Raw genomic sequence first — 57671 nt, 5'->3', positions numbered from 1 at the left:
CGATATGTGACAGGTCCGAGCCGGCCTCTTCGAGCAGTTGCTTGACGTTCTTCATCGCCTGCTCGGCCTGGGCACGTGGGTCACCGAGGCCAACCAGATTGCCTTCGAAATCGGTGCCGATCTGGCCGCGAACGTAAATCGTGTTGCCCGCGCGAACGGCCTGGCATAGATCGTTATCCAGCGACTGGTTCGGGTAGGTCTCTTTGGTGTTGAACATGCGGATGCGGGTGTGGGTCGGTTGTGTCATGCGAGGTCTCTCCAAACAACAAAATGGGCGCGGGGTATCAGACACCGACGGGGCGATCCAGAATCGGCGCAATCATCGAAGCGGACTGCTCGGCCTCGCGCTGTGCCGCATCGCGATACTCCAGGTAGGTCCGTTGGGTCGCGATGTGGTCGGCCACGTATTTGGCGTCATGCCAGACACCCCAGATGAATGACGACCCCCGGCGCGATTGCCACGGCAATCCCAGGAAATAGATGCCCGATTCGCTGCACACGCCGCGCTGGTGAACAGGCTTGCCCTTGGCGTCGAATGCGTCGACTTTCATCCAGCTGTAATCGGTGGCATAGCCGGTGGCCCAGATGATCGTGGTAATGCCCGCCTTGAACAAATCCAGCTCAAGAATCGGGTTGCGCACGCATTCAGGGTCAGGGAACACACGACGGGCTTCGGGTTCGGGCGGCAGTTGAAGGCCGTTGCGCTCGATGTACGCATCGGCCGCATCGAGCACCGCCAAATAGTTTTCGTCGCCACGCGCGAGGTTGTCGGCCAGGTCGGGCTGAAACGTCACGACGCCGTTGTCGAACGAACGGGTGACACCGACGAGTTTCATGCCACGCTCGGCCAGCTCGCGAAAGTCCACGGTGCGCCCTCCATGGGCGCCGCTGACGGCGATCGTGACATGCTCACGGCCCGGCTTCATCGTCGCCTGGTCCCATTCGCCCAACACGCCCAACCACCAACAGAAATCCCGATTGCGGTAAGCACGTGGAGGACGGTCGTGCTGGCCCACCGAGAGGTAGACCTCGCGACCGGCGCGCTGCAGTTCATCCGCGATCTGGGTACCGGAGGACCCGGCGCCCACCACCAGAATGGCGCCGTCAGGAAGCTGCTGGGGATTGCGGTATTGGGCAGAGTGAATCTGCGTCAGCCGAGCGTCTTTCGGGGCAATGGCCGGGATCACGGGACGCTGGAAAGGCCCTGTCGCAACGACCACGCGATTGGCCTGGATCACCCCCTCGGAGGTCTGGACCGTGAAGCCCGGGCGACCGACATTGCGCTCGACCTTGCGTACCTCGACGCCGGTGCGAATCGGCGCCTTGAATTTGCGCGCATAGGCTTCGAAGTAATCGGCGACCCGCTCTTTCGGGGCGAAACTGTCCGGGCTCAGGTCGTCGAACTCAAGCCCTGGAAAACGATCGTGCCAGGCCGGCCCGTTGGCCACCAATGAGTCCCAGCGGCCTGTGCGCCACGCCTCGGCAATCCGGCTGCGCTCGAGGACCAGGTGAGCAATGCCCAGTTTGCTCAGATGCTCGCTCATGGCGATGCCAGCCTGACCTGCGCCAACCACGAGCGTATCGATTTCGTTGTTTCCAGCTGTCATACCTGTGTCCTTCACGAAGGCGGGTGTGGACGCATTCTGTGCAGGAACAGGCGATAGCGAAATTATGATTTTTGTCGTCGCAGAGCAGGAAAAAACTAGGGGTTGCCCGAGTTGTCGTCAGGCAGGCTTTGCCTCAGTCAGCATCCCATGGCACATCAACCCCAGCACGCTGCGCATGTGCGCTGCATGGGCCTCGCGATCGGGCACCGCTGCGGTTGCCAGCTGGATGAACGCCAGGTTGGCGTACTGGTTGAACAACGTGGCCGCCACGTCGACGTCGACCGACTCACGCACCTTGCCCAGCTTCTGGAAATGCACGAGCAACGCCTTGGCCTCCTCGACCACGGCAGCATTCCATGGCTCGAAGGCCTGGGCCAACTCCCCCGTGAACAGAAACGGTGCCAGTTCACGCCACAGCGACGTCGGCATGGCGCGCAACTGATAGCGCGTCATCAAGCCTTCGAGTTCGCAGAGAGCATCGAGTGGGTCGGCGTTTTCGTTCAGATTCGCCCTCGCCTCCCCCATGGCCTGTTCATCGGGCGCCTTCAACAGGGCCAGCAGGATCTCTTGCTTGCCGCCGAAATAATTGACCACCGTAGGCGAGGACACTCCTGCCTGATTGGCAATCTGCTCCAACGTGGTGGCGCCGAAGCCGTTGGCTTTGAATAACGCCAGCGCGGCCTCGACGATGTTCTGCCGGCGCTGCTCTTTTTGTCGCTCTCTGAGTCCTGTCATGGTGCCCCAGGCGTGGTTTTTTCGATGACTTGCAGGTTACGGATAATAATTTCGATCAACAAATATTTTCTTTACAAAAATATTTTTAAGTGCCAAAACTTGATGCGCGCCCTGCCCTCATCCACGCCCATTCCCTTGAATGCAAATTGCGGCGCCATCATCCTGGAGAAGTGCAATGTCCATCGAACTCGATCCCGTCCGTACTACCCGTGATTACCAGGCGTCCGACGCAGCCCATCACATTCATGCCTTCGTCGATCAGAAAGCGTTGAATGAAGAAGGACCGCGAGTGATGGTCAGGGGGGATCGGCTGTCGTTGTGGGACAACGACGGCAAGCGCTACCTGGACGGCATGTCAGGGCTGTGGTGCACCAACCTGGGCTATGGGCGCAAGGATCTGGTCGCCGCTGCCAGCGCTCAGCTCGCTCAACTGCCCTACTACAACATGTTCTTCCACACGACCCACCCAGCGGTGATCGAACTGTCCGAGCTGCTGTTCAGCCTGCTGCCCTCGCACTACAGCCATGCGATCTATACCAACTCCGGCTCCGAGGCCAACGAGGTATTGATCCGCACCGTGCGCAAGTTCTGGCAAGTGATGGGCAAGCCCGAGAAGAAAGTCATGATCGGTCGCTGGAACGGTTACCACGGCTCGACGCTGGCGGCGACGGCGCTGGGTGGCATGAAGTTCATGCACGAAATGGGCGGTACGATTCCCGATGTCGCACACATCGACGAACCCTACTGGTTCGCCCATGAAGGCAATCTGAGCCCCGAAGAGTTTGGCCTGCGCGCGGCGCGTCAATTGGAAGACAAGATTCTCGAACTGGGCGCGGACAAGGTGGCCGCTTTTGTCGCCGAACCTTTCCAGGGCGCGGGTGGGATGATCATTCCGCCGCAGACCTACTGGGCGGAAATCCAGCGCATCTGCCGCCAATACGATGTACTGCTGTGCGCCGACGAAGTGATCGGCGGGTTCGGCCGCACCGGCGAATGGTTCGCTCACCAGGCGTTGGGCTTCGAGCCGGACACACTGTCCATCGCCAAGGGCCTGACCTCGGGTTACATCCCCATGGGCGGGCTGATCCTGTCGCGACGCATGGCCGAAGCGCTGGTGGAAAAAGGTGGCGTCTTCGCCCATGGACTGACGTACTCCGGGCACCCGGTAGCCGCCGCAGTGGCGATCGCCAACCTCAAGGCCTTGCGCGACGAGGGCGTGGTCACCCAAGTGAAAACCGACACCGGACCTTACTTGCAGAAATGCCTGCGCGAGGTGTTCGGCGATCACCCGTTGGTGGGGGAAGTCCAGGGCGTGGGACTGGTGGCGGCATTGCAGTTCGCCGAAGACAAGGCCACCCGCAAACGCTTCGCCAACGAGAACGACATCGCCTGGCGCTGCCGCACCCTCGGGTTCGAGGAAGGCCTCATCATTCGTTCGACATTAGGCCGCATGATCATGGCCCCGGCATTGGTCGCCACCCGCGCGGAACTGGACGAACTGGTCGACAAGACCCGCATCGCGGTGGATCGCACGGCGCGAGAATACGGACGACTGTAAGGAAACGCCGTAACTTCAAACTCCGATTGAGAAGTTTTTACGTAGGCAGGCTCTACAAAAAACCTCGTTTCGCCAACTGCAGCGCGTCGACACAATGCGCTCATGCACCGTCCTCGCCCGGATAGCGTCGCACACGCGATCCGGGCGGCGGATGGAAGGTCTGGACGAAACAGGACGAACACACCATGACGTTTTCCATCGTCGGTCGTTGCGCCGAAACAGGGCAGTTGGGTATCGCGATCAGCTCTTCCAGCATTGCCGTGGGCGCCCGTTGTCCGTGGCTGCGCCCCGGTGTGGGCGCGGTTGCCACGCAAAACATCACCCTCCCCGCCCTCGGCCCTCAGGTGCTCGACCAGTTGGAACGCGGACTGTCTGTGGCCCAGGCGCTGGACAAGGCGCTGACCAGCAACGGCTACAGCCAGTTTCGCCAGCTGACCGCCATCGATCACCTCGGCCAGACCGCCCACTTCAGCGGCAGCGAAACCCTCGGCACGCACCATGCACTCACCGGTGAGCAATGCGTCGGTGCGGGCAACATGCTAGCGGATCGCGCGGTTATCGAGACGTTGGTACACACTTTTGAAAACAGCGGCGGTCAGTTGGCAGATCGACTGATTGCCGCGATGCAGGCAGCCGTGGCGGCCGGAGGTGAAGCCGGCCCGGTGCACTCGGCGGCGCTGGTGGTGGTGGGCGAACTGACCTGGCCGATCGTCGATCTGCGTGTGGACTGGGCTGACGAAGACCCGATCGGCAAGCTGGCGCAGCTATGGGCCGACTACAGCCCGCAGATGCAGGATTACATCACTCGTGCGCTCGACCCGACCAAGGCCCCCAGCTACGGCGTGCCTGGTGATGAATAAAGCACCATTGAGCGAACACATGAGCAGCAGCCGGGATCTATTGGCCGCCCTGGTGGGCTTCGATACCACCAGCCGCGAATCCAATCTGCAGTTGATCGAGTTCGTTCGTGATTATCTGGCGCAGTTCGACGTGCCCTGTGAGCTGATCTACAACGAGCAGCGCAACAAGGCCAATCTGTTCGCGACGATAGGCCCGCCTGATCGGCCGGGCATCGTGCTGTCCGGTCATACCGACGTGGTGCCGGTGGACGGCCAACCCTGGACCGTGGCGCCGTTCGAGCTGAGCGAAAAGGACGGCAAGTTGTTCGGGCGCGGCACGGCGGACATGAAAGCCTACATCGCCTGTGTCCTGGCGGCGGTGCCCGGATTGCTGGCCGAGCCGTTGCGGATGCCGGTGCACATCGCCCTGTCCTATGACGAAGAATTCGGCTGCCTCGGTGTCCGCTCGTTATTGGCCGAGCTTGAGCAGCGCCCGGTCAAACCGCTGCTGTGCATCATCGGCGAGCCCACCGAGCTCAAGCCGGTGCTCGGGCACAAGGGCAAGCTGGCGATGCGCTGCGACGTGGAGGGCGCGGCCTGCCATTCGGCCTATTCGCCCCAAGGCGTCAACGCCATCGAGTACGCCGCCGAATTGATTACGGAGCTGGGACGCATCGGCTCAACCCTGCGCGCCCCGCAGTTGCATGACACTCGCTTCGATCCGCCGTTCAGCACCGTGCAAACCGGCATGATCAGCGGGGGCAAGGCACTGAACATTGTACCGGCGGATTGTCGGTTCGATTTCGAAGTGCGTGCGCTGCCGGCCCAGGACCCGCTCGAAGTCGCACAGCAGTTGCAACAGTACGCCAGGGAGCAAGTGCTGCCGCGCATGCGTGAAGTCAATCCGGGCAGCGACATTCGTTTCCGCGAGCTGTCGGCGTATCCAGGCCTCGCCACCGATGCCAAAAGCCAGGCAGCACAGCTGATTGCACAGTTCTGTGGTTCACAGGCGTTTACCACCGTCGCGTTCGGCACCGAGGGTGGCCTGTTCGACGCCATCGGCATTCCTACCGTGGTGTGCGGCCCAGGCAGCATGGATCAGGGGCATAAGCCGGATGAGTTCGTGAGCCTCGAACAACTCGAGGGATGCGATGAGATGTTGCGTCGGATGACTCAGGTCCTGGGCGCCAACTCTTCCCGGCAATGATCCACGAACAGTTGCGCCGGTTTGGTCAATGCCGAACGGCGAAGCCAGGCGGCTGACAGTCCCGAGCCGGTGACCTGCTCGGCCAGCGGCACGCACACCACTTTCTGTCCATCGTAGGTGTATTCGGATTTGGGTCGGGTCACCAGGATCGAGAAGCCAAAACCGCGCCCCACCATGCCCCGGACCATCTCGATTGACGGCGAGCTGAACTGAATGTGCGGGGACAGACCGCGTTCTTCGAAGATGCTGACGAAGTAGGTCCGGCTCGGCTGTACGTCCAGCAGCACCATGGGTTCGAGCACCAGATCGTTGAGCGACACCTTCGCCTGATTGGCGAAGCGATGCCCCTCAGGTAACAATGCATAGGGCTGCTGCGGCGCCATCAGCGGTGCAGTTTCGATCGTGCTGTCCAGGTCATGCTCATACAGAATCGCCAGGTCGATGCTGCCCGACGTCAGCGCCTGCACCAGTTCCTGTTGCTCACCATCGCGCATGCGAATTTCCACCCCCGGCCAGCGATCGCGAAAACCGGAAAGCAGCCGCGGCAGATACAGCGGTGCGACGGTTTCGAAACAGCCAATGTCAATCTGACCGGCAACGATATCGTTGTCGGCCAGGGCGTTCTGCTCGAACTCATGGGCCACCCGCAGCAGTTCCTGCGCCTTGCGATAGAACCGCGCGCCGCCAGGGGTCAGCGTCACGCCCTGGGCATGGTGCCTGATGAACAACTGCACCGCGAAGCTCTCTTCCAGATGCTTGATCGCGGTCGAAACCGAAGGCTGCGCGATGTAGAGCTTGCGCGATGCCTCGGCGACGCTGCCGCACTCCACCGTGGTGACGAAGTACTTGAGTTGTCGCAGGTTGTAAGCGGCCATAGCTACCTCGAATGGGGTGAACCGGAGTGCTGGATCCTGCGCGTTATTCTGCGTGGTTCACAGCCGCGAAGAAACAAGCAAATTGCTCTCCAATGAAGCTAAAAAAGCGATGTTCATACAGTCTTAGTCGCCTCTCAAGGAAACATTTCGGGCGAGCTTTTTTATCGGTAGCAACGACATTTTTAATAATTTCCCGTCGCCTGGCATTCCCCCACTATCGGCCCCACTGATTGTGACCATGGCCCTGGAGGCCATTGAGGAGTGTGCAGTGACGGACTTGAAAAGCTGGCAGCGCCTGGCTGACAGCCAACGCTTCATCAACACGGCAATGATCGCGGGCAAGCCTCACCAGGTGCGCAACGGCGCGACCTTCGCCGTGGTCAACCCGGCCACGAATGACTTGCTGGCCAATGTGGCCGCTTGTTCGGATGCCGAAGTCAACGAGGCAGTCCAGAGCGCTCGCCGTTGCTTTGAAACCGGGCCATGGGCGCGCATGCACCCCAGGGAGCGCAAGGCTGTGCTGCTGCGCCTGTCCGAATCGATCCTGGCCCATCGCGAAGAGCTTGCACTGCTCGACTCCCTGAGCATGGGCAAGCCGGTGATGGACGCCTACAGCATTGATGTCCCGGGCGCCGCCCACGTATTCGCCTGGTACGCCGAAAGCCTCGACAAGCTGTACGACCAGGTCGCACCGACCGGCCCTGGCACGCTGGCAACGATCACTCGGGTACCGCTGGGGGTCATCGCTGCCGTGGTGCCGTGGAACTTCCCGCTGGACATGGCGGCCTGGAAACTCGCCCCGGCGCTTGCCGCCGGCAACAGCGTGATTCTCAAACCCGCGGAACAATCCCCCTTCTCGGCCTTGCGCCTTGCCGAACTGGCGCTGGAAGCTGGCGTACCGGAAGGTGTCTTCAACGTCATCACCGGCCTCGGCGAACAGGCAGGACGCGCACTGGGCCTGCATCCGGATGTCGACGCACTGGTCTTCACCGGTTCCACCCAGGTGGGCAAATACTTCATGCAATACGCGGCGCAGTCGAACCTCAAGCAGGTGTGGCTGGAGTGCGGTGGCAAGAGCCCGAACCTGGTGTTCGCCGACTGCCAGGATCAGGACCTGGCCGCCGAAAAAGCCGCGTTCGGGATTTTCTTCAACCAGGGAGAAGTCTGCTCGGCCAACTCGCGGCTGCTGGTGCAGCGCTCGATTCATGATGAGTTCGTCGAGCGCCTGATCGAGAAAGCGCAGCACTGGCAGCCCGGCGATCCACTGAACCCGGCCAGCAAAATGGGCGCCATCGTCGACGCCACCCAGGCCGCACGCATCATGGATTACATAGGCGAAGCGAGTGCCAGCGGTGCACGACGGGTGGCGGGCGGTGAACGGGTCGTCATCAACGGCTCGGACAACTTCATCCAGCCGACGCTGTTCACCGACGTCACACCGGGCATGCGCCTATCTCGTGAAGAAGTATTCGGCCCAGTGCTGGCAATCACGTCATTCGATGATGAAGACCAGGCCGTGCAGATGGCCAACAAGCACATCTATGGGCTGGCTGCATCGGTGTGGAGCGACGACCTCAATCGCGCACACCGGGTCGCCAGCCGACTGAATGCCGGGACGGTTTCGGTCAACACCGTCGACGCGCTGGACGTCAGCGTACCGTTCGGCGGTGGCAAGCAGTCCGGCTTCGGTCGCGACCTGTCGCTGCATTCCTTCGATAAATACACACAACTGAAGACCACCTGGTTTCAGCTGCGCTGAGCCATGCCTGCCACTTGGGGCGCTTTCAAGAGGGAACGCATGAAAACCGAATACGACTACATCATTGTCGGCGCCGGTTCGTCCGGATGCGTGCTGGCGAACCGCCTGAGTGCCGATCCCGACGTCAGCGTCTGCCTGATCGAGGCGGGAAGCCACGACAACAGCCTGCGTATCCAGACGCCAGCCGGGACCATCACGTTGTACAAGAGCAAAAAGTACAGCTGGAATTTCCTCTCGGCGCCGCAAAAGCACCTCAACGGCCGAACCCTGCACACACCACGCGGCAAGGCGCTGGGCGGCTCCAGTTCGATGAACAGCATGATCTATATTCGCGGTCACGCCAGTGATTACGACCGCTGGGCGCAGGCCGGTTGTGCCGGATGGGACTGGGACAGCGTGCTGCCCTACTTCAGGAAATCGGAAAACAACCGACTCGGCCAGGACCCGCGCCTGCATGGTACGGCTGGCGAGCTGCACGTCGAAGCGGCACGCGATCCCAATCCGGTGTCGCGACTGTTCGTCAACGCCGCGCAGCGCATGGGCATCCCTCTCAACGACGACTTCAATGGCGAAACGCTTGAAGGCTGTGGCCTCTACAATCTGACGCAGAAAAACGCACGGCGCCTGTCGAGCTATCGCGCGTTTGTCGCCCCCGTGCTTGATCGCCCCAACCTCACCGTGATCACTGATTGCTCGGTGCAGGCCTTGATGCTCCAGCAGCGAGTGGCCAAGGGGGTGAAGGTGGTCTCGGACGGCAGGACCCTGGTCCTGAGTTCGAACCGGGAGGTCATTCTGTCGGCAGGCTCGCTGGGCAGCCCGAGCCTGTTGCTCGCGTCCGGCATCGGACCTGCGAGCGAGCTGGAAAAGGCCGGGATCAAGGTTGAACACGACCTGCCCGGTGTCGGCAAGAACCTGCAGGATCACCTCGACGGGCTCATCACGGTGCGTTCGAAAAGCCCGCTGACACTGGGTTTCTCACTGGGCGCCCTGCCAAGCATCGTCCTGTCGCCGCTGCGTTATGTATGGCGCAAAAAAGGTTGGTTGACGACCAATTATGTCGAGGCTGGGGGATTTGCCCGTACACCGCTGGCCAACGCCCTGCCGGACGTGCAATTTCACTTCGTGCCAGGCTATCGCAGTCATCGCGGACGGCTGTTCGAGTGGGGACACGGATATGCCGTGCACACCTGCGTGCTGCGCCCCAGGAGCATCGGCGAGATACGCCTGGACAGCGCGGCCAAACCGGTCATCGACTTCAATTTCCTCTCCGATCCCGAGGACGCCAGGGTCTTGATCGAAGGCCTTAAACTGGCGCGCAAGATCCTCGCCGATCAACCGTTCGATGGCATTCGTGGCAAGGAGATGCTGCCCGGCGCCCACGTACAGACGGACGAACAGCTGATGACCTATGTGCGCGAATATGCCGCGACGGTGTTCCACCCGGTGGGCACCTGCAAGATGGGAGTCGACGCCATGAGTGTGGTCGGGCCGGACCTCAAAGTGCATGGCATTCAAGGCCTGCGCGTGGTCGATGCCTCGATCATGCCGACGCTGATCAGCGGCAATACCAACGCGCCTTGCATCATGATCGGCGAGAAAGCGGCGGATCTGATCCGGTGCCGTACCACCGTCTCTTGAAGTCACGCAGCAGCCTCGAAGAACGCCGTTTTCCGCACCAGGAAGCGGCGTTTTCTTATTGCGCGCCCCAGGTTGGAACGCTATTCACGCCCCCTTCCCCACCCCAGTTTTTTCCTCATCACCGACCACATATTTACTAATTTTCCTATCCCCCGACATCGGCCACCATCAATCCTGCCCACAGAGGCAAAAAGGTCCGCAAGAGGCCATAAGCGATGTGTTTTTGGCGTCTAGCCCACTGCCCCGAGAAATAACGAATTACAACCACGATTCCGGGAGTGTTACATGATCAAGTCTTTCGTATCGCGTTGCGTGCGTCCGCTGGCCCTGTCTGCAATCGCTGCCGGCCTTGCCGGTGGTGCTCAAGCCGGAACCCTGTCCATCGGACATACCACCTGGGTCGGCTACGGCACCCTCTACCTGGCCAAGGACCTGGGCTACTTCAAGGAACAGGGCCTCACCGTCGAGTTGCCGACCATCGAAGAAGCCTCCATGTACATGGCTGCCCAGGCCTCGGGCAAGTTGTCCGGTTCGGCCTCGACCCTCGATGAAATCCTCAAATACCGTCCGCAGTTCTGCTTCAAGGCCGTGGCCGCGCTGGATGACAGCCACGGCGGCGACGGCGTGCTGGTGGGCAAGGACGTCAACAGCCTGCAGGACCTCAAAGGCAAGGCCGTTGCCGTCAACGAAGGTTCGGTGTCGCAGTTCTGGCTCAACTATCTGCTGAAAAACGCCGGCATGAAGATGAGCGACCTGACGATCCAGAACATGACCGCAGACGACGCGGCCACCGCCTTCATCGCCGGCCGCGTGCCGGCCGCGGTGACCTGGGAACCGCACCTGACCACCGTGCGCAAGAAACAACAAGGCAAGGTACTGGTAGACAGCAGCACGACGCCTGGCGTGATCGTCGATGTCGTGGCACTGAGCTGTGATGTGATCGACAAACAGCAGGCTGACGTCAAGGCGCTGGTCAGCGGCCTCTACAAGGCCGTGCAATACACCAAGGACCACCCGAAAGAGGCCTACGCGATCATGGCCAAAGGTGTCGGTGGCTACCTCGCCGACCCGGCTGAACTGGAAGCTGCCGCCCAGGGCGTGCGCTTCTACGATCAGGCCATGAGCGAAAAACTGCTGGGCAGCAACGGCACCCAGGGCGATGCCGCCACGGTGATCAAACTGGCCAACGAAACCGCCAGCGAGTTGCAGGGCAAGCCGTACAACGTGAGTTACAGCGACCTGATCGACAACCGCTTCATCAGCCCGAAATAAACCAGGAGCACGTCATGTCCAAGCGCAATTCGTGGCTCAACCGCTGCCTGACGCCCAAGACCAGCCTGCCTGTACAGGTGATCTGGAGTGCCAGCAGCCTGGCCTGGGTCCTGATGATCGGTCTGTGGGCCTTTCTTTCCTACGGCGCCGTGGTACCAGCGATGTTCCTGCCAACACCGGGCGCAGTCTTCGAGGCAGCCATGCGCCTGGCCCGTGACGGCACCCTCGGTCCGCATGTGTGGGCCAGCGTGGAAGTGGTGATGGTCGGTTTCATCGTCTCGTCGGTGGTCGCGGTGCCGATCGGCCTGATGATGGGCAGCTTCCGGGTCGTGCAAGCGTTCCTCGAACCGCTGGTCAACTTCATCCGCTACCTGCCGGTCACCTCATTCGTGCCGCTGTTCATCCTGTGGATCGGCATCGGCCTGGAACAGCGGGTGTCGATCATCATTTTCGGCGTGTTTTTCCAGCAACTGGTGATGATCGCCGACGTGTCCAAGGGCATCTCCAAGGATTTGATCAACGCCTCCTACACCCTGGGCTCCAGTCGCACGGATGCGGTGCTGCACGTGATCGCCCCGGCTTCGCTTCCCGGTGTGCTGGACACCTTGCGCGTCACCATGGGGTGGGCCTGGACCTACCTGGTGGTGGCCGAACTGGTCGCGGCTTCCAGCGGCCTGGGGTACCTGAGCCTCAAGGCCATGCGTGGTTTTCAGGTCGATGTGATTTTCCTGGCGATCGCCGTCATCGGCCTGCTGGGCCTGATCACCGATCAACTGTTCAGACTTCTTCGCTTGAAGGTGGCCGCATGGGCTCAGTAACCGCAACCTCACCGATTCAGCTACGACCAACCCCCGTGAGCGCCCCTGCCACACCGCGCCTGCGGGTCGACAACGTCACCCTGCAATACAAGACGCCGTCGGGCGATACCTTCACGGCGCTGGACAAGGTCACGTTCGACGTTCCCGATCAACAATTCGCGGTGCTGGTGGGCCCATCAGGTTGTGGCAAATCCAGCCTGCTGTACCTGACCGCCGGCCTGGCTGAGCCAACCGCTGGCGACATCTATGTCGGCGGTCAACAAGTCGACGGCCCCGGTGCCGATCGCGGCATGGTGTTTCAGGGCTACACCTTGTTCCCGTGGCTGACCGTGCGCAAGAACATCGAGTTCGGCCTCAAGCGGCGCGGCATGCCCGCCGCAGAGCGCAAGGACATCGTCGAGTTCTACCTGAACGAAGTCGGTCTGCGGCGCTTTGCCGACAACTATTCAAAACAGCTTTCAGGCGGAATGATGCAGCGCGTGGCGATCGCTCGTGCGCTGGCCAATGACCCGCAAATCCTACTGATGGACGAACCCTTCGGCGCGCTCGACAGCCAGACCCGCCTGCAAATGCAGCAACTGCTGCTCAAGGTCTGGGAGCACAGCAAGAAAACCGTGCTGTTCGTCACCCACGACATCGACGAGGCAATCCTGCTCGGCGACCGCATATTCGTGATGGGCGCGCGCCCTGGCCGGATCAAGGAAGTGCTCGACGTACCCATCGGCCGCCCGCGCAATCTCGACATGGTCATGGACCCGGAATTCATTTGCATGAAGCGCAACATTTTTCATCAACTTCATGATGGGCCGGAGGATCATGGCGATTGATCCGACATCAGCCTCATCGGCGCTGCCAGGCCCGCTGCATTAACTCAATGACACCCTCATCGCTGGTCTGGGGGAAACTCGAGTACCAGTAACCGACGGACATCATCCGCTCAGGCATCAGCGGGCAAATCACTTCATTGACGATGCAGCGCAGGGTTTCCACCGTATCTGGCGGCGCCACCGGCACCGCCACGACGATACGCGCCGGGGCCTGCAGCTGCACCGCGTGGATGGCGGCGATCATCGAGGCCCCCGTGGCCAGGCCGTCATCGATCAGGATGACCACCTGGTCTTTGAGTGGCACCGGCGGCCGCGTCCCCCGGTACACCTGCTCGCGGCGTAATAGCTCGCGGGTTTCCCGTGCGACCACGGCGTCATAACTGTCTTGATCTATCGAATGCGCCCGCAGCATCTCTTCATTGCGAATGCGTATCCCGCCACTGGCGATGGCGCCCATGGCGAATTCCGGCTGGGAGGGAACACCGAGCTTGCGCACCACCAGGAGGTCCAGCCGCACCTGCAGAGCGGTCGCCACCTCATAGGCCACCGGAACGCCGCCACGGGGCAAGGCCAGGACGATGACGTCGGGGCGCCGTGCATATTTAAGCAACGGCTCCACCAGGCTTTGACCGGCCGCAGACCGATCCTGCCAGAGGGTTTGCAGAGAAGGACTATGGGTCATAGCTCACCTCATCAGGCGCTGACGCCTGCGGTTTGATTACATCGGACTGGCCGTCAGGGCGCGGTTGTGTTCTGGTCCAGCCGGTCGCGATGGTCCTGGAGATTGGGACGGCAGAATGCAAACTGGTTTATCCCAACGCCTGGCGCCAATCCGAGCATAGGAGCCGCTGTTGGGCGGGTCCTGATCCAGATCAGAAAAATCAGAAACAAGAAATAGCGGAGCATCCATCTCGCGAATCGCCTGAGGCAAGCCCTGGAAGGCGCGTTCCTATGCCATACCGCGAGCGCGGTTCAAACGTTGGTGGCGGTAGAAGAGCCGCTTCGCTCCTTCAGCCACCGCCATGTACACCCCGCTGATTGCCAGCACTGTCAGCAGGATCGGCAAGGGCAAGGGTACCAGGCCAAACCACGGCGCCATCGGGCTGTAAGGCAGCCCGACGGCCAACGCACCGATGGCCGCGGCACTCGACAGCAACAGCTTCGCCGGCCGGCTGTGGTAGAACGGGCGGTAGGTGCGCACGATGAAAATCGTCAATAGTTGGGTCAGCAGCGACTCGACGAACCAGCCACTGCGGAAGACTTCGGGACCCTTTTCCGCCAACAGGTACAGCGCCGCGAAGGTGAATACATCGAACAGTGAGCTGACCAGTCCGAACACCACCATGAAGTTGCGGATTTCACTGATGTTCCAGCGATGAGGGGTATTTTCCCATTCGCGATCGACGTTGTCGCTGGCGATACCCATGGAGGGGATGTCAGAGAGGAAGTTGTTGAGCAAAATCTGCTTGGCCAGCATCGGCAGGAAGGGCAAGACCAGGGACGCGAGAGCCATGCTGATCATGTTGCCGAAATTGGCACTGGAGACGATGGAAATGTACTTCAGGGTATTGGCAAAGGTATGCCGGCCCTCCTCGATACCTTCGCGCAACACGTCGAGGTTGTGCTCCAGCAGCACGAAGTCGGCGGCCTGTTTGGCCACATCGGCGGCGTTATCCACGGAAATACCGATATCGGCCACCTGCAGCGCCGGAGCATCATTGATGCCGTCCCCCATATAACCGACGACGTGCCCGGTCTTTTGCAGGGCGCGGATGATGCGCTCTTTCTGGTTGGGGTCGACTTCGGTGAAGAGCGTCGTCAGCGGCGCCAAGTGCATCAATGCCTCGTCTTTCATGGCACCTAGTTCGGCACCGGTGATGATCCGCTCCACCGGCAGGCCCACGGCCTGGCCGACATGCCGGGCGACCAGATGGCTGTCGCCGCTGATGATCTTCACCTGCACGCCGAGGCGGCCAAGGCTGGCAATGGTGTCTTTGACACCCGGCTCCGGCGGATCGAAGAACAGGAGAAAACCGCGAAAGGTCATGTCCTTTTCTTCGTCCCGGCCATAGTGCGAAAGGTCCGGCAAGACACGCGTGGCCAAGCCCAGAACCCTGAACCCCTGCTCACTCCAGTCGGCGAAACGCTGCGTGATCGCGGCCCGCTCGTTCGCGGTCAGCGCCAGCAATTGTTCGCCGCGGCGCACATGGGTGCAGACCTCAAGCACGTTATCCAGCGCCCCTTTGGTCACCATCAGCCTGGCGGCCTCCGGTGCATTCGCGACCACCACGCTCAAGCGCTTGCGGACGAAGTCATACGGTACTTCATCGAGTTTGCTCGCCCCGGGACAGGGCGCCAGGGTTTTACCAGCCAGGGTGATCGCATCGTCCATTGCGTTGCGCATGCCGGTCTGCAGGCTGGCATTGAATACCGCCAACTGCAGGACAGTGGCGTCGACATTGCCCTCTGCGTCCATGGCGCCGTCCAGCACGACGACACCTCGGGTCAGCGTACCGGTCTTGTCGGTACACAGGATGTCCATCGCCCCCAGGTTTTCGATGGCATTGAGGTGACGCACGATGACGCCCTTGCCCGCCATGCGTTGTGCGCCTTTGGCCAGGGTGATGCTCAGGATCGCCGGCAGCAGCTCCGGCGACAGCCCGATGGACAGCGCGATGGCAAACAACAAGGTATCGAGGGCGGGACGATGCAACAGGATATTGATGCCGAACACCACGATCGTGATCACCAGCATCACCCGCAGCAGCAACCCGCCAAAGCGTCGCAGGCCGCGCTCGAACTCGGTCTCGGGCGGGCGCAGCGTCAGGGTCTTGGCAATGCGCCCGATTTCACTGTCCGAGGCGTAGCGGGTGACCAGCACCTCGGCGGTCCCGCTGCGCACCGAGGTGCCCATGAATACACAGTTGTGCCGTTGGCCGAGGGTGGCCTCAGGTGTGCAATCGCCCGGTAATTTCTCTACCGGGAAGGTTTCGCCAGTAAGCAGACCCTCGCCGATGAAGCAATCGAGGGCCTGCAGAATCCGGCCATCGGCTGCGATCAGGCTGCCGGCGCTGAGCAACAGGATATCCCCCGGCACCACCTCGCTTGCGGCAATATCCAGGGGCTTGCCGTCGCGACGTACCGTGGCGCGCAGTGCGATCTTGCTGCGCAATTGCTCCACCGCCGTGCTCGCGCGATTTTCATACCAGGCGCTGAGTACCGCGCTGATGAGCACAATGCAGCCGACAATCGCCGCATCCAGCCAGTCCCCCACCGACACGGCCACCAGCGTGCCCACAATCAGGATCAGCACCAGAGGTGTGCGCATTTGCTCCAGCACCAGCCTGCCCAGACCGCGCGGGCGGTCCTTGGGCCGGGCCGGCGCGCTACGCATGCGCGCACGGGCCTCGGCCTGGCTCAACCCTTGCGGGCTGCTGTGGACGTTGCTGAATACCTGGTTCAGCGCCGGGCTCCAGTAATCGGTGGTAGCCAGGCGCTCCGGTTGCCTGGCGGTGGAGCGCCATTCGCGATGGGCCAGCCAAAGGCCGGGCAGCATCGGTAACCAGAAGGTCAACCCGCGAAACAACAAGGTGGCGGAAAGCGCCACTGCAACGTTCACTCCGACCCAATGCAACGTCACCACCGCCGCCGCTTCGAAGGCGCCGAGCCCACCGGGCACTATGCCGATACTGCGCAGCACACTGGCCAGCATAAAGCCGGCAAACAACCCCAACGGAGGTGCCGAGACACCCAGCGCCCGGACCAGAACCCACAATGTCGCGCTATCCAGCACAATGATCATCAGCTCCAAGAGGGTAATGCGCCAGAGCAGACCCGGGCTGCGAGCCAGGTCTTTGTCCGCGCCCGTGAGCAATGACACGACTCTGGCGACAATCGAAAAGTGCTGTCCCGGCAGATGCGCTACCCATCGCGGGTTGCCCGTCAGTCGAGGCATGACGACTGCCAGCAGCAGGCTTACGCTGACGAACAGCAGGCACGCCGTCATGACCGTCGGTGTGGCATGGCCCTGGAGGATCACCACCGGCAATGCCACGCCGACTGACACTGCATACGCCAGAAAATACCCGGACAAGTCCAGCACCAGGCTTGCCAGTACCAGCGGTTTTGCGAACCCGAGGCGGACAAAGGAGGCCACGACCGCGAAGGCTCCGCTGATGCCCGAGGACGGTAGCGCTTGATCGACAAACAGCTTCATCACACTGAGTCTGCCCGCGTCCCAGAGTGAAAGCGGTTGTGCCCCGGCCTTGAGCACGACTCGAAAGACCTGGCCTTGAGCGATATACGTGAGCCCCTGCAGAACCAGTGCGGCGACCAGCCATAACGGCTCTGCCCGGGCCAGCAAGCGTGTGAACGATTCGACGTCGGTGAATCGCAGAGCCACACCGACCACGGCCGCAAACATCGCGGCGCCCAGCAGCCAGCTTAGCCACAGCGCGGAGCGGCTATAGGGTGGGTCTTCTTCACACACAGGCGAATCAATGACACCTGGAGTGGGCGATTTGACAGGCATGCCGTGCCCCTGAACGAATCAGCAGAGTGCCTGATTCTGGCGCGGTACGGATGGCTGCGTTTGACCCAGGTCAACCCGCGAACGGCAGCGGTACGGATGTGCGGGTGGAGCATATGTCGCTGAATGCCACGGCCTTTGCGGGTCCGCATCGCGCTTTCTGACTTTGATCAATACGCCGGCGCCCCCGAACCCTCAATGTGATCCCGGTCGTTGTTCGACCTCACTGTGCGCTGGAGTCCACCATGCTAGCTAATCAACACACTGCTGCTCTCATTGCCGAGATGGATAAAGCACCGCCCGCAGAACACTGGCTGGAGAAGCTGAGCGACGGAACCCATGTGCTCATTCGTCCGCTGTCGACCGACGATCATGCGCGCCTGCTGCTTTTTTTCCAGCGTTTGTCTCCACTGTCGTTGCGTTTGCGCTTTCTGGGGGCGGTGAACCATGTCGATGGGCACGCCATCGATACACTGCTGAGCGAGTCCGAGACGTTCAGCCAAGGTTACCTGGCACTGATCCACCATGAGGGCGAGTTGCAGGTCATCGGCGTCAGCCACTACAGGCGTGCCGCGGATAATCCCGAGCACTGCGGTTGCGCTGTCGCCGTTGCCGAACCCTGGCTACGCAAGGGCCTGGGCCGTTTATTGCTGGGGCATCTGATAGATGCAGCCAGGCGCAAGGGGTATCGCAAAATGTGCTCGACGAACCTGTCGACCGATTACCCGGTTCATGGGTTGTACAAGCAATTTGGCTTTACCTCGGCCTACCTGGATCGGGACTTCGATCGCATTGTTCACCAACTGGAGCTCTAATCGGGTAAGTTGCCCGACCTTTCATCGGTGTTCCAGATGGTAGCGCGCTTGCACCAGGCGCGCGATCCGAGCCAAGGCATCCTGGGACGCCACCGAGGCGTCGGTTTCCAGCAGATGGGTTTCGTTGGCCAGCACGTCATCGCGGATCACCTCGCGAAACCAGTTGGAAAAGTCTCCGGCCTGGCGGTGTTGGCAGAAGGCGCCATCGTCCAGGCGCGCCAGCGAAGATAAAAACTCGGCCAGGTTCGAAGCGCGTTGGTCGAGGCTTGGAAAGTAGAACGCATGCCAGTCCCCCACATCCCCCGCCGCATATTTGCCACTGTGGCGATGATGTTTCTGCTGGGGCTGCTGCGGGGTCATCTGCACCACTTCGTTACCTTTGCGCAGCTCCCAGAGACAGCAGTATTCAGGCGCTGAGGTGCGCGGTGCAAAATCCGGGCTGCTGCGCTGCGTGTGCTGGGCAAAACGTTGGACCAGCTCCCGGGCGGTGCTGCCCAGCGTCACCAGTACGTCAACCACCTCCAGCACGGACGGACAGACCTGCTCGAAATCCAGCGCCACGATGACTGCCCCCATATTGGCCAGGAACCCCGCAGGCCAGGCAGCACAGTGGGGCAACATGTAGTGAGCCTCGTCCACCACCAGCCAGTAGGGTCGACCCGAGGTGCTGCGTAGCTGCTGGATAAAAGGCAGCAATTCGCCGAACAGTTGCACCCGGGCCGGCGGGTCCAGGGCCAAGGTGCTTACCACGACGTTGAGCCGTGCCAGCAACAGGTGATGCAATGACTCTTCGGTGGTCGGCGGAACGGTCAGTCCTCCCACCGTTACCGCACCGTCCAGGGACAGGTAATCGCCTTCGGGATCAATGATGCAGAATCCCTGACGCGCCTCGACCATGCGCTCGGTCAGCCAGGTCACATAGCTCGACTTGCCGGAGCCGGAATTGCCGATGACCAGCATCACCGACTCCGGCGCCAGCCAGACCTTGCGCGCATCGGCGGTCTGCCCCAGTTCCATGCCGATACGCTCGACCGGAACCAGCGCCGCGTCCTTTTCCAGGAGCATGTCGATCAATTCGCAGACTCCTTGCCCGTGATCATTGCGCAGGCAAATATCTGCCTGGGCCTTGATCGATTCAATGGCGTTGTTCACCGCCGCCGCACAGCCGCAGATCGCCAGAAACGCGTGGTCATTTTCGGCATCGCCCACACCGACCACGTTCAATTCACAGATCCCCAGTCTCAGCAACGCCGCGCTCAGGCCCGAGGCCTTGTTCACTCCCGACGGCAAGACCATGACCGCATCTTTGTTGAAGGTCATCTGCAACTCGAGGCCCAGTTCGCGTATCGAGGTGATCACCGCGCCCTCGAACGGATGCCAGGTGGCGATGACCGACCTGCCAACGGATAAAGGCGAAACGCCTTTTTCCCGCAGGCGCCGCACCAGTTCAGTCGAGGCAGAATCGGCGATGAGCTCCTCTGTGTCGGTGCGCGGGTCGTACAAGAGCGCTCCGTTTTCCGCGACCACCAGGTCGAACAGATCCAAACGGTCAAAATGATGCTTGAGCGCTTGCAGCTCCCTGCCGGTAATCAACAACAGCTTGCGACCGCTGTCCTTGAGGGTGGCCAGCGCTGTACAGACTTGCGCCGGAACATTGCCGCTCTCGGCAATCGTGCCGTCATAGTCCACCGCCAAGGCTAGGAAATGCATGATTGCTCCATGACGGGTTCGGTGGTGCAGGCCCCGTCAACCGATACTCGATGAGGTTGAGATCTTGCCGTTCATTCCGTGCAGCGGCTCGGTGGGCAAAGGCATCTTGTGCGAATGCGCTTTGAACCAGCCCCCGCACGTTGCTCTTTTTCCGCGGGCAGCGATTGATAAAAATCAACTACCCGTGCCATCGAAAACCCCGCGCGTCCATCGCTATCGGCGGTTTCAGTCAAGCCAGGGCAAGGGCTTGACGATCATCAAACTGCATGAAGTACGGTTCAGCACACTCTCGGCAGTGCTGCCCATCATCCGGTCGGGCCCGTCGCGATAGGCCGTGCCCAGCACGACCACGTCGAACGCATTCTGCCGGGCGAACAGGCTGATCACTTTGTGAGGAATGCCAGTCAATACATGCTGGTGCGCCCAGTCGATGCCGTAGCGTTCGGCGAGGGCGTCGAACGCTTCTGCCTGGGCGTCATTGACCGCGTCGCTCAAAGTGTTCTCCAGGCTCAGGGTCGGCACACTCATTGGGGGATCGCCCATCACCGACCAGTTGCTGACATTCAACAGATGCAATTGTGCATCGCAGGCTCGTGCCAATGTCGACGCGAATTCGAGCACGCGTTCGTTGAGCCCGTAGGTCAGTTCCTCCAGATGTGACAGGTCCACGGCGGCGAGTACTTTCAGCGGTTTTGGATGGCGGGCGTTGGTGACCAGGTGCAGGCAGGCCGTACAGTCGCGTAACAACAGCCAATCCAGGGGTTGATGGAAGGTCCGGTCAAGGGCCGAGACATGCTGAGCGTCCTTGACCACCAGGTCAGCGCGAAAATCGTTCACATACGCCAGCACATGCGCCGGGTTGGGTTTTGCCCACACCACTTCATAGTGGATCTCCAGCCCCGCGCGCCGATGAAAGCGAACTTGCTGCTCCAGCCAATGGCGATGGATCTGCAGATAGCCTTCCCTGGCCTGGGCCATCGCGTCATGGTCGAACAGCCCGGCCAATGCCAGCGGCTTCACATAGTCAAACGCCACGATATGGAACAACGCGCCAGTGGCACAGGCCAGCGCGTGGGCCCGGTCAAAGGCCGGAGTGCGAGTCATCTCCGAAGGTGCAATCAATAGAATACGTTTGAATGTCGACATTAGAGACCTCGGCCTACGGGCATGATTGCAGCACGACTTCCTGCCGAGCAGCGCGTGACTGAAAACCATCGTTCAAGTATCCGGTGTTGCCCGACGTGCACTCTGATCTTTGTCAACTAATGTCAGGCCCTTGCCCAATGGCCAAGTCACTCGTGCCTTGTTGATATACCTCAATGACTTTCCGTGGTTTGGGTGTAGAAACCAGTCACTGGCCAATCTTCGCCCGTCATAACACCCAGCGGCTGCATTCGCCGTACGCACCTACTTGTGAGTCGAGGTCATGAAAAAGAACCACCAATGGAATCTGTCCTACTTTCTGGCCGCGTTTGTCGTGTTCGCAGCTGCACAGTTTCTGTGGGCAGAACATCGGGTGGTGCAAAACATCCCCTACAGTCAGTTCCTGCAACTGCTGAACGAGCAGAAAGTCAGCGACTTGCAGGTCGAGAAAGACCAGATCCGCGGCAAGCTGCAAGTGCCGATCGACGGTCACACGTTGTTCTCGACCGTGCGGGTCGACCCCGCGCTGGCCGAGAACCTGGCGCAATCGGGGGCCAGCTTCACGGGGGTCAATGACAATGGCTTCTTGAGCGGCCTGCTGGGCTGGCTGTTGCCCTTTATCCTAATCATGGTGGTCTGGCATTTCCTGTTCCGCGGCGTCGCGGAAAAACAGGGCCTGGGCGGGCTGATGAACATCGGCAAATCCCGGGCCAAAGTGTTTGTTCAACGGGACACCGGCGTCACCTTCGCTGATGTCGCCGGCATCGATGAAGCCAAGGCCGAGTTGGTGGAGATCGTTTCGTTCCTCAAGGACAAGGCCAAGTACGCACGGCTGGGAGCGCATATTCCCAAAGGCACGCTGCTGGTCGGCCCGCCGGGCACCGGCAAGACCCTGGTGGCCAAAGCCATCGCAGGCGAAGCCGGGGTGCCGTTCTTCTCGATCTCGGGCTCGGAGTTCGTCGAAATGTTCGTCGGCGTCGGAGCTGCTCGGGTCCATGATCTGTTCGAACAAGCGCGCGAGGCCGCGCCTTGCATCATTTTTATCGATGAACTGGATGCCCTGGGCAAGATGCGCGGCGTCGGCGTATTGGGCGGCAATGACGAAAAAGAACAGACCCTCAACCAGCTTCTGGCGGAGCTGGACGGCTTCGACCCCCGCGAGGGCGTGGTGCTGCTGGCCGCCACCAACCGCCCGGAAATTCTCGACCCGGCACTGCTGCGCGCCGGTCGGATCGACCGTCAGGTCTTGATCGATCGTCCGGATCGCAAGGGGCGGCAGGCGATTCTCAGCGTGCACCTGCAAAAAATCGCCGTGGACCCGGCCCTCGACAGTGCGCGCATTGCCGAGATCACCACCGGTTTCACCGGCGCCGACCTGGCGAACCTGGTCAATGAAGCGGCGATAGTCGCGACCCGTCGCGGTGCCGACACGGTCAGCCTGGACGATTTCACGGCAGCCGTAGAGCGCCTGGTCGCCGGCCTCGAACGCAAGAGCAGCGTGCTGCGCCCCGAAGAACGCCAGGTGGTGGCGTACCACGAAATGGGCCACGCCCTGGCGGCGACTCACCTGCCAGCCATGGACCCGGTGCACAAAGTCTCCATCGTGCCCCGTACCATTGGTTCCCTGGGCTACACCCTGCAGCGTCCGACGGAAGACCACTTCCTGATCAGTTGCCAGATGCTCAAGGATCGTATCGTCGTGCTGATGGCAGGCCGCGCCGCCGAATGCCTGATCTATGGCCAGACCTCCACCGGGGCCGCCGACGACCTGGCCCGCGCGACTGATATCGCCCGGCAGTTGGTGACCCGCTTCGGCATGAGCGCCGAGCTGGGACAGTCGGTGCTGGAGCGACAAAGCCTGAGCTACCTGGGCGAGCAGATGCAGGCCACGGGGCAGAAAGATTATTCGGAACAGACTGCCAGGGAGGTCGACCTGTGTATACGCGCCCTGCTCGACGAAGCCTACGCACGGGCCAAGACCTTGCTCCAGGCGCATCGCTCCGACCTGGAAACCGGCGCACGCCTGTTGATGGAAAAGGAAAGCCTGACCCCGGCGGACTTCCCCGCGCTGTTGCCACTCAAGCTGGTCGCGGTTGCCGCGAGTTGGGCGTCGTCCTGAGAACAACCCGCCGAGGCTCGCCATGCTGACCATTACGCTGATCAATATGCTGGTAGTGATCACCGCCGTGGTCATTCATTACGAATGCCTGTTGCGCATGAACGACTGGCTGCCACGGCTGAAGGTCTGGAGCCGCTTCAGGATGGTCATAGGCGTATTGGGCGCTCTGTTGGCGCACGCGATCGAAGTCTGGTGCTTCGCCCTGGCGTACTACCTGATGACCCGCGATGGCGAGTGGGGCAGCCTGTCCGGCCAGTTCAATGGCTCTTTCATGGACTGCGTGTACTTTTCCTTCACGACCTATACCACCATCGGTTTCGGTGACATCAGTCCCGTGGGCAACATCAAGTACCTGACCGGCCTGCAAGCACTGACCGGTCTGGTGCTGATCACCTGGACGGCATCCTTTCTGTTTCTCGAAATGCAGAAGTACTGGAAGAGAAAGTAGCGCCTTGCACCAGCCACCTCAGGACTCGGAGGGCCGTGCTCCAGCCCCCCGCACATCTGGAGATAATGACTTATGCGTTGATTTTTCAAGCAGTTGCCAGCAACAGTGCCAGCAGTGCGTGATTCAACCAAATCTGAAGCCAGGTGGGCCGCACGCTCACGACCCGAGAAAGGCTTCAATATGCTTGGCGATGGCATCCGGCTGTTCAGGAAACGCGGCATGGCCCATGTGATCGATTTCAATCAGCGTGACCCGATCCGGAAACTCAGCCTTGAATTCCCATGCATTCTCGGGAAGCGCCGCAACATCCTGTTTGCCCCGCAGCAAAAGGATCGGGACTCTGCCTCCGGCGGCCCACCAATGCTTTTGCTGTGGTCATGGCCGGCAATCTTCTGGACATTGGCCCTCGTCGGGGCCATGCACTACGGGAGCGGCATTTTCAGTGCAGCATTGGTCAGTTGGTTAGCGGATGGAACACCGAAGGGCATGGCGTTGGTGATGGGCGGGGCTGGCATCGGCTGTCTGGCGGCAGCACTGTGGTCCAAGAGCGTTCGCACGGAAAGGTCCTAACCCCATCGTCGTGTTCGTCGCAGTGAACCTTATCCGCCCCACCCGACGCGGCGGCCGCTCTAGGCTGCGGAACCGCGCTCATCTGATCGCGTTATGACATCGTACAACCTTTAAAAATTAGCTTCCCATCTTCCAAAGCGCTGCTATGTTACGCGCTCGGATTGAACGTCCGGGCGCCGCCAGTGGCTTGCCTCGCTCCCCTCTGCAGACAGGAGGCAGAGGCCCGTCGACCAGGCCCGTGCGCCGTTCGTTCTCAAGGACAATCGGTTCGCGAAAGTCGCCGCCTCCGCTGCGTGTCGACCGGGATCGCAACCATTCACAGGGAAGTGTCATGGTCGAAGCGCAATGCTATTCATTGAGTTCCACCCAACAGTCCGTCTGGCTCGATCAACAGCTGTCGCCCAATACCCCCTCCTACAACATCGGTGTCACCGTGGAAATCCACGGCGCGGTGGACCTCGCCCTGTTCACCGCCGCGCTGCGGGCCGTGGTGGCCCAGCATGACGCGTTGCGGTTGGTTTTCAGCGAGCATGCCGGGCACGTGACGCAACGGGTTGACGACACCGTGCAGGGTGCCCTGGCCTACTACGACTGGCGCGCCGAACCCCTGGCCCGCGACGGCGCCCTGGCCCACATCACGCAGCTCAATCGTACCCCGTTCACCCTTTACGACCAGCCGTTGTGGAGCATGGAGTGGTTCCAGCTGTCGGACACCCATGCATTGTGGAACAGCCGTTATCACCACCTGATCTGCGACGGCACCTCGGTGGGCCTGATCGGCCAGGCTGTGGGCGCGGCCTATAACCAGTTGCTGCAAGGCCAGCCGCCTATCCTTGACGACGAGTTGGCACAGGGCTATCGCGATTTCGTGGCCCGGGACCAAGCGTTCCTCGACTCGACGCGCTACGCCAAGGCCCGTGATTACTGGCTCGAACAATTTCCGGCATTGCCGGCGCCGTTGTTCCAGCAGGCCCGAGCCAACTTCGGCGAGCCGGTGCCCAGTGCCCAGGCGATCTGGACCCTGGGTGGCGAGCGCCTTGAGCGGTTGAGCCAATGGGCGAAAACCCAGGGGGCCACGCTGAGCCACAGCCTCAGTGCCCTGTTGGCCTATTATTTCAGCCGAATGACCGACCAACGCGAACAGCTGGTCATCGGCCTGCCCGTGCACAACCGCAGCAACCCGCTGCAAAAACGGACGGCCGGGATGTTTTCCTCGGTCCTGCCACTAGCGGTGCAGGTCGACCCGACGCTGAGCTTTGCCCACGCCGTTCAGCAGGTGGCCAGCCAGACGCTGCGCAGCTATCGGCACCAACGCTACCCGTTACAAACCCTGCATCGCGAATTGCGCGGCCGCGCCGGTCATCCCGGCCATTTGTTCGAAGTGATGCTGTCAGTCGAACGATACCCGGGGGACGTGCACCTGGGGCCGGCACGCTGCGCGCTGCGCACCTGGCACAACGGTCACGAGCGCTACCCGTTGGCCATTTACCTGCGTCATTACGAGGAGAAAACCGAGCCGCTCCTGGAGTTCAACTACGACCCAAGGTTGTTCAGCGCCGACGACATGGTCGCGCACCTGCGGCGCCTTCAACATCTGACCGAACAGCTGCTGGCCGCCCCCGACCGGCCGCTGGCCGAGGCCTCGCTGCTGGACGCCGCCGAACAGCAGCAAGTGCTCCATGGGTTCAATGCCAGCGTTCGTGACTATCCGGCCGACGAAGCTCTGCACAGCCTGTTCGAAGCGCAGGTACGACGGCGTCCCGATGCTACGGCACTGCTCGATGGCGAACAGTCGTTGAGCTACCGCCAGCTAGACCGCCGCGCCGAGCGCCTGTCCGGGCATCTGGCGGCGTGCGGTATCAACGCTGGTGATCATGTGGCGCTGGCTTTGCCCCGCGGCACGGCGTTGATCGTGGCGGTGCTGGCCATCCTCAAGCGTGGCGCCGCCTATGTACCCATCGACCGGGATGCTCCCCTGGCCCATCAAGCGCGGGTACTGGCCGATTGTGGCAGTGACTGGCTGCTGGTCGAAGGTGACGACAGGCCGGCGGTGCAAGGCGTGCAACTGATCGATGTCGGCGGATCATTCGAAGATGCGCCGAACCCGCCGCTGCCCCGTGCCGGTGCTGTCGCCTACGTCATGTACACCTCCGGTTCGACGGGCGTGCCCAAGGGCGTGCAGATACCCCACCGCGCCGTCACCCGGCTGGTGCGCAACAGCGGTTTTGCCGACTTCACCGCCCAGGATCGGATCGCCTTGGCCGCCAATCCAGCCTTCGACGCCAGCACCTTGGAAATCTGGGGCGCCCTGCTCAACGGCGGCTGCCTGGTGGTCTGCCCGCGCCAGACCGTGCTCGACGCCGAGCGCTTGAATGAACACCTATTGCGCCACGAAGTCAGCGTGCTGTGGCTCACCGCCGGGTTGTTCCATCAGTTCGCCGACGCTTTGGCCCCCGCCTTCGCCGCCTTGCGCTTGCTGATGGTGGGTGGTGATGTGCTCGACCCGCGCTGCATCGAACGGGTGCTGCGCCAATCGCCCCCCGGACAGTTGCTCAACGGCTACGGCCCCACCGAAAGCACCACCTTCGCCACCACCCACCGCATCACCCTCGAAGATGCGCTGGCGGGCGACATTCCCATCGGCCGGCCCATCGGCAACACCCAGGTCTACGTCCTCGACGAGCAGCGCCAGCCGCTGCCCATCGGCGTCGCTGGCGAGCTGTACATCGGTGGCGACGGACTGGCCCTCGGTTACCTGAACCAGGCGCAATTGAGCGAAGAGCGCTTCGTCGCCAACCCTTTCGCCCCCGGTACGCGGCTGTACCGCACCGGTGATCTGGTGCGCTGGCGGGCCGATGGCGTACTGATGTTCCTCGGACGTAACGACTTGCAGGTCAAGGTTCGCGGCTTCCGCATCGAGCTGGGGGAAATCGAAGCACAGCTCAAGGCTCTGCCTGGCATCACCGAAGCGGTGGTGCGGGTCGATGCCCAGCAGCGCCTGCTGGCCTATTTCAGCGCGCCCGAGGCTCAACAGCCCAACGAACTGCGGGCCCGCTTGGCCACGGTATTACCCGACTACATGCTGCCGGCGGCCTTTGTACAAGTGGAAGCCTTTAGCCTGACCGCCAACGGCAAGCTGGACCGCCGCGCTCTGCCCGAGCCCAGTGAAGACCACTTCGCCCTGCAGCGCTACGAAGCCCCCCAGGGGCCGGTGGAAACTCGCCTCGCCGAGCTTTGGGCGCAGACCCTCGGCGTGGCCCGGGTGGGACGCCAGGACAATTTCTTTGCCCTCGGCGGGCATTCGCTGATGGCCGTGCAACTGGTCGAGCAATTGCGGGCCGAGGGTTGGCACCTCGACATCGGGACCTTGTTCACTGCGGCGAACCTTCACCACCTGGCCCTGCTGCTCGAACACCCGGTGAGCCCAGCCGAGCCCCACGCGCCCACCGTCGCCTCGGGCATCGACCCGGACTGCCCGCGCATCACCCCGGACATGCTGTTGCCCCTGCTCAGTCTTCCGCAAGCGCAGATCGACTCGGTCGTCGCGGCTGTAGAGGGTGGCACGGCCAACGTCCAGGACATCTACCCGCTGGCACCTCTGCAGGAAGGCTTGCTGTTCCAGCACCTGTTGCAACCGGATGACGACGCCTACCTGCTGCGCGCGATCCTGGCCTTTGACAGCCACGAGCGACTGCAAGGCTTCGTCGCGGCGTTCGACCAAGTGATCGCCCGCCACGACGTTCTGCGCAGCGCGGTACTCTGGGAAGGCCTGGACGAGCCGGTGCAGGTGGTCTGGCGCAGCGCGAGCCTGCCGGTGCAACAGCTCGCCGACGGTGAACGGTTCAGCGACCAGCCGCTGGATATCCGACACGCGCCCATGGCGCGGGCCTTCGTGCGCTTCGATAGCGCGACACAGCACTGGCAACTGCAACTGGTCCATCATCACCTGGCCATCGACCACGCCACCCTGGGATCGCTGTTCGCCGAGGTTCGTGCGCTGATGCTCGACCCCCATTGCCATCTGCCCCCGAGCGTGCCGTTTCGCCAGTTCGTCGCCCAAGCGCGCCTGCCCCATCGCCAGGCCAGCGCCGAGGCTTATTTCCAGCGACTGCTTGGCGACCTCACCGAGCCGACCCTGCCCTACGGGCTGCACGATGTACAAGGTTCGGGCCGCGATAATCGTGAGGCCCAGCGCGTGCTGGAGCCTGGCCTGGACTGGCGTTTGCGACGGTTGGCCAAGACCTGGGAGGTGGGTGTCGCCAGCCTGTTCCACCTGGCCTGGGCCCTGTTGATCGGCAAGTCCAGTGGCCGCGACGAGGTGGTGTTCGGCACCGTGCTGTTCGGCCGTTTCAGCGCCGGCGAACAAGCCGAGCGGGCGCTGGGCATGTTCATCAATACCTTGCCGCTGCGCATCGACCTCGACGCGCCGCTGCACACGGCCCTGCGGCAGACCCACGGCCGGCTGGTCGAACTGCTGGCCCACGAACACGCGCCCCTGGCGCTGGCGCAACGGTGCAGCGCCCTGCCCGTCCAGACGCCGCTGTTTTCGGCGTTGCTGAACTTTCGTCACAGTCAGGCTCAACGCAGCGCACAACCGGCGTTCGCGCTGCCGGGTGCGCAGTGGCTGGGCAGCGAGGAGCGCAGCAACTACCCGTTCAGCCTGTCAGTGGACGATCTCGGCGACGGCTTCGTCCTGACCGGGCAGATCCATCATTCGGTGAACGCCGAGGTCGTGCTGGCCCACATGGTTCAGGCCCTCGAAACGCTGACACAGAGCCTCGAATCAACGCCGGCGATACGCGCTTGCACCTTGGACACATTGCCCAGCGCCGAGCGCGAGCAGGTACTGAACGAGTTCAACGCCACCCACCGGGCGCACCCACGCGACACCCTCCTGCATGAACCCTTCGAGCAGCGGGCGGCGCTGCATCCCGACCGAGTGGCGGCGCAGATCGACAGTGCCGAGGAGACATCACTCACCTACGCGCAACTCAATGGCCGCGCCAACCAACTGGCCCATGCCCTGCTGGCCGCTGGCGTGTGCCCCGATGACCGGGTGGCGATCTGCCTCGAACGCGGGCCCCTGCTGCTGGTGGCCATGCTCGCCACCCTGAAGGCCGGCGCAGCCTACGTGCCGCTGGATCCTGCCTACCCGACGGCGCGCCTGCTGCACATGCTCGAAGACAGTGCGCCGCGCCTGGTGCTCACCAGCCAGGCCGCGCACGGGCGCCTGCCGACGTCCCCAGACGCAGCCCATTGGCAGCTGGATTCGCCGCCGCTGGCGGACCGACTCGACACCCTGTCCCTGGACAACCCAGAGATCCCGAACCTGACCCCGGCGCATCTGGCCTACGTGATCTACACCTCCGGCTCCACGGGCCTGCCCAAAGGCGTGATGATCGAGCACCGCAATGCCTGCAATCTGCTGCACTGGGCGCTGGACAATTTCCAGGTCGAGGAGATGCAACTGAGCCTGTTCGCCACCTCGATCAACTTCGACCTGGCGGTGTTCGAATGCTTCGTGCCACTGGCCGCCGGCGCGACCCTGCAACTGGTGGCCAACGCCCTCTCGCTGGTGGCGCAACCGCGGGCCGTGACGCTGGTCAACAGCGTGCCCTCGGCGGTGGAGCAACTGCTGCGGATCGATGCCATCCCCGACACCGTCCGCGTCATCAACCTGGCCGGTGAACCGCTCAAGGCTGCGCTGGTGGAACAGTTGTTCAGCCGCAGCGCGGCGCGCCGGGTGTGCAACCTCTACGGCCCGACCGAAACCACCACCTACTCCACCTGGCTGTCGATGCGCCGCGAAGACGGCTACCTGGCCGACATTGGCCGTCCCCTGGATAACACCCGAATCTACTTGTTGGACCCACACCGCCAACCGGTGCCGCTGGGCGTGGCCGGGGAGATCTACATCGGCGGTGCCGGTGTCGCGCGGGGCTATCTGAACCGCAGCGAACTGACCACCGAACGCTTCCTGCCCGATCCATTCGTCGATGATGCTGCGGCGCGCATGTACCGCACCGGCGACCTGGGGCGCTGGCGGGCCGACGGGCACCTGGAGTACCTGGGGCGCAACGACTTCCAGGTCAAGGTGCGCGGTTTCCGCATTGAACTGGGGGAAATCGAGGCCCAGTTGCTCGGCCTGCCGGGCGTGCGCGAAGCGGTGGTGGTGGCGCAACCCGCGCCGGCCGGCGACCCGCGACTGGTCGCCTACCTGGTGGCCGAGGATGCCCACGGGCCAATTCCCGACACGGCGGCTGTACGCGCCCATCTGGAACAACACTTGCCGGACTACATGTTGCCCGGCGCCTGCATTGTCCTGGAGCGCCTGCCACTGACGCCCAACGGCAAACTCGACCGCCAGGCTCTGCCGATGCCCGGCACCACCCTCGTCGAGGGCATCAGGCAGCCACCTCGCGGTGACACTGAACAACGTCTGGCGGCGATCTGGGCACAGGTGCTAGGCCAGTCGGAGATCGGTCGCGAGGATGATTTTTTCAGCCTTGGCGGGCACTCGCTGCTCGCGGTGCAACTGCTCGAACAACTACGTCGCAATGGTTGGAACCTGGACATCCGCAGCGTCTTCGAGCGCTCGACCCTCGCCGCTCAGGCCCGGCGCCTGGAAGCACTCGAGCGTAGCGCCGCGCTTGAGGCCAGCGTCAGCGCCATCGCGCCCTCCTGTTCGCGCATCACCCCTGAGATGCTCGACCTGGTGGCGTTGTCCCAATCGCGTATCGACCAGATCGCCGCACAGATGCCCGGCGGTGCTGCCAACATCCAGGACATCTACCCGCTGGGCCCGTTGCAGGCAGGCATGCTCTATCACCACCGGGCCCAGCAAGACGGCGATCGCTACGTGCTACGCAGCTTGCTGGCGTTTACCGACGAGGCCTGCCTGCAACGGTTCTGCGCCGCGCTGGAACAGGTCATTGCCCGGCATGACGCGCTGCGTACCCTGGTGCTCTGGGAGGATCTGGACGAGCCATTGCAAGTGGTTCTGCGGCACGTCGCCTTTACGCCCCGACGCCTGGTGCTCGACGGCGAGGATATCGCCGCCCGCTTGCACGCCAGCGCCGACCCGCGTCATTTTCGTCTCGACCTGCGCCAGGCGCCGCTGATCGAAGCCCGCGTGGCCTATGACGCGGTCCATGACCGTTGGCTGCTGTTGTTGCTGCATCATCATGTGGTGGTGGATCACACCTCCCTGGAGTTGATGGTCGAGGAAATTGCCCTGATCGAAGGCGGTCGTCGGGCAGAACTGCCCGCGCCCACCAGCCCCCGTGGCCTGGTGGCCCAGGCACGGCGTCCGGAGGTGGTGGACGCTGCGTGCAAGTTCTTCAGCGAGCAGTTGGGCGACCTGGACGAGCCGACCTTGCCTTTCGACGTCGACTTGCGCGCCGATCCGCGCTGGCAAGCCCTGGAGCACCGGCAGGCGTTGACCCCGGACCTGGCGCGCCGGCTGCGCCAGCAGGCCCATGCCCACGGCGTGAGCGTTGCAGGTATCTGCCACCTGGCGTGGGCATTGGTGCTGGGGCGCCTCAGCGGCCGCGACGATGTGGTGTTCGGCACAGTGCTGTTCGGACGCTTGCAAGCTGGCGCCCATGCGGACCGGACCCTGGGTCTGTTCATCAACACGCTGCCGTTGCGCGTGCACCTGCAAGACAGTACCAACGCTGCGCTGCACAGGGTTCAGGATGCCTTGAACGGTCTGCTCTGCCACGAACAGACCCCGCTGGCGCTGGCCCAGCGATGCAGCGCGGTGCCGGCGGGCACAGCCCTGTTCAGTGCGCTGTTCAACTACCGCTACAGCGCCGGGCAAGCGAACATCCCCCAGGCGATGCCGGGAATGACCCTGCTGCACAGTGAAGAACGCACCCATTACCCCTTCAACCTGGCGATGGACGACCTGGGCGAAGGTTTTCAGCTCACGGCCCAGACCCACCCCGAACACGCACCAGAGCGGCTCGTGGAGTTCATGTTGCAAGCCCTCGATTCGCTGGTAGAGGCCTTGGCACAGGCAGGCGACATGCCGGTCCAGCAATTGTGCGTGCTCCCCCCGCAGGAAGAGGCGCATCTGGACCGCTTCAACCCGCCGCCCACGGCTGCGCCCGAAGGTACGCTGACGCAGCGGTTTGCCGAACAGGTCGCGGCAACGCCGGACGCCTTGGCAGTGATCGACGAGCATCAGTCCCTGACGTTTCGTGAGCTCGACCGACAAGCCAGTCGCCTGGCCCATCACCTGCTGGACCAAGGGCTGCGGCGCGGTCAGTTCGTCGCTGTCTGCCTGGAGCGCCAGGCGCATGCGGCGGTCGCCCTGCTGGCGGTGTGGAAAGCCGGCTGTGCCTATGTGCCGATGGACCCCGACTACCCGGCCAGCCGCCTGGCCTATCTGCTGGACGACAGTGCCCCCGCGGCGCTGATCACCCAGGAGCAGGTGCGCGACCGGCTGCCCGCCTTTACGGGCGGACCGTTGATCAGCCTCGACGCCCCTGGAGTAGCTGACTGGCAGCACGCTCCAGCAGCGGCAGAAACCGCGCCAGGCCCGCAGCCGGCTGACCTGGCGTACATGATCTACACCTCCGGTTCCACCGGGCAACCCAAAGGGGTCATGGTCGAGCACCGCTCGGTGCTCAATCTGTGGGCCGGCCTGCGCCAGCGTCTGGACGACATGCCCGCCAACAGCCGCTGCTCTCTCAATGCGTCGATGGCTTTCGATGCCTCGGTGCAGCAGCTTTGCCAATGGCTCAGTGGTCACTGCCTGGTGCTGATCCCCAAACGCATACGGCTGGATGCCGGGGCGCTGTTGGATTACCTGCACCAACAGCAAGTCACCCTGTTCGATTGCACACCGAGCCAGTTGCAAGCGCTGCTCAAGCACCGGCAGGCCCAAGTCCGGCCACAGCCGTTGCCGCCACGCATCCTGCTGGGTGGCGAGGCGGTGCCCGCTGAACTTTGGGCACAACTGGCCAACGAAGCCGGCGTGCGGGTACTGAACGTCTACGGGCCCACCGAGTGCACCGTCGACACCACCAGCGCCTGGCTCGATCAACACGCGCTGCCGAGCCTCGGAAAACCGCTGCCCAATACCCAGGTGCAAGTGCTCGACGCCCATGGTCGGCGCGTCCCGCAGGGGGTGGTTGGAGAGATTCATATCGGCGGCCAGGGGGTGGCGCGTGGTTACTGGCGGCGTGAGGCGCTCACCGGCGAACGTTTCCTCATCGACCCGTTTACCCACGCACCCGATGCTCGTCTGTATCGCACCGGCGACCTGGGCCGCTGGGAGTCGGATGGCAGCCTCAGTTACCTGGGACGCACCGACTTCCAGGTGAAGATCCACGGGCATCGCATCGAACTGGGTGAAATCGAAAGCCACTTGCTGGCGCTGCCCGGGGTGCGCCAGGCCGTGGTGGTGGGCCGTCCCGATCGCCACGGCGTGGACCGGCTGATCGCTTACTTGCAGGGCGACACACCGCCGACTCCAGGCCTGGCCCGCACCGCGCTGAGCGAACATTTGCCCGACTACATGCTGCCCAGCGCCTATGTGCGCCTGGACCGGCTGCCGCTGACCGCCAACGGCAAGCTCGACCGCAACGCGCTGCCCGAGCCGGACGCCCAGGCGTTCGTGCAGACGCCCTATGAAGCGCCCCAGGGCGAAATCGAGATCGTCCTGGCCGCCCTCTGGTGCGAGCTGCTGAGTGTCGAGCGGGTCAGCCGCCACGACAATTTCTTCGCCCTGGGCGGCCATTCGCTGATCGCCATGGGGTTGGTCGAGCGCCTGCGCCAGCACAACCTGCGGGCCGACATCAGCCAACTGTTCACCGCGCCGACCCTCGCCGGTCTGGCGGCGGTCACCACTCCATTGAAGGAACTGCTCCTGTGACTGCGGATCAATTGCTGGCCTTGCTCAAACACCGTGGCGTCACCCTGTCCCTGCGCGGCGATCAACTGTCGGTAGTGGCCGACGACGAAGTCCTGGCCGATCAGGCACTGATCGCACTGCTGCGCAGCCACAAACCGGCGCTGATCGAAGCACTGCGCCAGCCCGCGACCCCGGTGGCCCGGACTAGCGGACTGCCCGTGGGGACCACCGACATCACCCCGGCGATGCTCGACCTGTGTCAGCTCGATCAGGCGCAGATCGAAAGCATCGTTGCCGGCGTCCCGGGTGGCGCCGCCAATATCCAGGATATCTATCCCCTGGTGCCGTTGCAGGCCGGCATTCTGTTTCACCATCTTCTGCAGACGCATGGCGATACCTATTTGCTCCACGTGTTGCTGGCCTTCGACGATGAGGCCTGCCTGCTGCGCTTCATGGAAGCCCTGAACCAGGCCATCGCCCGTCACGACATCCTGCGCACCGCGCTGGCCTGGGAAGGCCTCGACGAACCGGTGCAGGTGGTCTGGCGCCAGGCTCCACTGATCCTGGAGCCATTCACCACCGACCAGGCCGATGTCGAAGCCGCGCTGCGAACCCATACCGATCCGCGTCGGCAACGCCTGGACCTGCGCCAGGCGCCACTGATGCGCGCAGTCGCCGCCGAGGACCCGGCCGGCGGGCGCTGGCTGTTGCAACTGCTGCACCATCATGCGGTCATGGACCACATCTCCCTGGAGCGGCTGGTGGGGGAAGTCGCGGCGATCCAGCAAGGGTGCGTGGACCAATTACAGGCGCCACAGCCGTTTCGCGATTTCGTCATGCGCGCCCGCCAGAGCTTGAGCGAGGCACAACACACGGCTTTTTTCAGCGAACTGCTGGGCGATATCGACGAGCCTACAGCACCGTGCGGCCTGCTCGATGTACGGGGGGATGGTAGCCAGGTGCAGACGTTGGAGGCGCCGCTGCCGGTGGCGTTGAGTCGGCGCATCCGCGAGCTGTCGCGGCGCCTGCACGTCAGCAGCGCGAGCCTGTTCCACCTGGCCTGGGCGATGGTGCTGGGCAAGACCAGCGGTCGCGACGACGTGGTGTTCGGCACGGTGATGTTCGGGCGGTTATCGGGCGCCGCCGAGGACGCCACGGCCATGGGCCTGTTCATCAATACCCTGCCGCTGCGGGTGCGCCTGGCCGTCCCCGTGGAACAGGCGCTGCAGCAAACCCACACCCTGCTCAGCCGACTGATCGCCCACGAACACGCGCCCCTGGCCCTGGCCCAACGCTGCAGCGCCCTGCCCAATGGCACCGCTCTGTTCTCGGCGCTGCTCAATTACCGCCACAGCGCAGGCAACGACCAGGCGCCGGCGCTCGCTGGCATGCGCGTGCTCGGCGGCGAGGAGCGCACCAATTACCCGTTCAACCTCTCGGTGGACGACCTCGGCGAGGGTTTCTCGTTGAGCCTGCAGATCGATCCCCAGGTCGGCGCCACGCCGGTGCTCGGCTGGCTTGGCAGTGCTCTGGAAAACCTGCTGGACGCCCTCGAACGGAAGCCCGACACACTGGCTTGCCACCTTTCGGTATTGCCCGAGGCGGAACGCGAGCGACTGCTGCAGACCTTCAATGCCACGGCCCGCGAACGGCCCGCCGAGGACTTGCTGCATCGGGCCCTGGAACAGCAGGCCGAGCGTCAGCCCGAGGCCATCGCCGCACGTTTCGACGCTGCTGGCGGGGTCGCGCCGTTGACCTATGGGCAACTCAACAGCCAGGCCAATCGCTTGGCCCACCTGTTGGTGCAAACCGGGGTTCGCCCCGACAGTCGCGTAGCGATTTGTCTTGAGCGCGGTCCGCACCTGCTGGTAGCCCTGCTGGGCATTCTCAAGGCTGGGGCGGCCTATGTTCCGCTGGACCCGGCCTACCCCCGCGAACGCCTGGCGCACATGCTCGACGACAGCACCCCGCGGGCGTTGCTGACCGTCGCTGCACTGCAATCGAACATGGCCGCCAGCGATGGCTGCACGCTGCTATGCCTGGACGATCCGCAGACCCAGGCGCGCCTCGCCGAACAACCTGCCGACAACCCGGACCCCGTCCAGCTGGGCCTGGGCGGGCATCACCTGGCCTACGTGATCTACACCTCCGGCTCCACCGGCACCCCCAAGGGCGTGATGATCGAGCACCGCAACGCCTGCAACCTGTTGCACTGGGCATTGCAGGCCTTCGACGCCGCCAGCCTGCGCGACAGCCTGTTCGCCACGTCGATCAACTTCGACCTGGCGGTCTTCGAATACTTCGTGCCGCTGGCCGCCGGCGCGACCCTGCACGTGGCCAGCAATGCCCTGGCGCTGCTCGACTGCCCCGTGCCGGTGACGCTGATCAACAGTGTGCCTTCGGCGCTCGATGCGCTGGTCGGTGCCCAGGCAATTCCACTGTCGACTCAGGTGGTCAACCTGGCGGGCGAACCCCTCAAGCAGGGACTGGTGGAGCAAATTTTCGCCAACAGTGCCGTACAGCGACTGTGCAACCTGTACGGCCCATCGGAAACCACCACCTATTCGACGTGGGTGTCCATGGACCGTGACCAGGGTTTCGTGCAGGGCATCGGCCGGCCGTTGGACAATACCCGGGTGTACCTGCTCGACGCCCATCGTCAGTTGGTGCCCTTGGGGGTCACAGGCGAAATCTACATCGGTGGCGCCGGGGTGGCGCGTGGTTACCTGAATCGACCGGCGTTGACCGAGGAGCGTTTCGTCCAGGACCCGTTCGCCAGCGAAGCCGGTGCGCGAATGTACCGCACCGGCGACCTCGGTCGATGGACGCCCGACGGACAGTTGTTGTACCTGGGCCGCAACGATTTCCAGGTCAAGGTGCGTGGCTATCGCGTCGAGTTGGGCGAAATCGAAAGCACCCTGAGCCGGGTGCCGGGCGTGCAGCACGCGGTGGTCATTGCCCGCCAGGACGTGCCAGGCGACCCGCGCCTGGTAGCGTACTGGGTGATGCAGCCCGAGTCCCCGGTGAGCGAGGCGCAATTGCGCGATGCCCTGGCCACGGCGCTGCCCGAATACATGCAACCCAGTGCTTATGTGACCTTGCCGGCGCTGCCCCTGACCCCCAATGGCAAACTCGATCGCAGTGCCTTGCCGGCCCCGGATCAGGTTGTCGACGGCCACGTCGAAGCGCCCCAGGGCCCATTGGAAACCCAACTGGCGGCGATCTGGGGCCGGCTGCTGGGCTTGGCGCAGGTCAGCCGCCAGGCGCATTTCTTCCAATCCGGGGGGCATTCGCTGCTGGCCGTGCAACTGGTTTCCCAACTGCGCCAACAGCTGCGGATCGAGCTGCCCCTGGCCAGCGTCTTCGAGCACCCGATCTTGCAACAACAGGCGCGAGCCATCGAAGCCTTGGCCGCGTCGGGCCACCTTGGCACTGCGCGGATCCCGGTCGGTGCCCGGCTGGCGCCACTGCCGCTGTCGTTCGCCCAGCAACGCCTGTGGTTCATCGCCCACCTGGATGCCCAGGCCAGTGCTGCCTACCACATGGCCGGCGGTCTGCGCCTGCGCGGCGAACTGCACGAGCCGGCGTTGCGCGCCGCGCTGTCGCGCATCGTCGAGCGGCATGAAGCCCTGCGCACCCGGTTCGTGACCGAAGGCGGCGAGCCCTACCAAGTCATCGACCCGCCAGCGGATTTCGCCCTGCGCAGCGTCGACCTGCGGGACCAGCCACCCGCGGTGTTTCAGGCTCACTGCGTCGAAGCCGCCGAAGCACCTTTCGACTTGGCACGTGGTCCGCTGATCCGTGGCTGTCTGTTGCGCCTGGCCGACCAGGAGCATGTGCTGCTGGTGACCTTGCATCATATCGTCGGCGACGCCTGGTCGCTGGGCGTGCTCACCCGTGAGCTGAGCGAACTCTACCGAGCGTTCATCCAGGACCGCACCGATCCCCTGCCGCCACTGGCCATCCAGTACCCCGACTACGCGCTGTGGCAGCGCTCTCCCCGTCAGGTCCAACGGGTCACCGAACAATTGGCCTACTGGCGCGTGCAACTCGCCGATGCCCCGCCGTTGCTGCAATTGGCGCTGGACCGGCCGCGCCCGGCGCAGCAGGATTTCACCGGTGCCAGTCTCGACGTGAGCATGGAGGCCGCATTGGTGCAGGCCCTCAGGCAACTTAGCGAGCGCCATGGCAACACCCTGTTCATGACCGTGCTGGCTGCCTGGTCGGTGGTCCTGGCACGCCTGTCCGGGCAGGACGACGTGGTGATTGGCTCGGTGCTGGCCAACCGCACCCGCGCCGAAATCGAGCCGCTGATCGGCTTCTTCGTCAACACCCAGGCTCTGCGCGTGCGGTTTGCCGATGTCGAACGAGTGGACCAGCTACTGGGCCAAGTGCGGCGCACCGCCCTGGACGCCCAGGCGCACCAGGACGTCGCCTTCGAGCAGTTGGTGGAGGCTCTGAATCCGCCGCGTTCGCTGGCCCACAGCCCGATCTTCCAAGTCATGTTCGCCTGGCAGAACGCGCCGCAGCCGAGCCTGGAACTGGGCACCCTGGAACTCACGCCGCTGGCCACCGCCGAAGACAGCGCCAAGTTCGACTTGACCCTGAACCTGCACGAACGCGACGGCATGATCGCCGGCCGCCTGACCTATGCCACCGCCCTGTTCGACGCGGCCACCGTGCAACGTCATTGGCAGGCGCTGTGCACCACCCTGCAAGCCATGGTCAACGATGACCAGCAGACGCTCGATGGGCTGTCGATCCTCGGTGAAGACGAACGCTATCAGGTGTTGCACGGTTTCAATGACACGGCCCACGACTACCCCGCCGACGAGCCGTTGCACCGCCTCTTCGAGGCCCAGGCTCGCCGCCGGCCCGACGCCCCGGCGATCCAGGACGACGCCGGCTCCATGAGTTACCGCCAGCTCGACCAGCGCGCCGAGCAACTGGCTCACTGGCTGGCCGCCCAGGGCATTGGCGAAGGTGCCCGGGTGGCGCTGTGCCTGGAGCGTGGCCCGCGCCTGATCACGGCAATTCTGGCAATCCTGAAAAATGGTGCGACCTACGTGCCCATCGACACCGCTACTCCGGCGCAGCGCCAGCGCGCCCTGCTCGAGGATTGCGGCAGCGCCTGGTTGCTCGTTGACGAATGGCCGGCCACGCCGCTGGACGCTGCCATGGCGTGCCGGGTGCTGGTGCCGTGGGACTCGGACCTGTCCCTGGACGATGACGCGCCCCAGCGTCAGGTCAACGCGGCGCCGGCGAATGCCCCTGCCTACATCATGTACACCTCCGGTTCCACTGGCGTGCCCAAAGGCGTGCAAGTGCCGCACCGGGCCGTCATCCGACTGGTGCGCAACAACGGCTTTGCCGACTTCACCGCCCAGGACCGCATCGCACTGGCCGCCAACCCGGCCTTCGATGCCAGCACCCTCGAAATCTGGGGCGCCCTGCTCAACGGCGGCTGCCTGGTGGTCTGCCCGCGCCAGACCGTGCTCGACGCCGAGCGCTTGAATGAACATCTGCTGCGCCACGAAGTCAGCGTGCTGTGGCTCACTGCCGGATTGTTCCATCAGTTCGCCGACGCTTTGGCCCCGGCCTTCGCCGCCCTGCGCTTGCTGATGGTGGGCGGTGATGTGCTCGACCCGCGCTGCATCGAACGGGTGCTGCGCCGATCGCCCCCCGGACAATTGCTCAATGGCTATGGCCCCACCGAAAGCACCACCTTCGCCACCACCCATCGCATCACCCTTGAGGATGCACTGGCGGGCGACATTCCCATCGGTCGGCCCATCGGCAATACCCAGGTCTACGTCCTCGACGAGCAGCGCCAGGCAGTGCCCATCGGCGTCGCTGGCGAACTCTATATCGGTGGCGACGGGCTGGCCCTCGGTTACCTGAACCAGGCGCAGTTGAGCGAAGAGCGCTTCGTCGCCAACCCTGTCACCCCCGGAACGCGGCTGTACCGCACCGGTGACCTGGTGCGCTGGCGCGCCGACGGCGTGTTGATGTTCCTCGGACGTAACGACTTGCAGGTCAAGGTTCGCGGCTTTCGCATCGAGCTGGGGGAAATCGAAGCGCAGCTCAAGGCTCTGCCCGGCATCACCGAAGCGGTGGTGCGGGTCGACGCCCAGCAGCGCTTATTGGCCTATTTCAGTGCGACCCAGGCTCAACAGCCCGATGAGCTACGGGCCCGGTTGGCCGCGGTATTGCCCGACTACATGCTGCCGGCGGCCTTTGTGCACGTGGAGGTTTTTAGCCTGACCGCCAACGGCAAGCTGGACCGCCGCGCGCTGCCCGAGCCGAGTGAAAATCACTTCGCCCTGCAGCGCTACGAAGCACCGCAAGGCCCCGTAGAACATCGTCTCGCCGAGCTGTGGGCGCAAACCCTCGGCGTGCCGCGGGTGGGACGCCAGGACAACTTCTTTGCCCTGGGCGGGCATTCGCTGCTGGCGGTGCAGTTGGTCGAGCAGCTGCGGGTGGACGGTTGGGCCATCGATGTACGGACGCTGTTCGGCGCCCCTACGGTCGGCGCACTCGCGGCGATCCTGGCTGAACACGGCGAAACGCCGGCAGCCCCCCTTGACGTATCAGCCAGTTCCTTGCCGGCGGGCTGTACCCGGATCACCCCGGACCTGCTGCCCTTGGTGGACCTGACCCAGGCACAGATCGATCGGATCGTTGCCAATGTTGAAGGGGGCGCGGCCAACGTACAGGACATCTACCCCTTGGCCCCGTTGCAGGAAGGCCTGTTTTTTCATTATCTCTTGCAGGATCAGGGCGACACCTACCTGCTGCACACCACCCTGGCGTTTGACCAGGAGACCGGCCTGGACGCGTTCTGCGAAGCCTTGCAACGGGTCATCGCGCGTCACGACATCCTGCGCACCGCCCTGGCCTGGGAAGACCTGGACCAACCGGTGCAGGTGGTCTGGCGCACCGCGCCGCTGCCGGTCGAGGTCCTGCGTATCACCCAGGACGATGCGCTGGCGCAGTTGCAAGCCCATACCGACTCCCGCCAGCGACGCCTGGACATTTGCCAGGCGCCGTTGCTGCGGGTGGTCAAGGCATTCGACGCCGCGCAGCAGCGCTGGCTGTTGCAGGTCTTGCACCATCACCTGGTACTGGACCACACCACCCTGGAGCGCATGGTCGAAGAAATTGTCCTGATTCAACAGGGCCGGGCCAGTGCACTGGGGGAACCGGTGCCGTTTCGCCGCTTCGTCGCGCACGCCCGGCGGAGCCAGGACCGCGTCCGGCAGCAGGCGTTTTTCCAATCGATGCTGGCCGACGTCAGCGAGCCCACAGCCCCGTTCGGCCTGCTCGACGTGCAGAATACCGGCGCCCTTGATGAGGAACGCGCCCTTCTTGAACCGGCGCTGGCAACTGCCCTGCGCCAGGCCGCGCGTCGGCACCGGGTGGGGGTGGCCAGCCTCTTTCACCTGGCCATGGCGCTGGTGTTGGGCAAGGCCACCGGCCGCGCCGATGTGGTGTTCGGCACGGTGTTGCTGGGGCGACTGCAAGGGGTGCAAGGTGCCGACCAGGCATTGGGTGTGTTCATCAATACCCTGCCGCTGCGCATCGGTTTTGCACAGCGTTCGGTGGTCGACAGCCTGCAACACACCCATCAGGCGTTGTCGGCGCTGCTCGAACATGAGCACACGCCATTGGCCTTGGCCCAGCGTTACAGCGGCGTGCCGTCCGGTTCGCCGCTGTTTTGCGCCTTGCTTAATTTCCGCTACAGCCTGGAAGACACCCCGCACCAGCAGGTGGAGGGTATGCGCGTGCTCAGCACCGCCGAGCGCACCAACTATCCCTTCACCTTTTCCGTGGACGACCTGGGCCAGGGCTTCAGCCTGACCGCGCAAGTCGCCGGCACGGTGGGCGCGCAACGGGCCTGGAGCTTCATGCACTGCGCCCTGGTGAGCCTTGTCGAAGCCTTGGATAGCGACCCGCAGCGGCTTGCCCGCTGCCTCGACGTACTGCCGGCGCAAGAACGCCAGCAACTGGCGCGGTTCAACGCCACCCAGCGGGCCCAACCCGAGCGCGCCCTGCTGCACGCGCGCGTCGAAGCCCAGGCGCGTCTTACGCCTGCGGCCGTGGCGGTACGTTGCAAGGGTCGTGAGCTGACCTATGCCCAATTGGAGCGCCAAGCCAATCTACTGGCTCGGCATCTGCAGGCACTCGGCGTCGGCCCCGACCAGCGTGTCGGCATCCATTTGCGCCGCAGCCCCGAACTGATCGTCGCGTTGTTCGCCGTGCTCAAGGCCGGCGGTGCGTATGTTCCGCTGGACCCGGCGTACCCGGCCCAGCGCCTGGCCTACATGCTCGAAGACAGCGCCCCGGTGGCAATCCTGACGATGGGCGATGCGCCGCTGACGCTGCCCCTCGCCAGCGATTGTCAGCGCCTGAACGTCGACGAGGTGCTGCGCGGCAACGACGCACCACAGGGCGTCGCGCCGTTGGGCGCGGGGCTTGAGCCCCATCACCTGGCCTACATGATCTACACGTCCGGTTCCACCGGGCAGCCCAAGGGCGTGATGATCGAGCACCGCAACGCGCGCAACTTCCTTGACTGGGCGCTGCGCAGCTTCAGTGCGCAAACCCTCGAACGCAGCCTGTTCAGCACCTCGATCAACTTCGACCTGTCGGTGTTCGAGTGCTTCGCACCGCTGTCCTGTGGCGGCACCCTGGAACTGGTGGACGATGCCCTCGCCTTGCTCGATCAGCGCCCGGAACTGAGCCTGCTCAACACCGTGCCGTCGGCGCTCGACGCGCTGCTGCGCGCCGATGCCCCGGCGGCTTCGCTGGCGTGCGTCAACCTGGCCGGCGAGGCGTTGCCTCGGGCACTGGTGGAGCGGTTGTTCGCCGATAGCGTCGTGCGCCAGGTCAACAACCTCTACGGCCCGACCGAAACCACGGTCTATTCGACCTGGGTGTCGATGGACCGTGACCGTGGGTTCCAGCCGCACATCGGCCGGCCCATCGACAACACCCAGGTGCATGTCCTCGACGAGGCCCTGCAGCCATTGCCGGTGGGCGTGCCGGGCGAGCTGTACATCGGCGGTGCCGGCGTCGGGCGGGGTTACCATCGTCGCCCGGAACTGACCCAGGAGCGCTTCCTGGCCGACCCGTTCAGCAGCGACCCGACGGCGCGGCTGTACCGCACGGGCGACCTGGGTTTCTGGGATGCCGAGGGTCAACTCCACTACCTGGGACGCAACGACTTCCAGGTCAAGATCCGTGGCTTCCGCATCGAACTGGGGGAAATCGAAGCGGCTTTGCTGGCATTGCCCCAGGTCAGCGCGGCGGCGGTGCTGGCGCTGGCGCGCGAGGGTCGCGAGCCGGCGTTGGTGGCCTACGCCGTGGCGGCCGCCAATCATGGACCGCTGGTCGCGCCGGCCCTGCGCGATGCCCTGGCCGAGGTTTTGCCGAGGCACATGGTACCGGCCCTGATCGTACCGCTGGACAGCCTGCCGCTGACGCCAAACGGCAAACTCGACCGCGCGGCCTTGCCGCCCCCCGGCGAAGACGCTTGGAGTACCCAAGCCTACGAGGCACCGCGTGGCGAACAGGAATGCCTCATGGCCGACATCTGGTGCGACCTCTTGGGCGTGGCCCGGGTGGGTCGACACGATGATTTCTTCGAGCTGGGTGGGCATTCGCTGCTGGCCGTGCAATGGGTTTCGCGGGTGCGCCAGCGCCTGGGCCTGGAACTGCCCCTGGCCGCCCTGTACGCGCACCCGAGCGTGGCCGGACTGGCACCGCTGCTGGCCAACGCGACATGCAGTGTCCTGACCGGCATTCCCGTGTTGCCGCAGGCAGCAGCGCGGCCCTTGTCATTCGCCCAACAGCGGCTCTGGTTCATCGCACGGTTGGATGCCCAGGCCAGCGCCGCCTATCACATCAGCGGTGCCCTGCAATTGGATGGAGAGTTGGACGAAAACGCCCTGCGCAGTGCCCTGACGCGTATCGTCGAGCGCCACGCGGTGCTACGCACGCGGTTCATCGAGCAGGACGGCGAAGTCCATCAGGTCATAGACCCCACGCCACGCTGGGATTATGAACGGGTGGAGCTGGCCGAAGCCGCCGACTTGCAGCCCGCCATGGCCCTCGAAGCCGCTCGGCCCTTCGATCTGAGCGAGGGTCCGCTGCTGCGGGTGTGGTTGGCGCGCCAGGGTGTCCATCGCCACGTACTGCACGTGACCTTGCACCACATCATTGCTGACGGGTGGTCCATCGGCGTGCTGATCGACGAGCTCTCGGTTCTGTACAAAGCTTTCCACGGCAACGCACCCGACTCGCTCGCGCCCCTGGCCATTCAATACGCCGACTACGCCGCCTGGCAACGTGAATGGTTGGCCGGGGAGCGTGGCGCCAGGCAGTTGGCCTATTGGCTCGAACACCTGTGCGAGGCCCCGGAACGGGTCGACCTGCCCACCGACCGCCCGCGGCCGCCGCGCCAGGATTTCGCCGGTGCGCGCCTGGAGGTGGCCCTGGATGAGTCCACCGCTTCGGCGCTTAAGGCGCTGGGGCGGCGCCATGGCACGTCGTTGTACATGACGCTGTTGGCGGCCTGGTCCGTGGTGGTGGCGCGCCTGTCCGGCCAGACGCGGGTGGTGATCGGCACCCCGGTGGCCAACCGCACGCGCAGCGAAGTGGAGCCGCTGATCGGCTTTTTCGTCAACACCCAGGCATTGTGTGTGGACTTGAGCGGCGCACCGGAAGTCGGCCAGTTGCTGGCCCAGGTCCGCGAGCATGCCTTGCAGGCCCAAGCCCACCAGGACGTCCCGTTCGAGCATGTGGTCGAGGCGCTCAACCCGCCGCGCTCTCTGGCTCATACGCCGGTGTTTCAGCTGATGTTCGCCTGGCAGAACGCGCCTCGCAGCAGCCTGGACCTCGACGGCTTGAGCCTCACGCCCCTGGCCGGCGAGCAGGCCACCGCGCCGTTCGATCTTTCCCTGGAACTCTACGAAGCCGAGGGACGGATCGTCGGCGGGCTCAACTACGCCACCGCCCTGTACGACTGCGCCAGCATCAGCCGGCATTGGTCCTATCTGGTCCAGGTGCTGCGTCAGTTCATCGCCGACGATCGCCAGGCGGTCACGCACCTGGCACTGGTCGACGCCGACGAACGCCAGCGCCTGCTGCACCAGCTCAACCCGGCGCCGACGCCATTTCCTGAAGCGGGCTGGGTGCACCGCCCCTTCGAACGTCAAGCGCTGCTGCAGCCTGACGCCATTGCCGTCGAACTGCATGGGCGCGGCTTGAGCTATGGGGAACTGGACCGCCAGGCCAACCACTTGGCCTGGGCAATGATCGACCAGGGTGCAGGGCCCGGCCAACGCGTGGCCATCCACCTGCCCCGTAGCCTGGAAATGGTGCTGGCCCTGGTTGCCACGCTCAAGACCGGGGCGGCCTACGTGCCGCTCGACCCCAGCCAGCCGATTGCCCGTCGGCAAGGCATCCTCGACGATTGCCAGCCCTGCCTGCTGCTGTGGGATGTCGAGCGCGTCGAGGCCTTGCAGACTGGCGAGGGCTGCCGCACGTTGTCCGTCCGCCTCTCGGCCACCGCGACACCAGCCCCCGCCGCACCACCGCTGGGGCAACCGAACCCGGACGATCTGGCGTACGTCATGTACACCTCCGGCTCTACCGGCCTGCCCAAGGGCGTCGCCATGGGGCATCTGGCCCTGAGCAACCTGTTGACCTGGCAGGCTGGCCAGGCGCTGCCCGGTGCCGCGCGCACCCTGCAATTCGCCGCGCTGGGCTTCGACGTGGCCTTCCAGGAAATGTTCTCCACCCTGGGCAGCGGCGGTACGCTGGTGCTGCTGGACGAGACCCGGCGCCTGGACCTCGCCGCCCTGCCGCAGTGGCTCTGCGAGACCCGCATCGAGCGCCTGTTCCTGCCGTACATTGCCCTGGCGGCACTGGCCGAGCGCTGGAGCGAAACGCCGCTGGCATTGCCGGCGCTGCGCGATGTGATCGTTGCCGGCGAAGCCTTGCGCATCACCGCGGCGCTGCGCGCGTTTTTCCTCCGGCATCCCCAGGCGCGCCTGCATAACCACTACGGTCCGACCGAAACCCATGTGGTCTGTGCCCATACCTTGGGCGATGATCCCGAGCAATGGGCCGACGTACCGGTGATCGGTCGGCCGATTGCCAACACCCAGGTGTGCCTGCTGGACGCACATGGCCAGTGGGTGCCCCAAGGGGCCGTGGGTGAGCTGCATGTGAAGGGCCTGGCCCTGGCCCAAGGCTACCTGAATCGACCGGACCTGACCGCCGAGCGCTTCATTGAATACCCCTTAGACCCACGCTCCGAAGCACGCCTGTACAAAACCGGCGACCTGGCGCGCTGGACCGCCGAGGGGACCTTGCAATACCTGGGACGCAACGACTCGCAGGTCAAGATCCGCGGTTATCGGGTCGAGCTGGCCGAGGTGGAGAGTCGCCTCGATCAAGTGCCCGGCATTCGCGAGTCGGTGGTCATCGTGCAACCGGGCGAACATGGGGAGCCCCGCCTGGTGGCCTATTTCAGCGCCGCCCAAGCGCTGTCACCATTGGCGTTGCGCAGCCAGTTGAGCGAACGCCTGCCGGAGTACATGCTGCCAAGCGCCTTCGTGCAACTGGCGAGCCTGCCGCTGACCGGCAATGGCAAGGTCGCTCGCCTGCGCCTGCCGGCCCCAACGCCCGAGTCATTCGCCCAGACGCCTTACAGCGCGCCGCGAGGCGAATTGGAAACCAGTCTGGCGGCGATCTGGAGTGAACTGCTTGGCGTCGAGTCGATTGGCCGGGAGGATGACTTTTTCGCCCTCGGCGGGCATTCGCTGCTGGCGTTGCGCTTGCTCGCCCAGGTCCGCCATCGGTTGGGCCTGGAAGTACCGCTCTCAGCGGTCTTCGCCCAGCCGCGCCTGCACGCCTTGGCTACGCTGCTTGGCGGCTCCGTCCACAACCGCCAGGAGCCGTTGCCGGAGGCTGATCGCAGTCAACCACTGCCGCTGTCGTTCGCCCAGCAAAACCTGTGGTTGATCCAGCAGCTCAATCCGGATTCGACAGCGGCCTTCAACATGCCGGCCGGTTTGCGCTTGCGTGGCCAATTGAATGAAAACGCCCTGCGTCGGGCCCTTGACCGCATCGTGGCGCGCCATGAAAGCCTGCGCACGCGCTTCGTCAGCCTGGCCGGACATGCGCGACAGGTCATCGACCCGCCCGCTGCCTTGCCGCTGGTCAGCCTGGACCTGAGTACCGCCGGCGCGACGGATTGGCAGGCCGATTGCGCCGAAGAAGCCGACCGGCCCTTCGACCTCACCTGTCAATGGCCGGTCCGTGCCCGCCTGCTGCGCCTGAGCGCTGATGACCACATCCTGCTGGTAACCGTGCACCATCTGGTCTCGGACGGCTGGTCCATGGGGGTGCTCACCGACGAATTCTCCCGCCTCTACCAGGCCTTCAGCCAGGGCCGGGACGATCCATTGCCGGCGCTGGCGCGCCAGTACGGCGACTACACCCTGTGGCAACGCCACTGGCTGCAAGGCGATGAACTGCAGCGCCAGCGTGCCTACTGGACTGCACACCTGGGCGCCGCACCGAGCTGCGTCACCCTACCCACCGACCGGCCACGTCCGCCGCGGCTGGATTACGCGGGGGCCAGCTTGCCAGTGCATATCGACGCGGAACTGACCCGGGGTCTCAAAACCTTGAGCCAGCGCCATGGCGTCACCTTGTACATGACCTTGCTGGCCGCCTGGTCCGTGGTGGTCAGTCGCCTCTCGGGCCAAGCCCAGGTGGTCATCGGCTCACCCGTCGCCAACCGTGCCCGGGTCGAGCTGGAACCACTGATTGGCTTCTTCGTCAACTTCCAGGCCCTGTGCATCGACCTGGACGAAGGGCCGCGGGTCGACGCACTGCTGGCCCAGGTCAGGGCGCTCGCCCTCGCCGCCCAGGACCATCAGGACTTGCCCTTCGAGCAGGTCATCGAAGCCCTCAACCCACCGCGGTCGCAGGCCCATAACGCAGTGTTCCAATTGATGCTGGCCTGGCAGAACGCGCCCCGTGGGGAGCTTGACCTGGGCAACGGCTTGCAGCTGGAAAGCGTGGGCGCACCCGTGACCACGGCCAAGTTCGACCTGGCGCTGGACGTCCATGAGGCCGACGGCGTGATCCAGGGCGGTTTCAATTACGCCACTGCGCTATTCGATGCTGCTACCGTGGCGCGCCATTGGCATGCGCTGTTGGCGGTGCTGCGGGCCATGGTCGCCGACGATCGACAGACCGTGACCAGCATCGACTTGCTCAGCCGGACCGAACGCCAAAAGTTGCTCGACGGTTTCAACCCGGTCGTCCGCGTAGAGCCGGCGACGGGCGAACGCCTGCACCAGCGTTTCGAGGCCCAGGCGGCGCGCCGAGGCGATGCCATTGCACTCCAATACGGCACGCAGACCCTCAGTTATCGGGCGCTCAACCAGCGCGCCAACCGCCTGGCTCATCGCCTGCGGGAGCTGGGTGTCGGCCCGGACATCCGTGTGGCGATCCACGCCGAGCGCGGCTTGGACATGCTCATTGGCATCCTGGCCAGTCTCAAGGCCGGCGGCGCCTATGTGCCGCTGGACCCGGTCTATCCCGCACAACGCTTGAACTTCATCCTTGGCGACAGCAGCCCCCGGGTGGTGCTGACCCTCGGGGCACTACCGCCAGCGCTGCAGGTGCCTGCCGCCTGCACGGTGCTGTCACTGGACCCGCACCGCGGCAACTGGAGCGAGCAGCCCGGGACAGACCTGCCCGCCGATCCCCAGGCCAGCGATGCCGACCTGGCATACATCATCTACACCTCCGGTTCCACCGGCGTGCCCAAGGGAGTGATGATTGAACACCGCGCGGTACTACGACTGTTCAGTGCTACCGAAGGCTGGTTCGGCTTCAACGAACGGGACGTCTGGACGCTGTTCCATTCGTTCGCGTTCGACTTCTCGGTCTGGGAAATCTGGGGCGCGCTGCTGCATGGCGGCCGGCTGGTGGTGGTGCCGTATTTGACCTCACGCAGTCCGCAGGACTTCTACGACCTGTTGGTAGACGCTGGCGTCACGGTCCTCAACCAGACCCCTAGCGCCTTCTATGCCTGGATGAAGCAGACCCGCGCCGAGCCCCATCGCCTGCGCTGCATCGTGTTCGGCGGTGAAGCCCTCGACGGCGCCGCGCTGCGGCCCTGGTTCGCGCGGCCGGACAGTCACCGTACACAACTGGTGAATATGTACGGCATCACCGAGACCACGGTGCACGTCACCTATCAACCGATTGAAGCCGCCGACTGCGACGCCGACACCGGACTGGTGCCCATCGGCCGGCCGATCCCGGACCTGCGGATCTATTTACTCGATGAGCATGGCGAGCTGGTGCCCCAAGGCGTGGTCGGCGAGATCCACGTTGCCGGGCCCGGCCTTGCCCGGGGTTACCTGAACCGACCGGCCCTGGATGCCGAACGCTTCCAGCCAGCGCGGTTCGCCGGAAGTCGCGGCGAGCGGCTCTACAAGACCGGCGACCTGGCCCGCTGGACCGCCGACGGCCGGTTGCAGTACCTGGGCCGTAACGACCAGCAGGTCAAAGTGCGCGGCTTTCGCATCGAGCTGGGGGAAATCGAAGCGCGCCTGGCGGCGCTGGACGGCGTGCGCTCAGCCGTGGTGCTGGCGCGCCAGGACGAGCCGGGTGATCCGCGCCTGGTCGCTTACCTGCTGGCCGAGCCGGGTGGCGACCTGGCACCGGGTGCGCTGCGCGCGGCCCTGGCCGAACAGCTGCCAGCGCACATGCTGCCCGGCGCCTATGTCCAGTTGCAAGAATGGCCGCTGACTGCCAACGGCAAACTTGATCGACGTGCCTTACCAGCGCCAGACCACCAGGCTCTGCAACAACGCCCCTACACACCGCCCCGCGGCGCCACGGAAACCCGTCTGGCGCAACTGTGGTCGCAATTGCTGGGAGTCGAGCAGGTCGGCCGCGAAGACAACTTCTTTGCCCTCGGCGGGCATTCGTTGCTGTTGGTGCAACTGCTCGACGGTCTGCGCGCGCAAGGCCTGGACGTCACCGTTGCTGCGCTGTTCAACGCCGAGGACCTGGCTGCACTGGCCCGTCAGGTGGTGACGCGGGACGCCGCTGGCCCCCAGGGCCTGCTATGTATTAGTCCGGGCAGCGGCCGCCAGCCGCCGCTGTTCTTCATCCACGAAGGCACCGGCGAAGCGCTGCCCTATGAACGGTTGGCCCGCCACCTGGACCCGGAGCTTGGTCTCTACGCCGTGCAGGCCGCAGCCGAGCTGGAAGACGGTGTCGACAACCCGACCCTCGCCAAGCGCTACATCACGCTGTTGCGCGCTGTTCAGCCCGACGGTCCTTATCGGCTGGCGGGCTGGTCGGCCGGCGGTGTGCTGGCCTATGAAATGGCGCGGCAACTGCTGGGCGAGGACGAGCAGGTGGCGTTCCTCGGGCTGATCGACAGCAGCCAGCCAGGGGCGCTGCGGGCGCCGGTGTTGACCTTCAGCCTCGGCGAAAGCGATCTGCGCGAGCAGTTGCTTGGCTATCTGGCCACCCAGCAGGTCGATGAGGACCAGCAGGTGCCATGGCACAGCGGCCTGGACCTCGACGCCGTGCTCGCCACGGCGCGCACCCGCGGTTGGTTGCCGCCCGCCTTCAATCGCCCGGCACTGATCCGCCGGGCGCGCTTGAACCTGACCTTGCGCAACGCCATGGTTCGCTACCGGCCGGCGCCACTGGGCTTGCCGGTGCATCTGTTCAGTGCGGTTTTGGCGCGTCCCGAGTTGATCGGCACCCGCGACCTGGGCGCCGACTGGCGAGCGCTGCTGGGCCCGGACTTGGTGGAACAGCGGGTCGCCGGCGATCACTGGTCGATCATGCGCGATCCGACGCATCTGCAAGGCCTGGCGGCTGCCCTGGAGCGGGCACTGGCACAGAGCGAGGCGCATCCGCTTCAATCTGCCGCCAGCCGTGCCAGCCTGACGTTGCAAACCGGCTCGCCCACTGCGCCCTGCTTGTTCATGGTGCCGGGCGCAGGCGCCAACGTGAGCAGTTTCGTGCCTTTGGTGCGCCAGCTGGATGCACGGTTGACGGTGATCGGGCTGCAAGCCCGTGGCCTCGATGGCCGTAGCGAACCCCATAGGTCGGTGCAAGCGGCGGCCCGCGCCTACGTGCGGGAAATCCGAGCCCAGGTGCCACAGGGTCCCTACTACCTGCTGGGACATTCGTTCGGCGGCTGGCTGGCCTTTGAAATCGCCCGCCAGTTGCAGGCGAGCGGTGCGCAGGTGGCACCGCTGTTGCTGATCGACAGCCGTGTACCGGGCAAGCGCATGGCCCGCGATGCCCGCGAGGCCTTGGGGCGTTACGTGGCGTTGCTGGAACTCGACGCCGGATGCAGCCTGGAGCTTGATCTGGACACCCTGGCGAATCAGGAGCCGGAAGAACAATGCGCCACGTTGCTGGAGCGCATGCAGGCTGTCGGCTTGATGCCGGCACAGGCCAGAGCCACGTCACTGCGCGGCCCGCTGCGGGTGTTCCAGGCCAACCTGGCGACCGACTACCAGCCGACACCAGCCTACCCGGGCCCCGTCGTACTGCTGCAAGCCGAGCATGGCCGCCGACCACCACCGCCAGTCGAACAGCACTGGAGTGCCGTTGCCCTGGACTGCCAACAGTGCGTGATCGCCGACTGCGACCACCTGTCGATCCTCAAGGCACGATCGGCCCCCACCCTGGCCGCTCACCTACGCCACCATTGGCCCGCGCTGGAGGCGCCGTTATCCCATGAAGATTGATGCAGGCTCAGATACATCGTTTCCCCGCAACACGCGCGCGACTGCTCGCGAAGCGGGCACTGAGTCGCCGTTTATGTCGACTGACCCATCGCCATCGCGAGCAGGCTCGCTCCCACAAGCGGCGCGGGAGATTCGCCCCTGGCTGTGGGCCTGGCTCGGCCAGGTCGCGTCAACCCTGGGATCGGCCCTGGCGGCTTTCAGCCTGGGCATCTGGTTGTTGCAGCAACACGCCAGCGTCACCGACTACGCCTGGGTCATCGCCCTGTCGGCGTTGCCCGGCCTGCTTCTGGCACCGCTGGCCGGCTGGCTGGTGGACCGTTGCGAGGCACGGGCGATTTTGCTCGGTGTCGAATGCTGCAGCGGCCTCGCCGCGCTGGTGCTGTGGTGGCTGTTCGACCAAGGCGCGTTGGATCACAGCCAGGTGTATGCCTTCGCCGCGGTCAACTCCAGTGCCCAGGTGCTGCGCATGCTAGTCTGCCAGGCGGCGATCCCGCGCTTGCTGCACAGCCCTCGCGCCATCGGACGGGCCAACGGCTTGATGCAACTGATGGTCGGCTTGCCGCAACTGTTCGCGCCGACCCTGGCGGCACTGCTGCTGGGTGCTGTCGGTGTTTCCGGGGTGCTGTGGCTGGACGTGGGCGCGGTGCTGTTTTCTGCGGGCATCCTGATATGGCTGGCGGTAGTCGCTTCGGCGCTGCGCATCAGTGGCACGGGCCGCGTCGCGTCCACCGACGGCGTGCCGACTGCACTGGCGGTGCTGCGCGCCCGCCCGGCGCTGTGGGCATTGTTGGCCTACCTGGCGTTGGAACACCTGATGCTCGGCCTGGCCTCGGCGCTGATGTCACCTCTGGTGATGGAGCGCCATTCGGTGCTGGTGCTGGGCACTGTGATGACCTGTGGCGGCCTGGGCATGCTCGCCGGCTCGTTGTGGGTGGTGGCCAGGCCACCGGCGCGGCTGATCCGTACCGTATTGCTCGCGGACCTGCTGCTGGGGGCCAGCGTGCTGGGTATTGGCATCAGTGACTCGCCGGTGCTGCTGTACGCAGCGGCTTTCGTCGCGTTTGGCTGCTTCTCGCTCAGCACCAGCAGCGACCAGAGCTTCTGGCAACGCAGCCTGCCCGCCGAAGTGCTGGGGCGCGTCCTGTCGACGCGGCAGATGGTTTGCCTGCTGGCAATGCCGATTGGTGCACTGGGCGCCGGGACCCTGGCGGACGGTTGGGCGATCCCGCTGTTGAGCGCTCCCGGCGATTGGCAGGACGCGCTCGCCCCGCTGCTGGGCAGCGGCAAGATCGGCGGCTTGAGTTTGCTGTTTGCCATCGCCGGGCTTTTGTATGTGCTACTGGCCTGTCTCGGTCTGCTCATCACGCCGCTACGGCGGCTGGCACCAGGATGGACGCCTGCGCTTGCGCCGTTTGCGCCCGACGCGGGACCTTGTTGAACCTGCCAACCCTGGCCTCGCAAGGAAACGGCATGATCGAACCGGTGTGCTTTACGACATATTTGAAAATACGTATATTCGATTTTTCATATGTAAAAAGGTTGTGACCGCCCCGATCAAAGTCCTGTTCGACCCTGGTCAGCATCGTGCCCCATTGGGGCATCGGTGCGCGTAACGATCAACCGGAGCAGTGCCTGGGTGGTGTCGCCTCAGGAGTTTATATGCAGGATTCACTGCCGAACGTACAGGCCGATCTCATCGACATTCCCACCCTGGAGCAACTGACGCCACGCACGCCCTCAGTTCACAAGCCTCGAATCCTCCTTCTCTATGGATCGACACGAGAGCGTTCCTTCAGCCGGTTGGTGACTCAGGAAGCCGCAAGCCTTCTGGATGAGTTTGGCGCCGAAACTCGAATCTTCGATCCATCCGGCCTACCCCTACCGGATGATGCGCCCGACAGCCACCCCAAAGTCCTGGAACTTCGCGAACTGATGCAATGGTCGGAAGGCCAGGTTTGGTGCTCTCCTGAGCGGCACGGCTCCATGAGTGCGGTATTCAAGGCACAGATTGACTGGGTGCCTTTGGCGATGGGGGCTGTGCGCCCTACGCAGGGGAAGACGTTGGCAGTGATGCAAGTGTGTGGTGGTTCGCAATCTTTCAACGTGGTCAATCAGTTACGGGTACTCGGTCGTTGGATGCGCATGTTCACCATCCCGAATCAGTCCTCGGTGCCGAAGGCCTTTACCGAGTTCGATGATGCAGGCCGCATGAAACCGTCCTCGTACTACGACCGGCTGGTTGACGTAATGGAAGAGCTGATGAAGTTCACATTGCTGTTGCGAGACCGCCAGGACTACCTGGTCGATCGTTATTCGGAGCGCAAGGAATCCGCGGTGGAACTCTCCAAGCGAGTCAACCAGCGATCTATTTGAAGTCTCGGCTGATAATACTTATATAGGTCTCCTGCACAATGCGCCCGTTAATGACTCTCTCTGGCAAAATGCTTAGTCAGTTCAAGCAATGTCGCCCGTAGCTCCGGCGGACGTACGGGCTTTGCCAGAACCGAGATATTCATGTTGTGCAACGCGTGACGGATTCTTTCAATTTCATGGCCCGTCATGATCATTGCCGGAACTTCCCAACCACGCTGCTCGCGAATCGCCGCTATACACTCGGAGCCCGAGATCTTCGTCCCCAAATCGAAGTCCGCGATGATGATGTCGCAGTCGCTGGTCACGTTCACCCCATCACCGTGGGTCTCGACCTCACAGCCCCATTTTTCCAACAGCGCGGATGTTGCCATCAACACGTTGGGATCATCCTCTACCAGGCACACCCGCAAACCCTGTAAGCGGCTATGCGTAGGTGCAGCGCGGTTCGGCTCCACCCTTGGCGCGACCCTTTCCAATCCTGTGATCGTGGCACGAGTCCCTTTACCGAGCCTTGAATCCAGCTGAATATCCAGCTTGAGCAAGTGGCTGATACGCTTGACGATCGACAATCCCAACCCCAGGCCTTCAACGTCCTTGTCACGTACGTGACGCACCCGATAGAACTCTTTGAATACCTCAGGCAGATGCTCGCTGGCTATGCCCCGTCCTTTGTCGTAGATGACGATGGACAGCCCCCGGTCTTTGGGCCTTACGCCAATCAATACCGGTTGGCCTGGCGCATATTTGAGCGTGTTGGAAACCAGATTCTGCACCATGGTCGCTAACAGGCCGGCATTGGCATTGACCCAATGCTGACAGGGTCGCAAGCGCAATTCGACACCTGCCCAACGGGCGGCTTCAGTGTTTTGCTTGACCACGTCTTGAAGCAACGCACCCAAGTGTACGGATTCGGACTTCGGCTCGAGCTGCCCGTTGTCGAGCGTGTAGATATCCAGGATCGAACGGAACAGTTGTGACACGGTATGCAGTGAGCGATCGATGTTATCGACCAGGCGCAGCTCCTCCAGGCCCAGCTTGGCGTCACGCAGGCAAGCGGTGAACAGGCCGATGGAATGGATTGGTTGGCGCAAGTCATGGCTGGCTTGGGCGAGGAACCGGGACTTCTCATGATTAGCGGCAATGGCCTCTTCCGAAGCAATCCGGGTGCGGGTCAACAGGATGTGCGCGTAGGCGGGAACCACGATGGTGGTGACGATCAGCATAAGAAACATATAGGGCTGTCCGCGCCAGAACGGCGTGAACAGAAAAATCAAGACCAGCATGCCAAGGGCTATCAGCGTCGCCGCTGCCAGGTAGCGCGAACCGAAGCGCATGCCATTGCCCAACGTAACCCAAAGCAAAGCAGCGTACACCGGCAATGCCCCTTCCCCACCCACGTTCAGGGCAAACGCAATCCCCGAGTAGTCGTGGGCCATTGCAAACAGCCGACGCCAGAAAAAGTGTCCCGGCCAGCGCTTGATCGCCATGCGCAGCGGGATCGCAACACTGATGAAAAAAGCCATGTACCACATGATAGGCGTATACGTGGCGAAATCACTGGAGGGCAGGCAGGCCACCACGATGATATAGAGCGAGGCACAGGTGCTGACCGTCAACCGTAATGTCGCCTGGTCAAGCTCACTGTTCTTTTCCGTCATTGTCACGGGAATATTCCATTATGAAGAGTTGTTTCAAGGTTGAAACCCAAAGTTCCTGTTTAGGTTACGATGCATGGACTTTAAGGTCAGGAGGATCTTGGGCCATGACATGCAGAGTCATTGTGGCGGATGACCATCCGTTGTTTCGCGAGGGTATGCTCAGGACCATAGAAAGACTTCTACCTGCGGCGCACATCGAACAGGCTGGCAATCTGGATGAAGTGCTGACACTGGCGCGAACTGGCGTGGAGGTGGATTCACTGATTCTTGACCTGCGCTTTCCAGGTATCAAATCGTTACAGGTCATCGGCCAGTTACGCGCCGAGTTCAAGCGCACCTCAATCATTATCGTCTCGATGGTAGAAGACATGGATGTCATTTCCCAGGTAATGGCCTTGGGTGCGGACGGTTTCATCGGCAAGAATGTCGATCCGACCAGCATTGCCGAAGCCATCATGGCGATTCGCGAGGGTGAAGTGGTCGTCAAGTACCAATCGGAAAACTCGGTCGTGGACGATGTGGTCGCCCAGCTCACTGCGAGACAGCGGCAAGTGCTCGGCCTGATCGCTGCGGGCAAGACCAACAAGGAAATAGCCAAGGAGCTGGGCATTTCGCCGTTCACCGTACGCATCCATGTCTCCAGCTTGCTCAAAGCCTTGAATGTTCCCACCCGCGCGGCCGCGGCCGCGCAGTTCGCCAACTTTCCAACCAGTGGGGGCTGGTCAGCAAAAACTTAAGATTAGGTTCTGTACGAAAAGCCTTGATACTCGTTCATGCTGCGTTGAAAACAGCCTCGGAATGCTCATGTACTCCAGTACAGTCGGACGCGACCCCGGGCGTTCCTCGGCTGTTTTCGCCTTGCCTGACCTTCGTCTCAAGACTTTTCGTACAGAACCTAGGAAGCTGGTTCGCCGTAACTACAGCGAACGAGTTATCGACCCTGTATGCGATCCTCGCCATAGCACACGTGTACTATAGCGTCGATCCGCCCTCCCGCCCTAAGCTGTAAAGGCTCGATAAAGAGTCTTTACAACAGCCTCATGCAATATAACAAACACGCCGTGCGTCGTTTGGCATAACTGCGCACGATGCAAAAAACATGATGAGCGAATCCCGTTGACAAACATCAACGCGGAGTAAGCGCGAGCTCGACTAACCACCTGGCCAGTTGAAATGGAAGGGCCGGCAATTACTAAGGTAAGTATTATGTCTCTCAACTACGGAAGAGCCCTTAAAAACGGAATAGCACTGTGCTTGCTGGCCGGCGCCCTCAGCGGTTGCACGAATACGGGCGACCTGATGAACTCCTTGAATCCGGGCGCTAAAAAATATGACACCGTTTACTTGAAACAAACGATCATTCCAGGCAAAACAACCAAAAGCCAAATCAGCCAAATGTTCGGCGCACCCGCCAGTGAAGAGCTGAACTCGACGAGTACAAACAACGAGTCGAACTGGACCTATGACAAGCGCGAAGAGGGCTTGGACAAATAC

At 63.5% G+C, this 57671-nt stretch carries 27 protein-coding genes and 3 pseudogenes (2 of these 30 running past the window's edge); 20 read left to right on the top strand and 10 right to left on the bottom strand.

Annotated elements, in window-relative coordinates; all coding sequences use genetic code 11:
• From ACODTO_RS07370 to ACODTO_RS07360, 3 genes are all read right to left on the bottom strand, one after another.
• On the bottom strand, positions 1–247 hold the 5' portion of the coding sequence (locus ACODTO_RS07370) for a RidA family protein (protein WP_139642683.1). It extends 191 nt beyond the left edge of the window; the window shows 247 of its 438 coding nt (coding positions 1–247); its start codon is at positions 245–247; its stop codon lies off the left edge, out of view.
• 37 nt (positions 248–284) lie between these two features.
• Complete coding sequence (locus ACODTO_RS07365; protein WP_139642686.1) at positions 285–1607, bottom strand: flavin-containing monooxygenase; 1323 nt, start codon at positions 1605–1607, stop codon at positions 285–287.
• A 117-nt stretch (positions 1608–1724) separates the two neighbouring features.
• Entirely contained in the window at positions 1725–2342 is a 618-nt protein-coding gene (locus ACODTO_RS07360) for a TetR/AcrR family transcriptional regulator (RefSeq protein WP_139642689.1), read from the bottom strand.
• A 175-nt stretch (positions 2343–2517) separates the two neighbouring features.
• On the opposite strand from ACODTO_RS07360, the gene ACODTO_RS07355 reads away from it, so the two are divergent.
• The 3 genes from ACODTO_RS07355 (at position 2518) to argE (ending at position 5946) form a co-directional block, all read left to right on the top strand.
• The gene (locus tag ACODTO_RS07355; RefSeq protein ID WP_139642691.1) at positions 2518–3900 is read left to right on the top strand and encodes an aspartate aminotransferase family protein; all 1383 of its coding nucleotides are present in this window, start codon (positions 2518–2520) and stop codon (positions 3898–3900) included.
• Positions 3901–4085: 185 nt separating this feature from the next.
• Complete coding sequence (locus ACODTO_RS07350; RefSeq protein ID WP_489106160.1) at positions 4086–4760, top strand: DUF1028 domain-containing protein; 675 nt, start codon at positions 4086–4088, stop codon at positions 4758–4760.
• Between the two features lie 19 nt (positions 4761–4779).
• Positions 4780–5946, top strand: coding sequence for an acetylornithine deacetylase (argE, locus tag ACODTO_RS07345; protein ID WP_489106171.1), 1167 nt, complete (start codon positions 4780–4782; stop codon positions 5944–5946).
• On the opposite strand, the gene ACODTO_RS07340 is transcribed toward argE, so the two are convergent.
• Entirely contained in the window at positions 5913–6821 is a 909-nt protein-coding gene (locus ACODTO_RS07340) for a LysR family transcriptional regulator (RefSeq protein ID WP_139642697.1), read from the bottom strand. The two genes, argE and ACODTO_RS07340, sit on opposite strands and share 34 nt — an antisense overlap.
• A 328-nt stretch (positions 6822–7149) precedes the next feature.
• Here ACODTO_RS07340 and ACODTO_RS07335 point away from each other — a divergent pair, with 328 nt between their 5' ends.
• The 5 genes from ACODTO_RS07335 (at position 7150) to ACODTO_RS07315 (ending at position 13135) form a co-directional block, all read left to right on the top strand.
• Positions 7150–8580 (top strand): aldehyde dehydrogenase, encoded by a 1431-nt coding sequence (locus tag ACODTO_RS07335; RefSeq protein ID WP_489106170.1) that lies wholly within the window; start codon positions 7150–7152, stop codon positions 8578–8580.
• A 39-nt stretch (positions 8581–8619) separates the two neighbouring features.
• On the top strand, positions 8620–10218 hold the full coding sequence (locus tag ACODTO_RS07330; protein ID WP_139642702.1) for a GMC family oxidoreductase: 1599 nt from the start codon (positions 8620–8622) through the stop codon (positions 10216–10218).
• Positions 10219–10503: 285 nt separating this feature from the next.
• Positions 10504–11490, top strand: coding sequence for an ABC transporter substrate-binding protein (locus ACODTO_RS07325; RefSeq protein ID WP_139642705.1), 987 nt, complete (start codon positions 10504–10506; stop codon positions 11488–11490).
• A 14-nt stretch (positions 11491–11504) separates the two neighbouring features.
• Positions 11505–12308: an ABC transporter permease gene (locus ACODTO_RS07320; protein ID WP_139642708.1), complete on the top strand. Its 804-nt coding sequence runs from the start codon at positions 11505–11507 to the stop codon at positions 12306–12308.
• A complete protein-coding gene (locus ACODTO_RS07315; RefSeq protein ID WP_139642711.1) occupies positions 12296–13135 on the top strand; it encodes an ABC transporter ATP-binding protein in 840 nt (279 codons plus the stop codon). Before ACODTO_RS07320 ends, ACODTO_RS07315 begins: the two co-directional genes overlap by 13 nt.
• A 13-nt stretch (positions 13136–13148) precedes the next feature.
• Here ACODTO_RS07315 and ACODTO_RS07310 read toward each other — a convergent pair whose 3' ends face one another.
• Both ACODTO_RS07310 and mgtA read right to left on the bottom strand, forming a co-directional pair.
• A complete protein-coding gene (locus ACODTO_RS07310; protein ID WP_489106159.1) occupies positions 13149–13817 on the bottom strand; it encodes a phosphoribosyltransferase in 669 nt (222 codons plus the stop codon).
• A 267-nt stretch (positions 13818–14084) separates the two neighbouring features.
• Entirely contained in the window at positions 14085–17666 is a 3582-nt protein-coding gene (mgtA, locus tag ACODTO_RS07305; protein ID WP_489106158.1) for a magnesium-translocating P-type ATPase, read from the bottom strand.
• Positions 17667–17908: 242 nt separating this feature from the next.
• Between mgtA and ACODTO_RS07300 the strand changes: the two genes are divergently transcribed.
• Positions 17909–18478 carry a GNAT family N-acetyltransferase gene (locus ACODTO_RS07300; protein ID WP_139642718.1) on the top strand — a complete coding sequence of 190 codons (570 nt, stop codon included), beginning with the start codon at positions 17909–17911 and terminating at the stop codon, positions 18476–18478.
• Positions 18479–18499: 21 nt separating this feature from the next.
• On the opposite strand, the gene ACODTO_RS07295 is transcribed toward ACODTO_RS07300, so the two are convergent.
• Together ACODTO_RS07295 and ACODTO_RS07290 are read right to left on the bottom strand one after the other, a co-directional pair.
• The gene (locus ACODTO_RS07295) at positions 18500–20188 is read right to left on the bottom strand and encodes an HAD-IIB family hydrolase (protein ID WP_489106157.1); all 1689 of its coding nucleotides are present in this window, start codon (positions 20186–20188) and stop codon (positions 18500–18502) included.
• A gap of 225 nt (positions 20189–20413) precedes the next feature.
• Positions 20414–21334 carry a universal stress protein gene (locus tag ACODTO_RS07290; RefSeq protein WP_489106156.1) on the bottom strand — a complete coding sequence of 307 codons (921 nt, stop codon included), beginning with the start codon at positions 21332–21334 and terminating at the stop codon, positions 20414–20416.
• Positions 21335–21614: 280 nt separating this feature from the next.
• Here ACODTO_RS07290 and ftsH point away from each other — a divergent pair, with 280 nt between their 5' ends.
• A complete protein-coding gene (gene ftsH, locus ACODTO_RS07285) occupies positions 21615–23450 on the top strand; it encodes an ATP-dependent zinc metalloprotease FtsH (protein WP_175364137.1) in 1836 nt (611 codons plus the stop codon).
• Positions 23451–23472: 22 nt separating this feature from the next.
• Positions 23473–23898: a potassium channel family protein gene (locus ACODTO_RS07280; protein ID WP_464708906.1), complete on the top strand. Its 426-nt coding sequence runs from the start codon at positions 23473–23475 to the stop codon at positions 23896–23898.
• A gap of 156 nt (positions 23899–24054) precedes the next feature.
• On the opposite strand, the gene ACODTO_RS07275 is transcribed toward ACODTO_RS07280, so the two are convergent.
• Positions 24055–24225 carry an alpha/beta fold hydrolase gene (locus tag ACODTO_RS07275; protein ID WP_464708907.1) on the bottom strand — a complete coding sequence of 57 codons (171 nt, stop codon included), beginning with the start codon at positions 24223–24225 and terminating at the stop codon, positions 24055–24057.
• A gap of 574 nt (positions 24226–24799) precedes the next feature.
• Between ACODTO_RS07275 and ACODTO_RS07270 the strand changes: the two genes are divergently transcribed.
• From ACODTO_RS07270 to arsH, 7 genes and pseudogenes are all read left to right on the top strand, one after another.
• Positions 24800–34351 (top strand): non-ribosomal peptide synthetase, encoded by a 9552-nt coding sequence (locus ACODTO_RS07270; protein ID WP_489106155.1) that lies wholly within the window; start codon positions 24800–24802, stop codon positions 34349–34351.
• Positions 34348–34500, top strand: a pseudogene (locus ACODTO_RS07265) (TubC N-terminal docking domain-related protein); the annotation flags it as partial. The gene ACODTO_RS07270 and the pseudogene ACODTO_RS07265, both read left to right, overlap by 4 nt.
• A 24-nt stretch (positions 34501–34524) precedes the next feature.
• Positions 34525–40878 (top strand): annotated as a pseudogene (locus ACODTO_RS07260) (amino acid adenylation domain-containing protein); the annotation flags it as partial.
• Positions 40879–40932: 54 nt separating this feature from the next.
• Positions 40933–50442, top strand: a pseudogene (locus tag ACODTO_RS07255) (non-ribosomal peptide synthetase); the annotation flags it as partial.
• 15 nt (positions 50443–50457) lie between these two features.
• Positions 50458–52146, top strand: a complete 1689-nt coding sequence (locus ACODTO_RS07250) for a thioesterase domain-containing protein (RefSeq protein ID WP_489106169.1) — start codon at positions 50458–50460, stop codon at positions 52144–52146.
• 73 nt (positions 52147–52219) lie between these two features.
• Positions 52220–53584, top strand: a complete 1365-nt coding sequence (locus ACODTO_RS07245) for an MFS transporter (protein ID WP_489106154.1) — start codon at positions 52220–52222, stop codon at positions 53582–53584.
• A 221-nt stretch (positions 53585–53805) separates the two neighbouring features.
• Positions 53806–54519 carry an arsenical resistance protein ArsH gene (gene arsH, locus ACODTO_RS07240; protein ID WP_139642744.1) on the top strand — a complete coding sequence of 238 codons (714 nt, stop codon included), beginning with the start codon at positions 53806–53808 and terminating at the stop codon, positions 54517–54519.
• A gap of 47 nt (positions 54520–54566) precedes the next feature.
• Here the strand turns inward: arsH and ACODTO_RS07235 are convergent, their stop codons facing one another.
• The gene (locus ACODTO_RS07235; protein ID WP_175385072.1) at positions 54567–56177 is read right to left on the bottom strand and encodes an ATP-binding response regulator; all 1611 of its coding nucleotides are present in this window, start codon (positions 56175–56177) and stop codon (positions 54567–54569) included.
• Positions 56178–56281: 104 nt separating this feature from the next.
• Here ACODTO_RS07235 and ACODTO_RS07230 point away from each other — a divergent pair, with 104 nt between their 5' ends.
• Positions 56282–56914: a response regulator gene (locus ACODTO_RS07230; RefSeq protein ID WP_139642747.1), complete on the top strand. Its 633-nt coding sequence runs from the start codon at positions 56282–56284 to the stop codon at positions 56912–56914.
• A gap of 469 nt (positions 56915–57383) precedes the next feature.
• Positions 57384–57671, top strand: the 5' portion of a protein-coding gene (locus ACODTO_RS07225; protein ID WP_139642750.1) for a hypothetical protein. The gene runs 201 nt beyond the window's last position; only the first 288 of its 489 coding nucleotides appear in the window; its start codon is at positions 57384–57386; its stop codon lies off the right edge, out of view.

Source organism: Pseudomonas sp. FG13 (assembly GCF_057809755.1).
Note: the sequence above shows the minus strand (reverse complement) of the source record. Positions and strands in the feature narration are given on the sequence as shown.

What these genes read in the sequence shown, in the direction of transcription:
- ACODTO_RS07340 (WP_139642697.1), bottom strand. Translation starts at nt 6,821, where the DNA reads ATGGCCGCTTACAACCTGCGACAACTCAAGTACTTCGTCACCACGGTG.
- ACODTO_RS07355 (WP_139642691.1), top strand. Translation starts at nt 2,518, where the DNA reads ATGTCCATCGAACTCGATCCCGTCCGTACTACCCGTGATTACCAGGCG.
- ACODTO_RS07300 (WP_139642718.1), top strand. Translation starts at nt 17,909, where the DNA reads ATGCTAGCTAATCAACACACTGCTGCTCTCATTGCCGAGATGGATAAA.
- ACODTO_RS07330 (WP_139642702.1), top strand. Translation starts at nt 8,620, where the DNA reads ATGAAAACCGAATACGACTACATCATTGTCGGCGCCGGTTCGTCCGGA.
- ACODTO_RS07295 (WP_489106157.1), bottom strand. Translation starts at nt 20,188, where the DNA reads ATGCATTTCCTAGCCTTGGCGGTGGACTATGACGGCACGATTGCCGAG.
- ACODTO_RS07365 (WP_139642686.1), bottom strand. Translation starts at nt 1,607, where the DNA reads ATGACAGCTGGAAACAACGAAATCGATACGCTCGTGGTTGGCGCAGGT.
- ACODTO_RS07320 (WP_139642708.1), top strand. Translation starts at nt 11,505, where the DNA reads ATGTCCAAGCGCAATTCGTGGCTCAACCGCTGCCTGACGCCCAAGACC.
- ACODTO_RS07350 (WP_489106160.1), top strand. Translation starts at nt 4,086, where the DNA reads ATGACGTTTTCCATCGTCGGTCGTTGCGCCGAAACAGGGCAGTTGGGT.
- ACODTO_RS07270 (WP_489106155.1), top strand. Translation starts at nt 24,800, where the DNA reads ATGGTCGAAGCGCAATGCTATTCATTGAGTTCCACCCAACAGTCCGTC.
- ACODTO_RS07245 (WP_489106154.1), top strand. Translation starts at nt 52,220, where the DNA reads ATGTCGACTGACCCATCGCCATCGCGAGCAGGCTCGCTCCCACAAGCG.
- ACODTO_RS07230 (WP_139642747.1), top strand. Translation starts at nt 56,282, where the DNA reads ATGACATGCAGAGTCATTGTGGCGGATGACCATCCGTTGTTTCGCGAG.
- mgtA (WP_489106158.1), bottom strand. Translation starts at nt 17,666, where the DNA reads ATGCCTGTCAAATCGCCCACTCCAGGTGTCATTGATTCGCCTGTGTGT.
- ACODTO_RS07235 (WP_175385072.1), bottom strand. Translation starts at nt 56,177, where the DNA reads ATGACGGAAAAGAACAGTGAGCTTGACCAGGCGACATTACGGTTGACG.
- ACODTO_RS07280 (WP_464708906.1), top strand. Translation starts at nt 23,473, where the DNA reads ATGCTGACCATTACGCTGATCAATATGCTGGTAGTGATCACCGCCGTG.
- ACODTO_RS07290 (WP_489106156.1), bottom strand. Translation starts at nt 21,334, where the DNA reads ATGTCGACATTCAAACGTATTCTATTGATTGCACCTTCGGAGATGACT.
- argE (WP_489106171.1), top strand. Translation starts at nt 4,780, where the DNA reads ATGAGCAGCAGCCGGGATCTATTGGCCGCCCTGGTGGGCTTCGATACC.
- ACODTO_RS07360 (WP_139642689.1), bottom strand. Translation starts at nt 2,342, where the DNA reads ATGACAGGACTCAGAGAGCGACAAAAAGAGCAGCGCCGGCAGAACATC.
- ACODTO_RS07310 (WP_489106159.1), bottom strand. Translation starts at nt 13,817, where the DNA reads ATGACCCATAGTCCTTCTCTGCAAACCCTCTGGCAGGATCGGTCTGCG.
- ACODTO_RS07325 (WP_139642705.1), top strand. Translation starts at nt 10,504, where the DNA reads ATGATCAAGTCTTTCGTATCGCGTTGCGTGCGTCCGCTGGCCCTGTCT.
- ACODTO_RS07335 (WP_489106170.1), top strand. Translation starts at nt 7,150, where the DNA reads ATGATCGCGGGCAAGCCTCACCAGGTGCGCAACGGCGCGACCTTCGCC.
- ACODTO_RS07315 (WP_139642711.1), top strand. Translation starts at nt 12,296, where the DNA reads ATGGGCTCAGTAACCGCAACCTCACCGATTCAGCTACGACCAACCCCC.
- ftsH (WP_175364137.1), top strand. Translation starts at nt 21,615, where the DNA reads ATGAAAAAGAACCACCAATGGAATCTGTCCTACTTTCTGGCCGCGTTT.
- arsH (WP_139642744.1), top strand. Translation starts at nt 53,806, where the DNA reads ATGCAGGATTCACTGCCGAACGTACAGGCCGATCTCATCGACATTCCC.